The 57671-nt window shown below is 59.0% G+C and carries 55 protein-coding genes (2 of these 55 running past the window's edge); 35 read left to right on the plus strand and 20 right to left on the minus strand.

Annotated elements, in window-relative coordinates:
- The 5 genes from tusC to ABX75_RS10205 form a co-directional block, all read left to right on the plus strand.
- On the plus strand, positions 1–62 hold the 3' end of the coding sequence (gene tusC / locus ABX75_RS10185) for a sulfurtransferase complex subunit TusC (RefSeq protein ID WP_034114169.1). 289 nt of this gene lie to the left of the window's left edge; only the last 62 of its 351 coding nucleotides appear in the window; its start codon lies off the left edge, out of view; its stop codon occupies positions 60–62.
- Positions 62–340, plus strand: a complete 279-nt coding sequence (gene tusB, locus ABX75_RS10190) for a sulfurtransferase complex subunit TusB (RefSeq protein WP_034114172.1) — start codon at positions 62–64, stop codon at positions 338–340. The genes tusC and tusB overlap by 1 nt, the downstream gene beginning before the upstream one ends.
- Positions 337–672 carry a TusE/DsrC/DsvC family sulfur relay protein gene (locus ABX75_RS10195; protein ID WP_034114174.1) on the plus strand — a complete coding sequence of 112 codons (336 nt, stop codon included), beginning with the start codon at positions 337–339 and terminating at the stop codon, positions 670–672. The genes tusB and ABX75_RS10195 overlap by 4 nt, the downstream gene beginning before the upstream one ends.
- 14 nt (positions 673–686) lie before the next feature.
- Positions 687–1670 (plus strand): glycosyl transferase family protein, encoded by a 984-nt coding sequence (locus ABX75_RS10200; RefSeq protein ID WP_169903559.1) that lies wholly within the window; start codon positions 687–689, stop codon positions 1668–1670.
- A gap of 88 nt (positions 1671–1758) precedes the next feature.
- On the plus strand, positions 1759–2754 hold the full coding sequence (locus tag ABX75_RS10205; RefSeq protein WP_047881866.1) for a glutathione S-transferase family protein: 996 nt from the start codon (positions 1759–1761) through the stop codon (positions 2752–2754).
- Positions 2755–2826: 72 nt separating this feature from the next.
- Here the strand turns inward: ABX75_RS10205 and cysG are convergent, their stop codons facing one another.
- Genes cysG through ABX75_RS10235 form a run of 6 tightly spaced genes read right to left on the minus strand, consistent with a single transcriptional unit; the run spans position 2827 to position 10326 of the window.
- Positions 2827–4221 (minus strand): siroheme synthase CysG, encoded by a 1395-nt coding sequence (gene cysG, locus ABX75_RS10210; protein ID WP_034098656.1) that lies wholly within the window; start codon positions 4219–4221, stop codon positions 2827–2829.
- Positions 4222–5502 (minus strand): serine--tRNA ligase, encoded by a 1281-nt coding sequence (serS, locus tag ABX75_RS10215; RefSeq protein ID WP_047881867.1) that lies wholly within the window; start codon positions 5500–5502, stop codon positions 4222–4224.
- A 16-nt stretch (positions 5503–5518) separates the two neighbouring features.
- Entirely contained in the window at positions 5519–5893 is a 375-nt protein-coding gene (gene crcB / locus ABX75_RS10220) for a fluoride efflux transporter CrcB (RefSeq protein WP_034098661.1), read from the minus strand.
- Positions 5893–7215, minus strand: a complete 1323-nt coding sequence (locus ABX75_RS10225) for a replication-associated recombination protein A (protein WP_047881868.1) — start codon at positions 7213–7215, stop codon at positions 5893–5895. The genes crcB and ABX75_RS10225 overlap by 1 nt, the downstream gene beginning before the upstream one ends.
- A gap of 27 nt (positions 7216–7242) precedes the next feature.
- Entirely contained in the window at positions 7243–7866 is a 624-nt protein-coding gene (gene lolA / locus ABX75_RS10230; RefSeq protein WP_047881869.1) for an outer membrane lipoprotein chaperone LolA, read from the minus strand.
- A gap of 54 nt (positions 7867–7920) precedes the next feature.
- Positions 7921–10326, minus strand: a complete 2406-nt coding sequence (locus ABX75_RS10235) for a DNA translocase FtsK (protein WP_034114179.1) — start codon at positions 10324–10326, stop codon at positions 7921–7923.
- A gap of 498 nt (positions 10327–10824) precedes the next feature.
- On the opposite strand from ABX75_RS10235, the gene aat reads away from it, so the two are divergent.
- From aat to infA, 3 genes are all read left to right on the plus strand, one after another.
- Entirely contained in the window at positions 10825–11505 is a 681-nt protein-coding gene (aat, locus tag ABX75_RS10240; protein ID WP_034114180.1) for a leucyl/phenylalanyl-tRNA--protein transferase, read from the plus strand.
- A 56-nt stretch (positions 11506–11561) separates the two neighbouring features.
- The gene (locus ABX75_RS10245; protein ID WP_034098670.1) at positions 11562–12269 is read left to right on the plus strand and encodes an arginyltransferase; all 708 of its coding nucleotides are present in this window, start codon (positions 11562–11564) and stop codon (positions 12267–12269) included.
- Positions 12270–12369: 100 nt separating this feature from the next.
- Entirely contained in the window at positions 12370–12588 is a 219-nt protein-coding gene (gene infA, locus ABX75_RS10250; protein ID WP_002553999.1) for a translation initiation factor IF-1, read from the plus strand.
- Positions 12589–12742: 154 nt separating this feature from the next.
- Here the strand turns inward: infA and clpA are convergent, their stop codons facing one another.
- Together clpA and clpS are read right to left on the minus strand one after the other, a co-directional pair.
- The gene (gene clpA, locus ABX75_RS10255; RefSeq protein ID WP_034098673.1) at positions 12743–15013 is read right to left on the minus strand and encodes an ATP-dependent Clp protease ATP-binding subunit ClpA; all 2271 of its coding nucleotides are present in this window, start codon (positions 15011–15013) and stop codon (positions 12743–12745) included.
- Positions 15014–15042: 29 nt separating this feature from the next.
- Positions 15043–15411, minus strand: coding sequence for an ATP-dependent Clp protease adapter ClpS (gene clpS, locus ABX75_RS10260; protein WP_010567912.1), 369 nt, complete (start codon positions 15409–15411; stop codon positions 15043–15045).
- 224 nt (positions 15412–15635) lie between these two features.
- Here clpS and cspD point away from each other — a divergent pair, with 224 nt between their 5' ends.
- Positions 15636–15941: a cold shock domain-containing protein CspD gene (gene cspD / locus ABX75_RS10265; RefSeq protein WP_034098674.1), complete on the plus strand. Its 306-nt coding sequence runs from the start codon at positions 15636–15638 to the stop codon at positions 15939–15941.
- A 73-nt stretch (positions 15942–16014) separates the two neighbouring features.
- On the opposite strand, the gene icd is transcribed toward cspD, so the two are convergent.
- Positions 16015–17271 carry an NADP-dependent isocitrate dehydrogenase gene (gene icd, locus ABX75_RS10270; protein ID WP_034098676.1) on the minus strand — a complete coding sequence of 419 codons (1257 nt, stop codon included), beginning with the start codon at positions 17269–17271 and terminating at the stop codon, positions 16015–16017.
- Between the two features lie 493 nt (positions 17272–17764).
- Between icd and ABX75_RS10275 the strand changes: the two genes are divergently transcribed.
- A complete protein-coding gene (locus ABX75_RS10275; RefSeq protein WP_047881870.1) occupies positions 17765–19990 on the plus strand; it encodes an NADP-dependent isocitrate dehydrogenase in 2226 nt (741 codons plus the stop codon).
- A 56-nt stretch (positions 19991–20046) separates the two neighbouring features.
- On the opposite strand, the gene ABX75_RS10280 is transcribed toward ABX75_RS10275, so the two are convergent.
- The 5 genes from ABX75_RS10280 to ABX75_RS10295 all read right to left on the minus strand — a co-directional run bounded on the left by ABX75_RS10280 (position 20047) and on the right by ABX75_RS10295 (position 25566).
- On the minus strand, positions 20047–20925 hold the full coding sequence (locus ABX75_RS10280) for a LysR family transcriptional regulator (protein WP_047881871.1): 879 nt from the start codon (positions 20923–20925) through the stop codon (positions 20047–20049).
- 137 nt (positions 20926–21062) lie between these two features.
- Positions 21063–22616, minus strand: coding sequence for an FAD/NAD(P)-binding protein (locus tag ABX75_RS28370; RefSeq protein WP_082136141.1), 1554 nt, complete (start codon positions 22614–22616; stop codon positions 21063–21065).
- A 69-nt stretch (positions 22617–22685) separates the two neighbouring features.
- Positions 22686–24209: an acyl CoA:acetate/3-ketoacid CoA transferase gene (locus ABX75_RS10290; RefSeq protein ID WP_047881873.1), complete on the minus strand. Its 1524-nt coding sequence runs from the start codon at positions 24207–24209 to the stop codon at positions 22686–22688.
- Complete coding sequence (locus ABX75_RS29960; protein ID WP_082136143.1) at positions 24206–24631, minus strand: cupin domain-containing protein; 426 nt, start codon at positions 24629–24631, stop codon at positions 24206–24208. Before ABX75_RS29960 ends, ABX75_RS10290 begins: the two co-directional genes overlap by 4 nt.
- A gap of 38 nt (positions 24632–24669) precedes the next feature.
- Positions 24670–25566, minus strand: a complete 897-nt coding sequence (locus ABX75_RS10295; protein WP_047881874.1) for a DMT family transporter — start codon at positions 25564–25566, stop codon at positions 24670–24672.
- Between the two features lie 165 nt (positions 25567–25731).
- Here ABX75_RS10295 and ABX75_RS10300 point away from each other — a divergent pair, with 165 nt between their 5' ends.
- From ABX75_RS10300 to nuoN, 21 genes are all read left to right on the plus strand, one after another.
- Positions 25732–26178: an NUDIX hydrolase gene (locus tag ABX75_RS10300; protein ID WP_034114183.1), complete on the plus strand. Its 447-nt coding sequence runs from the start codon at positions 25732–25734 to the stop codon at positions 26176–26178.
- A 59-nt stretch (positions 26179–26237) separates the two neighbouring features.
- Positions 26238–27362, plus strand: coding sequence for a tRNA 2-thiouridine(34) synthase MnmA (gene mnmA, locus ABX75_RS10305; protein WP_047881875.1), 1125 nt, complete (start codon positions 26238–26240; stop codon positions 27360–27362).
- Positions 27359–27982 carry a high frequency lysogenization protein HflD gene (hflD, locus tag ABX75_RS10310; RefSeq protein ID WP_034098690.1) on the plus strand — a complete coding sequence of 208 codons (624 nt, stop codon included), beginning with the start codon at positions 27359–27361 and terminating at the stop codon, positions 27980–27982. The genes mnmA and hflD overlap by 4 nt, the downstream gene beginning before the upstream one ends.
- Before the next feature lie 125 nt (positions 27983–28107).
- On the plus strand, positions 28108–29478 hold the full coding sequence (gene purB / locus ABX75_RS10315) for an adenylosuccinate lyase (RefSeq protein ID WP_034098692.1): 1371 nt from the start codon (positions 28108–28110) through the stop codon (positions 29476–29478).
- A gap of 83 nt (positions 29479–29561) precedes the next feature.
- The gene (locus tag ABX75_RS10320; RefSeq protein WP_034098693.1) at positions 29562–30728 is read left to right on the plus strand and encodes a cupin domain-containing protein; all 1167 of its coding nucleotides are present in this window, start codon (positions 29562–29564) and stop codon (positions 30726–30728) included.
- Positions 30721–31143: a GNAT family N-acetyltransferase gene (locus tag ABX75_RS10325; protein ID WP_034098695.1), complete on the plus strand. Its 423-nt coding sequence runs from the start codon at positions 30721–30723 to the stop codon at positions 31141–31143. Before ABX75_RS10320 ends, ABX75_RS10325 begins: the two co-directional genes overlap by 8 nt.
- A gap of 167 nt (positions 31144–31310) precedes the next feature.
- On the plus strand, positions 31311–32048 hold the full coding sequence (locus ABX75_RS10330; RefSeq protein ID WP_047881876.1) for a secretin N-terminal domain-containing protein: 738 nt from the start codon (positions 31311–31313) through the stop codon (positions 32046–32048).
- A gap of 511 nt (positions 32049–32559) precedes the next feature.
- The gene (aceA, locus tag ABX75_RS10335; RefSeq protein WP_003174717.1) at positions 32560–33885 is read left to right on the plus strand and encodes an isocitrate lyase; all 1326 of its coding nucleotides are present in this window, start codon (positions 32560–32562) and stop codon (positions 33883–33885) included.
- Between the two features lie 632 nt (positions 33886–34517).
- Complete coding sequence (locus ABX75_RS10340) at positions 34518–34931, plus strand: NADH-quinone oxidoreductase subunit A (RefSeq protein WP_015372409.1); 414 nt, start codon at positions 34518–34520, stop codon at positions 34929–34931.
- 10 nt (positions 34932–34941) lie between these two features.
- Positions 34942–35616 carry an NADH-quinone oxidoreductase subunit B family protein gene (locus ABX75_RS10345; protein ID WP_003219572.1) on the plus strand — a complete coding sequence of 225 codons (675 nt, stop codon included), beginning with the start codon at positions 34942–34944 and terminating at the stop codon, positions 35614–35616.
- Between the two features lie 72 nt (positions 35617–35688).
- Complete coding sequence (gene nuoC, locus ABX75_RS10350) at positions 35689–37473, plus strand: NADH-quinone oxidoreductase subunit C/D (RefSeq protein WP_034114186.1); 1785 nt, start codon at positions 35689–35691, stop codon at positions 37471–37473.
- A gap of 2 nt (positions 37474–37475) precedes the next feature.
- The gene (gene nuoE, locus ABX75_RS10355; protein ID WP_003174721.1) at positions 37476–37973 is read left to right on the plus strand and encodes an NADH-quinone oxidoreductase subunit NuoE; all 498 of its coding nucleotides are present in this window, start codon (positions 37476–37478) and stop codon (positions 37971–37973) included.
- The gene (gene nuoF / locus ABX75_RS10360) at positions 37970–39328 is read left to right on the plus strand and encodes an NADH-quinone oxidoreductase subunit NuoF (RefSeq protein ID WP_034098702.1); all 1359 of its coding nucleotides are present in this window, start codon (positions 37970–37972) and stop codon (positions 39326–39328) included. Before nuoE ends, nuoF begins: the two co-directional genes overlap by 4 nt.
- A gap of 135 nt (positions 39329–39463) precedes the next feature.
- Positions 39464–42178: an NADH-quinone oxidoreductase subunit NuoG gene (nuoG, locus tag ABX75_RS10365; RefSeq protein WP_040268711.1), complete on the plus strand. Its 2715-nt coding sequence runs from the start codon at positions 39464–39466 to the stop codon at positions 42176–42178.
- Complete coding sequence (gene nuoH, locus ABX75_RS10370; protein ID WP_017137518.1) at positions 42175–43182, plus strand: NADH-quinone oxidoreductase subunit NuoH; 1008 nt, start codon at positions 42175–42177, stop codon at positions 43180–43182. Before nuoG ends, nuoH begins: the two co-directional genes overlap by 4 nt.
- Before the next feature lie 11 nt (positions 43183–43193).
- Complete coding sequence (nuoI, locus tag ABX75_RS10375) at positions 43194–43742, plus strand: NADH-quinone oxidoreductase subunit NuoI (RefSeq protein WP_003174725.1); 549 nt, start codon at positions 43194–43196, stop codon at positions 43740–43742.
- A gap of 9 nt (positions 43743–43751) precedes the next feature.
- Positions 43752–44255, plus strand: a complete 504-nt coding sequence (nuoJ, locus tag ABX75_RS10380) for an NADH-quinone oxidoreductase subunit J (protein WP_016974048.1) — start codon at positions 43752–43754, stop codon at positions 44253–44255.
- Positions 44256–44257: 2 nt separating this feature from the next.
- Positions 44258–44566, plus strand: a complete 309-nt coding sequence (gene nuoK / locus ABX75_RS10385; protein ID WP_003174727.1) for an NADH-quinone oxidoreductase subunit NuoK — start codon at positions 44258–44260, stop codon at positions 44564–44566.
- A complete protein-coding gene (nuoL, locus tag ABX75_RS10390) occupies positions 44563–46416 on the plus strand; it encodes an NADH-quinone oxidoreductase subunit L (protein ID WP_034098705.1) in 1854 nt (617 codons plus the stop codon). Before nuoK ends, nuoL begins: the two co-directional genes overlap by 4 nt.
- Before the next feature lie 39 nt (positions 46417–46455).
- Positions 46456–47988: an NADH-quinone oxidoreductase subunit M gene (gene nuoM, locus ABX75_RS10395; RefSeq protein ID WP_034098707.1), complete on the plus strand. Its 1533-nt coding sequence runs from the start codon at positions 46456–46458 to the stop codon at positions 47986–47988.
- 7 nt (positions 47989–47995) lie between these two features.
- On the plus strand, positions 47996–49459 hold the full coding sequence (gene nuoN, locus ABX75_RS10400) for an NADH-quinone oxidoreductase subunit NuoN (protein ID WP_034098709.1): 1464 nt from the start codon (positions 47996–47998) through the stop codon (positions 49457–49459).
- A 253-nt stretch (positions 49460–49712) separates the two neighbouring features.
- Here the strand turns inward: nuoN and ABX75_RS10405 are convergent, their stop codons facing one another.
- The gene (locus tag ABX75_RS10405; RefSeq protein ID WP_034098710.1) at positions 49713–50465 is read right to left on the minus strand and encodes an outer membrane beta-barrel protein; all 753 of its coding nucleotides are present in this window, start codon (positions 50463–50465) and stop codon (positions 49713–49715) included.
- 124 nt (positions 50466–50589) lie between these two features.
- Positions 50590–51429 (minus strand): arylamine N-acetyltransferase, encoded by an 840-nt coding sequence (locus tag ABX75_RS10410; RefSeq protein WP_047881877.1) that lies wholly within the window; start codon positions 51427–51429, stop codon positions 50590–50592.
- Positions 51430–51548: 119 nt separating this feature from the next.
- On the opposite strand from ABX75_RS10410, the gene ABX75_RS10415 reads away from it, so the two are divergent.
- Entirely contained in the window at positions 51549–51785 is a 237-nt protein-coding gene (locus ABX75_RS10415; RefSeq protein WP_034098712.1) for a DUF6555 family protein, read from the plus strand.
- Positions 51786–51833: 48 nt separating this feature from the next.
- On the opposite strand, the gene ABX75_RS10420 is transcribed toward ABX75_RS10415, so the two are convergent.
- On the minus strand, positions 51834–52034 hold the full coding sequence (locus ABX75_RS10420) for a DUF6021 family protein (protein ID WP_034098715.1): 201 nt from the start codon (positions 52032–52034) through the stop codon (positions 51834–51836).
- An 11-nt stretch (positions 52035–52045) separates the two neighbouring features.
- Positions 52046–52225: a hypothetical protein gene (locus ABX75_RS10425; RefSeq protein ID WP_034098717.1), complete on the minus strand. Its 180-nt coding sequence runs from the start codon at positions 52223–52225 to the stop codon at positions 52046–52048.
- 126 nt (positions 52226–52351) lie between these two features.
- Between ABX75_RS10425 and ABX75_RS10430 the strand changes: the two genes are divergently transcribed.
- Complete coding sequence (locus ABX75_RS10430) at positions 52352–52873, plus strand: DUF3087 domain-containing protein (RefSeq protein ID WP_047881878.1); 522 nt, start codon at positions 52352–52354, stop codon at positions 52871–52873.
- Between the two features lie 50 nt (positions 52874–52923).
- On the opposite strand, the gene ABX75_RS10435 is transcribed toward ABX75_RS10430, so the two are convergent.
- Positions 52924–53787 carry a Dyp-type peroxidase gene (locus ABX75_RS10435; RefSeq protein WP_047881879.1) on the minus strand — a complete coding sequence of 288 codons (864 nt, stop codon included), beginning with the start codon at positions 53785–53787 and terminating at the stop codon, positions 52924–52926.
- 149 nt (positions 53788–53936) lie between these two features.
- Between ABX75_RS10435 and ABX75_RS10440 the strand changes: the two genes are divergently transcribed.
- Positions 53937–55553 carry an NADP-dependent glyceraldehyde-3-phosphate dehydrogenase gene (locus ABX75_RS10440; RefSeq protein WP_034098723.1) on the plus strand — a complete coding sequence of 539 codons (1617 nt, stop codon included), beginning with the start codon at positions 53937–53939 and terminating at the stop codon, positions 55551–55553.
- Between the two features lie 153 nt (positions 55554–55706).
- Complete coding sequence (locus ABX75_RS10445; protein ID WP_047881880.1) at positions 55707–56768, plus strand: FUSC family protein; 1062 nt, start codon at positions 55707–55709, stop codon at positions 56766–56768.
- A 159-nt stretch (positions 56769–56927) separates the two neighbouring features.
- Here the strand turns inward: ABX75_RS10445 and ABX75_RS10450 are convergent, their stop codons facing one another.
- Positions 56928–57671: the 3' portion of a TetR/AcrR family transcriptional regulator gene (locus ABX75_RS10450; RefSeq protein WP_034098727.1), read on the minus strand. The gene runs 9 nt beyond the window's last position; 744 of the gene's 753 nt are visible here — the last part of the coding sequence; its start codon lies beyond the right edge, outside the window; it ends in the stop codon at positions 56928–56930.

Below are 57671 nucleotides of genomic sequence, written 5' to 3' on the forward strand. Positions count from 1 at the left end.
CTGTGGACAGCGCTGCGATTTCCCAATTGATTGACCGTTACGATCAGGTGATAACCCTCTGATGTCGACTCTCCATGTGGTTTCCCACTCGCCCTTTACCGATGGTCGCCTGGCCAGTTGCCTACGGGTATGCGGCGCCAAGGACGCAATCCTGCTGTGCGGTGACGGCGCCTACGCCCTGCACAACCCGGCGCTGCACAGTCAAGGCGTGAAAGTCTTTGTGCTGGCCGAAGACAGCCAGGCGCGCAACCTGCCAGTGCCGGACTGGGCCAGCAGCGTGGATTATTCAGGGTTCGTGCAGTTGTCGATCGATTACGACAAGGTCAATACCTGGCTATGAATACGCTCACCGTCGGTTCGCGCAGCCTGGAACTGGACAAGGACGGCTACCTGGTCGACCTGAATGACTGGTCCGTCGAAGTCGCCAACGCCCTGGCCGCCGCCGAGGCCTTGGAACTGACGCCGGACCACTGGCAGATCCTCAACCTGCTGCGCGAGTTCTACGCCCAATTCCAACTGTCCCCGGCCACGCGCCCGCTGATCAAATACACCGCCTTGAAGCTGGGCCCCGAAAAGGGCAACAGCCTGCACCTCAACAAACTGTTCAACGGCACTCCCGCCAAACTCGCCGCCAAGCTGGCGGGCCTGCCCAGGCCGACGAATTGCTTATGACCGACTTTGCCCCGCTGACCCTGCAAACCCCTGCCGAGCACCCCTTTGCGCAGTTCGTACGCATCCTGGGCAAAGGCAAGCGCGGTGCGCGCAACCTCACCCGTGAAGAAGCCCGCGAGGCGATGGGCATGTTGCTCGACGAAAAAGTCGAGGACACCCAACTCGGCGCATTTCTGATGCTGCTGCGGCATAAGGAGGAAAGCCCGGAAGAGCTCGCCGGCTTTACCGAGGCGGTACGCGAGCGTCTCAACGCCCCGGCGCTGAACGTCGATATCGACTGGCCCAGCTATGCCGGTAAAAAGCGCCACCTCCCGTGGTTCCTGCTGGCCGCCAAGTGCCTGGCACAAAACGGCGTGCGTATCCTGATGCACGGCGGCGGCGCCCACACCGCCGGGCGCCTGTACACCGAGCAATTACTGCACGGCTTGCAGATTCCGCTGTGCCGCGACTGGCAGCAGGTGGAGGCGGCGTTTGCCCAAGGTAACCTGGCGTTTATTCCGTTGGGCGATTGGGCGCCGCAGCTGCAACGCATGATCGACCTGCGCAACACCCTGGGCCTGCGCTCGCCGATCCACTCCCTGGCGCGCCTGCTCAACCCGCTGAACGCTCGGTGCGGCTTGCAAAGCATTTTCCACCCCGGTTACCAAGGCGTGCACCGCGATGCCAGCGGCCTGCTCGGCGACACGGTGATCGTGGTCAAGGGCGATGGCGGCGAGATCGAAATCAACCCCGATACCCTCAGCCATCTCTACGGCACCACCGGCGGCCAGAGCTGGGACGAAGAATGGCCCGCCCTCTCCGTCCAACGCCACGTCAAACCGGCAACCCTGGAGCCTGAACACCTCAAAGCCGTATGGCGCGGCGATGTCGAGGACAGCTATCCGCAACTGGCGCTGATCGCCACCATGGCACTGGCGCTGCGCGGCCTTGGGCACCCCCGCGAACAGGCGTTTGCGATGGCGGAGGCTTACTGGCAAACGCGGGATAGATCGATTTAATCGATAAGTGACCCGCAGTCTTTGCGCTTTTAAATCGAACCCTGATCTTTAGACTGGGCTCCAACGCTTATTAGTCGAGGAGCCAGTCATGGGTTTGCTGATCGAAGGACACTGGAAAGACCAATGGTACGAAAGTAGCGCGGATGGCGCTTTCCAGCGCGAACAGGCGCAACGCCGCAACTGGGTCACCGCCGACGGCCAGCCTGGCCCCAGTGGCGAGGGCGGCTTCAAGGCCGAAGCCGGGCGCTATCACCTCTACGTTTCCCTGGCCTGCCCGTGGGCACATCGCACGTTGATCCTGCGCAAGCTCAAGGGCCTGGAAAGCCTGATCGACGTGTCGGTGGTCAGCTGGCTGATGCTGGAAAACGGCTGGACCTTCGATAAGGCCACAGGCTCAACTGGTGATCGACTCGACGACTTTGCCTACATGCACCAACGCTACACCGCCGACACGTCCGACTACACTGGACGCGTTACCGTACCGGTGCTGTGGGACAAGCAACTCCAGCGTATCGTCAGCAACGAATCGGCGGAGATCATCCGCATGTTCAACAGCGCGTTCAACGGGCTGACTGGCAACGCCCTGGACTTCTACCCTGAGCCGTTGCGCCCGACCATCGACGCACTGAACGCGCGGATCTATCCGGCGGTCAACAACGGCGTGTATCGCGCGGGCTTCGCCACCTCGCAGCAAGCCTATGAAAGTGCTTTCGACGATGTATTTGCCGAGCTGGATCACTTGGAACGGCATCTGGGCGAGCATCGCTACCTGGCCGGGGAATACCTGACCGAAGCCGATGTGCGGCTGTTCACTACGCTGATTCGTTTTGATGCGGTGTATTACAGCCACTTCAAATGCAATCTGCGGCGCATTGCCGATTACGCGAACCTGTCCAATTGGCTGAGGGAAATGTATCAGTGGCCTAGCGTGGCCGAGACGGTGGATTTCGAACACATCAAAGGGCACTACTACGCCAGCCACCGCACCATCAACCCAACGGGGATTGTGCCGAAAGGACCATTGCAGACGTTCGATACCGTGCACGATCGGCGGCGGTTGAGCGGAAAAGGGGTGTGGAGCTGATCCAACAGCCTGGCTGACTGCCAGGCCGCATCGGGGGCAAGCCCCCTTCCAAAGGGTGGTGGCGCTTTAGTTTCAGACTTGAGACTGGGCGCCTTCGAACCACTTCAATTTCTCACGCAATAACACCACTTCACCGACAATCACCAGGGTTGGGGCATGCACTTCATGCTCGGCCACCATGCGCGGCAAATCCGCCAGGGTGCCGGTGAACACGCGCTGGTTGGACGTGGTGCCCTGCTGGATCAGCGCGGCCGGGGTATCCGGGGCGCGACCATGCTGAATCAGCTGTTCGCAGATGATCGGCAAACCAATCAAGCCCATATAGAACACCAGGGTCTGCGAAGGCCCGACCAGATCTTGCCAGGGTAGGTCCGAAGTACCGTCTTTCAAATGCCCCGTGATAAAACGCACGGACTGTGCATAGTCACGATGGGTCAACGGGATACCGGCATACGCCGCACAACCGCTGGCTGCGGTAATACCCGGCACGACTTGGAACGGAATGCCATGGGCGGCCAGCTCCTCGATTTCTTCGCCACCACGACCAAAGATGAACGGATCGCCACCTTTAAGGCGCAGCACGCGCTTACCCTGCTTGGCCAGGTTCACCAGTTGCTGGTTGATCTGGTCCTGGGGCACCGCATGTTCGGCGCGACGCTTGCCGACATACACACGCTCGGCATCGCGGCGGCACAACTCCAGAATCGCCGGAGCGACCAGACGGTCATACAGCACCACGTCGGCCTGCTGCATCAGGCGCAGCGCGCGGAATGTGAGCAAATCGGGGTCACCCGGACCCGCACCCACCAGGTAAACCTCACCCGGCGCGTGAGGCGGCGCTCCGTTGACCTTCGCCACCAACAGGCGCTCGGCCTCATCGCCCTGCCCGGCCAGTTGACGGTCAGCAATCGGGCCTTGAAATACCTCTTCCCAGAATGCGCGACGTTGCTGCACATCCGGATACAGGCTTTTGACCTGGGCCCTGAACCGCGCGGCCAACCCGGCCAACTGGCCATAGGTAGACGGAATCCAGGTTTCCAGCTTAGCCCGGATCAAGCGCGCCAGCACCGGCGCGTCGCCGCCGCTGGACACCGCGATCACCAGCGGCGAACGGTCGACGATGGCAGGGAAAATCACGCTGCATAAGGCCGGCGCATCCACCACGTTGACCGGCACGCACCGACGCTTGGCATCGCTGGACACTTGCGCATTCAGCGGCTCATCGTCCGTCGCGGCGATGATCAGGGTACAGCCGTCCAGGTCCGCCTCCTGATAACCGCGCAAAATCAGCTCCCCGCCGCTGCCCCGTACCAACTCACGCAACTGGTCTTCGATCTGAGGCGCAACCACTCGCAGCACGGCACCGGCGTCCGCCAGCAACCGGGATTTGCGCAAGGCAATCTCCCCGCCCCCGACCACCAGCACGCGGCTGCCGCGCAGGTTATGAAACAGCGGCAGAAATTCCATTTAGCGGATGACCTCAACGCCCGCCATGTACGGCTTGAGCACCTCTGGTACACGGATCGAACCGTCGGCTTGCTGGTAGTTTTCCAGTACGGCCACCAGCGTACGGCCTACGGCCAGGCCCGAACCGTTGAGGGTGTGCACCAGTTCCGGCTTGCCGGTCTCCGGGTTACGGAAACGCGCCTGCATGCGACGGGCCTGGAAATCACCGCAGTTGGAGCACGAGGAAATCTCGCGGTACTTGTCCTGGCTGGGCACCCACACTTCGAGGTCGTAGGTTTTTACCGCGCTGAAGCCCATGTCGCCGGTGCACAGCGCCAGTACGCGATACGGCAGCTCCAGCAGTTGCAGGACGCGCTCGGCGTTGGCGGTCAGGCCTTCCAGGGCTTCCATCGACGTGGACGGCTCGACCACCTGCACCATCTCGACTTTGTCGAACTGGTGCTGGCGGATCATGCCGCGGGTGTCGCGCCCCGATGCGCCGGCTTCGCTACGGAAGCACGGGGTGTGGGCGACGAATTTGATCGGCAGTTGCTTGGCGTCGAGAATCTCGCCGGCGACGATATTGGTCAGCGACACTTCAGCGGTCGGAATCAGATAGAAATCGGCCTCGCCGTCGCGGCTGATCTTGAACAGCTCTTCCTCGAACTTCGGCAGCTGGCCGGTGCCCTGCAGCGCTGGCGCCTGAACCAGGTAAGGCGTGTAGGCTTCTTCGTAGCCGTGCTCACCGGTGTGCAGGTTGATCATGAACTGCGCCAGGGCGCGATGCAGGCGCGCGATCGGGCCACGCAGCAAGGCAAAGCGCGCGCCGGACAGCTTGGCGGCGGTCTCGAAATCCAGGCCACCGCTCGATTCGCCCAGGGCGACGTGGTCTTTGATCGGGAAATCAAAGGCTTTCGGCGTGCCCCAGCGGCGCACTTCGACGTTGCCGTCTTCGTCTTCGCCGACCGGTACGGAGGCGTCCGGCAGGTTGGGGATGCCCAGCAGGATCTGATCCAGCTCGGACTGAATCTTGTCCAGTTCGGCCTTGCCGTCGGACAGCTCGGTGCCCATGCGCTCGACGTCCGCCATCAACGGCGCGATGTCTTCACCGCGCTGCTTGGCCTGACCGATGGATTTGGAACGCGCATTCCGCTCAGCCTGCAGTGCTTCGGTGCGGGTCTGGACGGTCTTGCGCTGTTCTTCCAGCGCTTCGATGCGCGCGACATCCAGGGCAAAGCCACGGGAAGCCAGGCGGTCCGCTACGTCCTGAAGGTTGCTACGTAACAGTTTGGAATCGAGCATGTCGGTCTCTCGTTTATCAAAGTTTGGTCAGGGACAGGCCAGCCCAGGTGGCGAGCAGCCCGCCGAACACGCTGATGCCCAGGTACCCGAAGGCGACAAGGGCCTGCCCGCTTTCCAGCAAGCGCAGCGTATCCAGTGAAAAGGATGAAAAGGTCGTCAGACCACCTACAAAGCCGACAATCAAGCCAGCACGAATCTCAATCGGCACTTCCGGGCGCAACAGGAACCAGCCGTACAACAGCCCGATAATCAAACAGCCCACCAGGTTGACCGCCAAGGTCGCCGCATAAAAATGCTTCGGCCAATTGGCGCTGACCCAGGTGCCGGTGGCGAAACGCAATAATGTACCAGCGATGCCGGCCACGGACACGGCAAGAATTGTCTTGAGCACTACTTTCTCCGCTGTTTGGGGCTGAGGCGATCGAGTTGCGCGAGGTGGTTGAGCTTTTCGCCGATCTTCAGCTCCAGGCCGCGCGGCACTGGCTGATAGAACGGCTGGGGCTCCAGGGCGTCGGGAAAGTAGTCTTCGCCGGCAGCGTAGGCGTCCGGCTCATCGTGGGCATAACGGTATTCGTCACCGTAGCCCAGTTGTTTCATCAGCTTGGTCGGCGCATTGCGCAGGTGCAGCGGCACTTCCAGGGAGCCGTACTCGGCGGCCGCGCGCAGGGCGGACTTGAAACCCATATACACCGCATTGCTTTTTGGCGCGCAGGCCAGGTAGGTGATGGCCTGGGCCACCGCCAATTCGCCTTCCGGGCTGCCGAGGCGCTCCTGCACATCCCAGGCCGCCAGGCACAGGCTCAAAGCCCGCGGGTCGGCGTTGCCGATGTCTTCGCTGGCCATGCGTACCACGCGGCGGGCCAGGTACAGGGGGTCGCAGCCACCGTCGATCATGCGCGCGAACCAATACAACGCACCGTCCGGGTTGGAGCCGCGTACGGATTTGTGCAACGCCGAAATCTGGTCGTAAAACGCTTCGCCGCCCTTGTCGAAACGCCGGCGTGTGTCACCGAGCAGGCTTTGCAACAGGTCGACACCGATTTCGCTGCCGTCTTCGGCCAGGTCCGAGGCGTTTTCCAGCAGATTGAGAAAGCGGCGGCCGTCGCCGTCTGCGGCCGTGAGCAAAATCTTGAAGGCTTCGTCGCCCACGCTCAGACGACGCCTGCCCAGCCCCTTGTCTTCGCTCAAGGCGCGATGCAGCAGCTTTTGCATCGCCGCTTCATCGAGGCTTTTGAGTACGTAGACTCGCGCCCGCGACAGCAACGCGTTGTTGAGCTCAAATGAGGGGTTTTCGGTGGTGGCACCGATAAAAATCAGCGTGCCGTCTTCGACATACGGCAAAAACGCATCTTGCTGCGACTTGTTGAAGCGGTGCACTTCATCGACGAACAAAATGGTGCGCTTGCCATACTGACCGGCCTGCTGCTTGGCCACTTCAACGGCCTGGCGGATTTCCTTGACCCCGGCGAGCACCGCCGAGACCGTTTCGAAATGCGCATCCGAGACCTTCGCCAACAGGCGCGCCAGGGTGGTCTTGCCCACGCCTGGCGGCCCCCAGAAGATCATCGAGTGCAGCGCCCCCTGCTCCAGGGCTTCGCGCAGGGGCTTGCCGCGAGCGAGCAGGTGTTCTTGACCGACGTACTCATCCAGGTTGGTCGAGCGCAGGCGCGCGGCCAAGGGCTGGGCAATCGGGTCACTTCGAAACAAATCCATGGGCAGCGTTTGAAACCTCGGGGCAGATTATTCCTGAATCACGTCGGCACCCTTGGGGATGTCGAACTTGAACTTGGACGCCGGCACCGGCTCGTTGGCCTTGACCCCGGAGAACAGGATATCGGTGCGCTGGCCGACGCTGTCGATCAGGCGCATGTTATTGATCACGCCATTGCCGAACGACAAGGACAGCGTGTCAAACAGCGTATCCTTAGACTTGGGCCTGAGGGTGAACTCGATCACGTTGCTGGTTTGCTTGGAGGTGATGTCGAAGCTGTCGCTGATTTTCGACACATCACCCGACAACAGCAGTGCGGGAGTCTGGTTCAGGCGCGGGTCGAGCTTCTTGATGGTCGCTTGCTCCAAGTCCGGGTCCCACAACGTGACTTTCTGGCCATCGGACACGATGGTCTGCTCGGCCTTGCCCTCGGTGTGCCAGTAGAACAGCCCTGGGCGCTGCACCGCCATTTCCCCTGCGGTTTCCTGCAGATGAGTACCGCCGGCATCCAGGGTCAGTTGCGAAAAGCGCGCGGTCAGGGTCTTGGATTTGTCCAGCAGGTTGGTCAGGCTTTTGACGGAGGCCGGGTCGGCGTGGGCCGAAACAGCGGTCAGGGCCAGGGCCGGCAACAACAGCATGCGGATAAGACGCATGGGAATCCTCATTGAGTAAGCAGGGCACGCCGCATGCTGCCATGCGGCGCGAGGTCAGTCGCGCATTTGCCCGGGGGCAATGACTTCGCGCGAGCCGTTGGTGTTCATTGCGGTCACCACGCCGGCCATTTCCATGGCTTCGATCATGCGGGCGGCACGGTTGTAGCCGATCTTCAGCTTACGCTGCACCGCGGAGATCGAAGCACGACGGCTCTCCAGCACAAAGGCCACGGCTTCGTCGTACAGCGCATCGGTTTCGGCATCGTCGTCACCACCCCCGCCGCCGTTCTCGAAGCCGCTGCCGGCCTCTTCCACGCCGTTGAGGATGTCGTCGTTGTACTCGGGGGCGCCACGCAGCTTCCAGGCTTCCACCACGCGGTGAACTTCATCATCGGAAACGAACGCACCGTGAACACGGATCGGCAGGCTGGTGCCCGGCGGCATGTAGAGCATGTCACCGTGGCCCAGCAACTGTTCGGCGCCGCCCTGGTCGATGATGGTCCGCGAGTCGATCTTGCTCGACACCTGGAACGCCATGCGGGTCGGGATGTTGGCCTTGATCAGACCGGTGATCACGTCCACCGATGGACGCTGGGTCGCGAGGATCAGGTGAATACCGGCCGCACGAGCTTTCTGGGCGATACGCGCGATCAGTTCTTCGACCTTCTTGCCGACGATCATCATCATGTCGGCGAATTCGTCCACCACTACGACAATGGTCGGCAGCTTGGTCAGTATCGGCGCTTCGTCGTGGATGTTCTCGCGTTTGTACAGCGGGTCCGGAATGGTCTCGCCGCGCTCCTGGGCTTCCTTGATCTTGGCATTGAAGCCCGAAAGATTACGCACGCCCATCTTCGCCATCAATTTGTAGCGGCGCTCCATCTCGGCCACGCTCCAGCGCAGGGCGTTGGCGGCGTCCTTCATGTCGGTGACCACGGGACACAACAGGTGCGGAATGCCTTCGTAGATCGACAGTTCGAGCATCTTCGGGTCGATCATGATCAGCTTGGCGTCTTCCGGGCCGGACTTGAACAGAATCGACAGGATCATGGCGTTCACGCCCACCGACTTACCGGAACCGGTGGTACCGGCCACCAGCAAGTGGGGCATTTTCGCCAGGTCGGTAATCACCGGCTTGCCGCCGATGTCATGGCCAAGAGCCAGGGTGACCGGCGATTTGAAGTTGTCGTACTCAGGAGTCGACAGCACTTCGGAGAAGCGCACGATCTGGCGGTCTTCGTTGGGAATTTCGATACCCACGGTGGTTTTACCGGGGATCACTTCCACCACGCGCACGCTGGTTACTGCCAGGGAGCGCGCCAAGTCTTTCGCCAGGTTAGAGATGCGGCTGACTTTTACGCCAGCAGCTGGCTGGATTTCGTAACGGGTGATCACGGGGCCGGGGTGAATGGAGTCCACCGACACTTCGACGCCGAATTCCTTGAGTTTGATTTCCAACAGATGGCCAACGGCCGCCAGGGACTCAGGGGAATAGTTGAGTTGTTTCTTTTCGGCGGGGTCGAGGATCGAGATAGGTGGCAAGGTGCCTTCGACCGCGCTGTCGATAAACAACGGGGCCTGCTTCTCTTTCTGTACGCGATGACTCGGCTCCGGAGCCTTGGGCGGTGCCGGGGCGATCACTGGTGGCACCTGCTTCTCGCGATCCGACATATGCTTGCTCAGGGCCTGCTCGCGCTCGATCAGGCGTTCCTTGACCTTGGCCTGCTCACGCCGATCCGGCGTGCTCGGCGCGACCACCTCGTTGACACGGGTATCCACCTCGCGCAGTTGGGCCACCATGCGCTTGCGCTCCACCCGGGCGGCCCACCAGCGGTTGGCGGCGCCCTGGAACAGCTCAAGCAGATCGAGGGTGATCTTGCCGGTCACGTCCATCACCTTGAACCATGACAGGTCGGTGAACACTGTAAGGCCGAACAGGAACAGCGCGATAAACATCAAGGTGCTGCCCTGGATATTCAGGGTCTTGCGCGCCAGGTCGCCGAGGCTTTCGCCCAGCGCACCGCCCGCGCCTGCTGGCAGGCCGGTAGGCGCATGGAAATGGATATGGGCCAGAGCCGCGCCGGACAACACCAGAAACACCAGGCCGATCAAACGCCACGAGAACAGCCAGCCGCTCCACTGCCAAGGCTCATGGCGCTGGCGGAAGATCTGCCAGGTCTTGATCGCCAGCAGCAGGGGGAAGATATAGGCAAAGTAACCCAGCACCATGAACAGAATATCGGCGCTGTAGGAGCCCACGGGCCCGCCGAAGTTCTGCACGTCATCGATCTTGCTGTTGTGGCTCCAGCCCGGATCGTCCTTGCCATAGGTGAGCAAGGCCATCATCAGGAACAGGCACAGAGCGCCGATCGCGATAAGCGCACCTTCCTTGAGACGATAATGCAGGTGCTGACGCCAGGCCGGCACGACTGTTTTAGGTGTCGCGGTGGATTTCTTCAAAACGGGTCTTTTCCTGCGCCTTTTAGCGCGTCCATCTGTTGAATGACTGCAAAATACTGCCGGATCCGGGCAGCTGAAAAATGAACGAACGGGTAGAAACTACTTTTAACACTGCCGATTGCCAGGCGAAACGGCGATACCGCCACAATGGCCGCATTGTACGGATTTGTGCCCGCGATGCCACGCCATTGCCTCCTACCCGACAGCCCGCCCAATTAATGTATGACAGCATGTTCAATTTGAGCATGCATTGTCTTTGCTGACAAAGGCTTATGCGCGGTTTTTACCAATCCAAGCAAGCTTGGCAAATGGCCTGCATGCGCCTGACCCGATTACGACCACACCCATGACACAGAGTTGCAGAGGCACCTGCGCCGGCCATTCCACCCTGACAACCGATTCGAGCTGGCCCCACAGCGTTGGGTCGACAATAATCAGCTTGTCCGAGGCAGGCGCCAAGCCCGTCACTCCCCTCCCCTTCCGCAAACCTGGATGCCCATGCTGACCTGGCTACAACGCGACTCACTGACCTTCCCGCCGCTGACCAAGGCCATGCGCGAGCCCAATGGCCTGCTCGCCGCCGGTGGCGACCTATCGGCCGAGCGCCTGGTTGAAGCCTATCGTCATGGCTGTTTCCCGTGGTTCTCCGAGGGCCAGCCCATTTTGTGGTGGTCACCGGACCCGCGTACCGTGATATTCCCCGATGAGCTGCACGTATCCCGCAGTCTGGCCAAACTGTTGCGCCAGCAGCGCTATACCGTGACCTTCGACCAGGACTTTGCCGCCGTTATCCAAGCGTGCGCCGCACCACGAGCTTACGCCGACAGCACCTGGATCACCGAAGGCATCCAGCGTGCCTATGTGGAACTGCACAAACGTGGCTATGCCCACTCGGTGGAGGTGTGGGACGGCGACACCCTGGTCGGCGGCCTATACGGGCTAGCAATGGGCCAGCTGTTCTTTGGGGAATCCATGTTCAGCCGCGCCGATAACGCCTCGAAATTCGGTTTCGCCACCCTCACCCGCCAGTTGCAGGCTTGGGGGTACGTGCTGATCGACTGCCAGATGCCCAACGACCATTTGCACAGCTTGGGCGCCCGCGCCATCCCGCGCCATGAGTTCGCGGGCTTTCTGCGTGAGCACTTGGACCGACCCAACACCGGACCCTGGGTTTATTAAGCGGCTTGCGCCGACCTGGCTTACACTTATTTCAAAGCTTATTTCGAGGGTTGATCATGACCGAGCTGGCGCGCTTGAAGTTTTATGCCACTCAAGCTCACTCTTGCAGCTATCTGCCCGACGAGCAGGCTACTACGCTGTTCCTCGATCCCAGCCAGCCCATGGACGTGCATGTGTACGCCGACTTATCGGAAATGGGCTTTCGACGCAGCGGCGACCATCTGTACCGGCCTCACTGCCAGAACTGCAATGCCTGCGTCCCGGCCCGCATCCCGGTTGCGCAATTCACGCCGGACCGCAATCAAAAGCGCATCCTCAAGCGCAACGCCGATCTGACGGTAACCTCATCCAAGCCACGCTTCACCGAAGAGTATTTCGATCTTTACCAGCGTTATATCGAACAGCGCCACGCCGACGGCGATATGTTCCCGCCCAGTCGCGACCAGTTTTCGACCTTTCTGGTGCGCGATCTGCCGTTCTCGCGATTCTATGAGTTTCGTGCACACGGGCAACTGATGGCAGTGGCGGTGACCGATCTGCTGCCTAACGGCTTGTCGGCGGTGTACACCTTCTACGAGCCGGGCGAGGAACGGCGCAGCCTGGGACGGTTTGCGATCCTCTGGCAGATTGGCGAAGCACTGCGCTTGGAACTGGAGGCGGTGTACCTCGGCTACTGGATCAAAAACTGCAAAAAGATGAACTACAAGACCCAATATCGGCCCATTGAGCTACTGATTAATCAAAGATGGGTCACGCTTAACTAGAACCCCTTGGCTTAAACACCCTTTTTCGGGCACAATGCACGCCGCTTTTGCCTGGCGCAGTTGCACCGGGCCATTCACTGGATACCGAGGGCTTTACTGCATGTCGAAAGAAGACAGCTTCGAAATGGAAGGCACTGTCGTCGACACCCTGCCCAACACCATGTTTCGTGTGGAGTTGGAAAATGGGCACGTCGTAACCGCGCATATCTCCGGCAAGATGCGCAAGAACTACATTCGTATTCTTACCGGTGACAAAGTGCGCGTCGAGCTGACGCCCTATGACTTGAGCAAAGGGCGCATCACTTACCGCGCTCGCTAAGCAAGTCAATACAAAACGCCCGGTTATGCCGGGCGTTTTTGTGTACCTGGGTTGTTGCTGACACCTCCCCACACTGGACTTAATTGTTCTTGCAATTATTTTTCCAGACAGCAAAAAGGCGCCTTTCGGCGCCTCTTGCATGGGTACAGAACGATTAGGCCATTTCCGCCGTGGTTTCGAAGTCGAAGGTCAACTCGCCGTCCTTCAGATCGATGTGCACCACGCCGCCGTGGTCCGCCAACTCGCCGAACAGGATCTCTTCGGCCAGCGGCCGCTTGATCTTGTCCTGAATCAGGCGCGCCATCGGACGAGCGCCCATTGCCGCGTCGTAACCACCCTCTGCCAGCCAGCTGCGTGCGGCGTCCGTTACCTCCAACTGCACGCGCTTGTCTTCCAACTGCGCCTGAAGCTCGGTAAGGAACTTGTCCACCACGCTCTTGATAACCTCATGGCTGAGGCGACCAAACTGGATAATGGTGTCCAAACGGTTGCGGAACTCCGGCGTAAAGCTCTTCTTGATCACTTCCATCGCATCGGAAGAGTGATCCTGATGACTGAAGCCAATCGAGGCCCGCGCAGCCGTTTCGGCACCGGCGTTGGTGGTCATGATCACGATCACATTGCGGAAATCCGCCTTGCGCCCGTTGTTATCGGTGAGGGTCCCGTGGTCCATAACCTGCAGCAGCAGGTTGAAGACTTCCGGGTGAGCCTTCTCGATTTCATCGAGCAACAATACGCAGTGGGGCTGCTTGGTGATCGCCTCGGTCAACAGACCGCCCTGATCGAAGCCGACATAGCCTGGAGGCGCACCGATCAAACGCGACACGGTATGCCGCTCCATGTACTCGGACATGTCGAAGCGAACCAACTCGATCCCCATGGCCTTGGCCAACTGCCGCGCCGCCTCGGTCTTGCCAACGCCGGTGGGACCAGCGAACAGGAACGAACCGACAGGCTTGTCCGGCGACTTGAGGCCCGCGCGCGACAACTTGATCGCAGTGGACAACGAGTCGATGGCCGCATCCTGGCCGAACACGGTCAGCTTGAGATCACGCTCCAGGTTACGCAGCAGCTCTTTGTCGGAGCTGGTGACGTGCTTCGGCGGAATCCGCGCAATCTTGGCCACGATATCTTCAACCTGCGGCACGTCGATGCGCTTGACACGCTTCTCGACCGGCTGGAGACGCTGGTAAGCGCCCGCCTCATCAATCACATCGATCGCCTTATCCGGCATGTGTCGATCATTGATGTAGCGCGATGCCAGCTCCGCAGCCGAACGCAGCGCCTCGTCGGTGTACTCGATGCCATGGTGCGATTCGAAACGCCCTTTCAGCCCGCGCAGGATGCCGATGGTGTCTTCCACCGACGGCTCGGACACATCGACCTTCTGGAAGCGGCGCGCCAAGGCGCGGTCTTTTTCGAAGATTCCGCGAAATTCCTGGAACGTGGTCGAACCGATGCAGCGGATATCACCTGACGACAGCAACGGCTTGAGTAAATTGGAAGCATCCATGACCCCGCCGGAAGCCGCACCGGCTCCGATGATGGTGTGGATTTCGTCAATAAACAGAATCGCCTGGGGACGTTTTTTCAACTCGCCCAGCAATGCCTTGAAGCGCTTCTCAAAGTCGCCGCGGTATTTGGTACCGGCAAGCAACGCACCCAAGTCGAGTGAGTACACAACACTATTGGCCAGCAGATCCGGCACTTGGTTGTCGACAATACGCTTGGCCAGACCTTCGGCTATCGCAGTCTTGCCCACACCTGCCTCGCCGACCAGCAAGGGGTTGTTCTTGCGACGGCGCGCGAGGATCTGCGCTACCCGCTCGACCTCAAGCTCACGCCCCACCAACGGATCGATCCGCCCCTGGCGCGCCAGTTCGTTGAGGTTGCTGGCATAGGCATCCAGTGGATTGCCCGAAGAAGAAGACTCACCGCCCTCGTCGTCCTGCATATCCTGCTCACCCTCGGAATGATCGCCGTGCCCTGGCACTTTGGAGATACCGTGGGCGATGTAGTTGACGACATCAATACGGGCAACGCTCTGCTGCTTGAGCAGAAACACAGCCTGACTTTCCTGTTCGCTGAAGATCGCCACGAGCACATTGGCCCCTGTGACTTCGCGCTTACCGGAGCTCTGTACGTGGAACACAGCACGCTGCAATACCCGCTGAAAGCCCAGGGTAGGCTGGGTTTCACGGTCCTCGTCATGCACGGGGATCAGTGGCGTGGTGGAGTCGATAAACTCCTGCAGATCATGCTTGAGCTTATCGAGATTGGCGCCGCACGCACGCAGAACGGTGGCGGCAGCTTCGTTATCCAAAAGTGCCAGCAGCAGGTGCTCGACGGTCATGAATTCATGACGCTTCGAGCGAGCCTCCTTGAAGGCAAGATTGAGGGTGACTTCGAGCTCGCGGTTTAACATAGCTTCACCTCATACCCAAGTGGTCGGCGTTAACCGTCCTTCTCGATTTCACAGAGTAGCGGATGCTGGCTTTCCCTGGCGTACTGGTTGACCTGCATGGCCTTTGTCTCGGCGATGTCGCGGGTAAACACTCCACATACTGCCCGTCCTTCTGTATGAACGGCCAGCATTACCTTGGTCGCCAACTCGCGGTTCAGGTTAAAAAACACCTCGAGCACTTCGACCACGAAATCCATCGGTGTGTAGTCATCGTTGAACAAAACCACCTTGTACATCGGCGGCGCCTGTAAGGCAGGCTTGGCCTCCTGAACAGCAATGCCTGCAGAACCGTCGTCATCGTGTTCGTGATCCGGTCGATCCTGATTGAATGTTAGTCGAATCTGGCTGATTGCATGCATGGAAAGAAAGGTTCGTCAGTTGTTCAATACAGTGGTGGGGGCAACCTGTCAGAATTTCAACGCTGAGCGATTGGTCGCCTTGACTATCGGCAAATCGGTGTTACAACCAATAGAACCCACAGTGGGTAAAAAAGGTCCGCGCAGTCAACCTTATTTATTCGGGTTAGGACGGATAAACTGGATGATACTCCAGTGATGGAGTCTGGTGCAGAAGGAAATGGGTTATGTCTGGCGTCAAGATCAAAGGCAAGGTCAAGTGGTTCAATAATGCCAAGGGATATGGCTTTATTAATGAAGAAGGTAAAAGCGAGGACCTTTTTGCGCACTATTCAGCGATCACCATGGACGGCTACAAGACGCTGAAAGCAGGCCAAAGCGTGGAGTTCGAGATCATTCAGGGGCCAAAGGGACTGCATGCCGTCGCAATTTGTGCGGCCTGCGCGGCAGCGCCTGGGACGGCCCACGACGTTACGCACGAAAAACAGCCCAAAAAAGACCAGCCCTCTAAACAAAATAAGCAACTGGCCTGATCACATTTGGGTAAATAGCCTGCAAAAAAAACGGCCATTCTGGTTCTGCAGAATGGCCGTTTTTTAGCCTGCCTTACATATGCGAAATCAACGCATCACCAAAGCCTGACGACGACACCAGCTTCGCGCCCTCCATCAGGCGCTCGAAATCATAGGTCACGGTCTTGGCCGAAATCGCCCCGTTGGTGCCCTTGATGATCAAGTCCGCAGCTTCGGTCCAGCCCATATGGCGCAACATCATTTCCGCCGACAGAATCAGCGAACCTGGGTTGACCTGATCTTTGCCCGCATATTTGGGCGCTGTGCCGTGGGTGGCTTCGAACATCGCCACGGTGTCGGACAGGTTGGCGCCTGGCGCGATACCAATCCCACCCACCTCCGCCGCGAGGGCATCGGACAGGTAGTCACCGTTGAGGTTAAGGGTCGCGATCACGTCATATTCGGCTGGGCGCAGCAGTATCTGCTGGAGCATGGCGTCAGCAATCGCATCTTTGACCACCACGTTTTTGCCGGTTTTCGGGTTCTTGAACTGCATCCAAGGACCGCCATCCAACAGAGTCGCGCCAAACTCCTGCGCAGCCACTTCGTAGGCCCATTCTTTGAAGGCACCTTCGGTGAACTTCATAATGTTGCCTTTGTGCACGATGGTCAGCGAGTCACGGTCGTTATCCACGACATATTGCAGGGCTTTACGCGCCAGACGCTGAGTACCTTCCTTGGACACCGGCTTGACGCCAATCCCGCAGTCCTGGTCGAAGCGAATCTTAGTGACGCCCATTTCCTCCTTAAGGAACTTGATCACTTTGATCGCTTCCGGCGAACCGGCTTTCCATTCAATACCGGCGTAAATATCTTCGGAGTTCTCACGGAAGATGGTCATGTCCACGTCGCCAGGCTTTTTCACCGGGCTGGGCACGCCTTCGAACCAACGCACAGGGCGCAGGCACACATACAGATCGAGTTGCTGACGCAGGGCAACGTTCAACGAACGGATACCGCCACCCACCGGGGTAGTCAACGGGCCCTTGATCGACACCACGTAGTCCTTAACTGCGTCCAGGGTTTCCTGAGGCAGCCAGGTATCTTGGTCGTAAACCTGTGTCGCTTTCTCGCCGGCATAAACCTCCATCCAGGAAATCTTGCGCTTGCCGCCGTAAGCCTTGGCAACCGCTGCGTCGACGACCTTGATCATCACCGGGCTGATGTCGACGCCAATGCCGTCACCCTCGATGAACGGGATGATCGGGTGGTCAGGAACATTGAGAGAATGGTCTGCGTTGACGGTGATTTTGTCGCCGACTGCCGGAACCTGAATCTTCTTGTATCCCATGCTGAACTCCATCGTTGGATTGAACATCTGGCTGCGTTCGAGCCTACTCCAGATAAATGGCGACCGAAACCTTGCGCCATGCTCATTTGCATCGAAAACAGCATAAATTGTCGCCTACAAGCCTGAAAGCAAAGGGAAAAACGCCAATCTTGAGCACATCGTGCGACTTTAGGCGTAAACCAGTACCTGCGACCTTTAGACCAATGGACGACCCACCTTTTGTATGAAGGCTCAGCGTAAGCATAGCGACCTATGTATAATGCCGCCGCTGACCCAAGAGTCACGCCGGCAGACCGCTCTAGAATCGGGCCCTCCGCCAGAAAGCAGGACTATTACAATAGTCCACCCGCTTGACGCTCGACTGATGCAACCCAACATCACCGCGAAGAAACCTCGATATTTCGCTCATGGATGACTTTGAACGAACGCGCTCCACCCGGCGCATCTCGAGTTTCTGCGCACGCTTTCAGCAAAGAAGAGAGTTAATCCGAATATGCCCACCCGCTCGAAGATCATCTACACCTTCACCGACGAAGCTCCAGCCCTCGCCACCTATTCACTGCTGCCTATCGTAGAGGCCTTCACCGCTTCCGCTGATATTGCCGTGGAAACCCGCGACATTTCCCTCGCCGGGCGCATCCTCGCAAGCTTCCCCGAGCAACTGGGTAACAAGGCCGTACCGGACCACCTCGCCGAACTGGGCGACCTGGCCGTAACTCCTGAAGCCAACATCATCAAACTGCCTAACATCAGCGCCTCGACCCCTCAATTGCAGGCGGCGATCAAAGAATTGCAGGCCCAGGGCTACGCCCTTCCGGACTACCCGGAAACCGTAACCACCGACGCGGAAAAAGAAACCCGTGCCCGTTACGACAAGGTCAAAGGCAGCGCCGTAAACCCGGTACTGCGCGAAGGCAACTCCGACCGCCGCGCGCCGCTGTCGGTCAAGAACTACGCACGCAAGCACCCGCACAAAATGGGCGCCTGGGCGGCAGACTCCAAGTCCCACGTCGCTCACATGAGCAACGGCGACTTCTACGGCAGCGAAAAAGCCGTACAAATCGAAGCCGCTGACGCCGTGAAGATCGAGCTGGTCGCCAAAGACGGCACCGCCACCGTGCTGAAGGAAAAGACTTCCGTTCAGGCTGGCGAAATCCTCGACAGCGCCGTGCTGAGCAAGAACGCCCTGCGTTCGTTCATCGCCGCCGAGATCGAAGACGCCAAGCAAAAAGGCGTATTGCTGTCGGTCCACCTCAAAGCCACCATGATGAAGGTCTCCGACCCGATCATGTTCGGCCAGATCGTTGCCGAGTTCTATAAAGACGCCCTGACCAAGCACGCCGCCGTGCTGGAACAGATCGGCTTCAACCTGAACAACGGCATCGGCGACCTGTACGCTCGCATCAAGACCCTGCCGGCCGACCAACAAGCGCAGATCGAAGCCGACATCCAGGCCGTCTACGCCGCTCGCCCTTCCCTGGCGATGGTCAACTCAGACAAGGGCATCACCAACCTGCACGTGCCGAGCGACGTAATTGTCGACGCTTCGATGCCGGCCATGATCCGTGACTCCGGCAAAATGTGGGGCACCGACGGCCAACTGCACGACACCAAGGCTGTGATCCCGGATCGTTGCTACGCCACCATCTACCAAGCCGTCATCGAAGACTGCAAGGCCAATGGCGCGTTCGACCCAACCACCATGGGCAGCGTTCCGAACGTTGGCCTGATGGCCAAGAAAGCCGAAGAGTACGGCTCCCACGACAAGACGTTCCAGATCAAGGCTGACGGCGTGGTCCGCGTCACCGACAGCAAGGGCAACCTGCTGATGGAACAGAGCGTCGAAGCTGGCGACATCTTCCGCATGTGCCAGACCAAAGACGCGCCGATCCAAGACTGGGTCAAGCTCGCCGTCAACCGCGCCCGCGCCAGCAACACCCCGGCCATTTTCTGGCTGGACCCTAAGCGCGCCCACGACGGCGTGGTGGTCGAGAAAGTTCAGGCCTACCTGAAAGACCACAACACCGAAGGTTTGGACATCCGCATCATGTCGCCGGTCGACGCGATGAAGTTCACCCTGGAACGCACACGCAAGGGCCTGGACACCATCTCGGTGACCGGCAACGTCCTGCGTGACTACCTGACCGACCTGTTCCCAATCATGGAACTGGGCACCAGCGCCAAAATGCTGTCCATCGTGCCGCTGATGAACGGCGGCGGCCTGTTCGAAACCGGCGCTGGCGGCTCTGCACCGAAGCACGTACAGCAATTGCTGGAAGAAAACTTCCTGCGCTGGGACTCCCTGGGTGAATTCCTGGCCCTGGCCGCGTCCCTCGAACACCTGGGCGTCACCTACAACAACCCGAAGGCCCTGGTACTATCCAAGACCCTGGACCAGGCCACCGGTCAGTTCCTGGACAACAACAAGTCGCCATCGCGCAAAGTCGGCAACATCGACAACCGCGGCAGCCACTTCTACCTGGCGCTGTACTGGGCCGATGCCCTGGCCGCTCAGACCGAAGACACGGCATTGCAAGCACAGTTCGGCGAACTGGCCAAAACCCTGGCTGCGAACGAGGCGACCATCGTCGCCGAGCTCAATGCCGTACAGGGCAAGCCAGTGGACATCGGCGGCTACTACGCACCGAACCCTGAGCTGACCAGCAAGGCCATGCGCCCGAGCAACACGTTCAACGCGGCGATTGCCAAGTTGAAGTAAGGTTGTAAAGCAGCATCACAAACCCCGGCCAAGTGTCGGGGTTTGTGTTTTCTAAGTCATTGCTTAATATTGGCATACTCTGAAATCCATACTGAGCGAATCAACTCAAGCACCTCGCGTCTATACACAGGATTCCAACCCGCTCGCTCTTTAGGTATCACTCCAAATTGAGGTAACTTCGGCAAACTTGAGAAATTTTCTAGACTTTTTAAACCCGATACATGCGCAATAAAAGGTAGCAATGTAATACCAATTCCCGCCTGAACTGCAGACCTCAGCGACATCAAATCCTCCGACTCATAAACACAATGCCATTTGATAGCGCAGCCCTCTAGACTCCGAATCGCCAGACTACGAAACCCGCAGGGCGGCTTGAACAAAGCGAGAGGAACGTTATGCACGTTATCGATCAAGTCAGCGCTTTCACCAGCAAACCACCTTACCGATAACGTATGCCAAGGATGCTCATGTGTTTCTTTTAATTCATCTATCACGAGGCATAGGTCGATCTTGCCCTCATTTACCGCCTCTCTTAGCAAACCAGACCTAGCGACCTTTACCACCAGCTGTATAGCAGGAAAGTGAGCAGCCATGCTGGAAATAATTTTGGGGAGCACCCCCTCACAAAAATGCTCTGGCATACCCATTACAATTATTTCTCTTTTCTCAACCACTTCAAAAAGTCTACCAATTTTATCGTTACAAACAACGATATCCTTGGCATAACCGAAAAGTTTCTCTCCTTCCACCGTCAAAAACACCTGTCGATTTTCCCTTGCAAATAACTCCACACCTAACAAATCTTCTAATCGCTTGATCTGCTGGCTAATGGCAGGCTGAGTGAGGCTTAAAGCTTCGGCTGCGCGCGTAAAACTTTTGGTTTCGCTTACTTTTATAAAGCTTCGCAAAGACTGAACATCAAGATTGACTCTCATGACGCACACCTACCAAAATAAATATTCCAATTTTGGCAAATCAACGTCTCACTCGCCACTAGCTGTTCGGCTAGGGAAAAACTGAATTTACGAGTAAAAAATACAAAAAATGTTTAATTTGAGATTTTTCCGTCATCTTATGCCAGCAATTGAGCTTTAAGCGAATAAAAATGCGCATTGGAGGTTTGCGACAATCTAGCCAAAACATACTCTGCACGTTGCGTCGAATGGCGAGAATTAATCTCTAAAGCACTAGTAAAAAAGAACGCACCGCTCGTTAGCTCTCCCAGAACAGTGATTCTGTCATCCACACATCCTGACTGATTTATCAATCCGCCCGACTCAGCAGATACCTTTAACCCTCCGAATGGGTCTACACACCCAATTCCCTGCTGAATAATATTCTGCACCAAAAGATTATCAAACTTAGTAACATCGCGAGGGGTACCTGTAGCAACCACAACAGCGTCATAACCGCGGAAATATCTTTTCGACTGCTTAGCTACTTTCAAGGTAAATCTCCCATTATATTCAATAGACTGAAGCTCTCCCTTGATGATTGATAGCTGCCCAGACTCGACTAAAGACTTGATTTTTAGAGCATTTTCAATCGGAATTGAAACACGGTATGCCATCCACCAACTTGAATAACCCAGGAATCTTTTCTTATCCTCATCTGGCATTGCAGGCCAAATTAGATCAAGCACAGCATTCGTGGAATAGAGAACGGACTGCCAAAACCGTGGGTGACGGGCAGCAGCTATTTCCGCCTCAAGAAACTCCAAAGCCGGCCTTTGTGAACACATTGTCGACCAATCAGCATCAATCGGCTTGCCCTCCAGGGCTAATTCCTGCATCGCCCAACGAAGTACGTCTTCAAGCCGCACTACCCCAGCTCGAGAAATACAAGATCTAACAGTTTCCGGCGTTAGTATTGACGGCTTATAACGCCCCTGAGTCCCCCTGACACTAGGCAAGGCTCCCGTGCGCGAATGCATAGTAATGGGCCCTTTATGGCCATTAGCAGTAAGTCCGATCACCGCATCGATAGCACTCAGTCTTGAACCGACAATTGCGACACTCGCCTGCTTTTGAATCAGCCTGCATAGACGTTTGATAGGGTAAGGGCTGGAGAAAAAACCTTCAGCGCCAGCAAGGTGTCGGTGTTCCAGACTGCGCGCATTACCACAACTCAATACTACATGATCACTAGGGAAAGATAGATTTCCCTTTGTGGATACTACGACCCTTCCATCATGCGAAAAACTAAGATTAACGACTTCGTCATGCACTGCAATTAACTGGCAACCGAGTTCTACAGCTTTTTTAATGAGACATTGAAGCATGTGCGCAAGATATAGCCCAAATAAGGGTCGGGGTAGAAATGCATGCGGACATAGCTCAATATCAGGAAAATCATCTTCCCAAATTTCTCGATTAGCCAATAACCATCTGTAGAAATGCCCAGACTGGTCTGGGAAAGGCGAAATGAATTCGGCTCGTGTGTTTAAGATATTTGTACCGCAGTCCTCGGAATACGCAAGTCCTCGACCACATTGAGATTGCTTATCCACCAAAAAAATCGACATATTCGAATGACATCCATATCTCGCCAGCCCTTTTAAAAACGCGTAAATAAAAGAGACGCTTGAGGCACCTCCACCGATTATCGTAACAACCTCACCTGACATAACAACCTCCTACATAATTTTCTTCCGAACGCTGAACACCTAACCACTCAAAACCTAAATACTATGAAGTTACAAAAAAAACAAATCCTCAGACATAAGCTTACAGCTGCTTGAAACTACAAACCCACCCTCTATGAACGGCATAATATCGCGCTCAACACTTATACCGGGAGCGACCTCTTCCAGGTAAACAACCCCATCTCTCAACGCAAAAACAGCTCGCTCCGTTACATATATAACTCTCTGACCTAACGATTTAGAATAGTCACCACTGAAAGTTAAATGTGAAACCTGACGAACGAATTTACTTACACGACCTTCCCGAACTATCCGGATTTGGCCCTTACTTACATTCACGACCAACCCTACCGCCGTGAAAGTGCCACAAAAAATAATACATCGTGCGGACTGAGAGATATTTATGAACCCACCTGCACCTTGTAACTTCTGACCAAACTTCGAGACATTAACATTGCCAAAGCTATCCATTTCAGCAAAGCCTAAGCACGCTACATCAATTCCACCACCTTCATAGAAATCAAACAAAGCCGCCTGTTCAATGATACTCAGTGGGCGATAGCTAGCACCAAATGACAGCCCGGCTGCTGGCCTGCCACCTATAACGCCGGACTCAACAGTAAAGCTCATCGACTCCGCACAGCCCAACTCCTCAGCCACCTGAGCAATAGCTACCGGTATACCAATACCGAGATTGATAACTCGAGCATTTTCATGCTGAATTTCCTGCAAAGCTCTCCTGGCAATAACTCTCTCTGCACACGAAATCGACCTTGTATCAGGGGTGAGCACTCCCGGACGTGTAAACGCTGAGTCATGTGCCGCACCGTAAGTTTGAGGATGCTCACCAGGGCGCGAAACTGTGACGTAATCTACCAATAGTCCGGGGACTTTGACATCATGCGGCTCGATATCATGCAAACCTACTAAACTTTCAACCTGCACAATCACTATTCCACCACAGTTTTTAACTGCCATTGCCTGCGCTAGAGCGTCACTATGAGACACTTCCCGCTCCATCGAAATATTGCCCAAGGGATCACAAGATGTCCCTCTTAACAACGCACAGTCGACCTTAATAGCAGGGTAAAAAAGCATTGACTTATCATTGATAGAGATTTTCTGAACGAGCGTACGTGCCGCCCGCATATTTAAGCGTCCTCCCTCATAATCAGGATCAACGAAAGTATTTAAGCCGATATTCGAAATCACCCCAGGCTTTTTCGCCGCAATCGCGCGAAAAAGCTGACTAATGACCCCCTGCGGCCAATTATGGGCCTCTATCTCTCCTAGGCGCGCCATATTTCCCAGCCGTGGAATAAGCCCCCAGAACCCTCCAATTACCTTATCCACCAGCCCACTCTGGGCCAAAACGTCTAAGCCCCTTTCTTCAAGATCTCCAGCGGCAGAGGCAAAGAGCAGACTAAGTTTACGAGGCCGCCCCTCTTGCTTGTAACGATCGCCGATTGCTCGAGTAAGTCCATCAGGATGCCCACAACTACCAAATCCCCCAGGGATAACTGTCCATCCATCTTCAATTAGCTCTGCCGCTCGTCGCTCGCTAATAACTTTCATGCTACAGCCTCTGCATCCAGACACGTCACGGGCTGAACCGGCTGCTCCCAGACGACTAGAAACGTGCATCCTGAAGGAGACGAAAGTTGGTGGGTAGAGCCAGGAGGGTACACTTGGAGCGCACCTATCGTATGTCGCCCTCTGTCATCGACAAGTTCGCCCTCGACCACTAGCACCAACTCCCAGCCCAGATGTATATGCCTGGGCGTTAGAGCTCCACCGTCATAACGGACCAGAGCAGCCACTGATCCTTCCCCATTGCGCCTCGCATCATAAAGGTAAAATATTGAGACGCCCTTTCGCCCATCAACTTCATAAGGCTCAAAATTTAAACAATCAACTCCATCGATATACAACCCTCCTCCTGACCGGCAAATTTTATCGCTCAATATATTTTTATTATTTATCTCGTTCTTATTCATTGTTATTCTCCTGCTAAGCAGTACTCAGTAATTGAGGCTTATTTTGCTCGCGAATGATTCATCAAATAAACTCCTCCCCCCGAAACAATAAACCCCACAATCACTACTACGCTCGGCACCTCCCCCAACACTAACGCCGCCATGATCTGCGTAACCGCCGGAATCACATGAAATAAGTTCGTCGCTTTACTCGCCTCTCCCCGCCGAATCATCAAATACAATATCGTCAGTGCGCCTACAGAATTCATCAAACTAATCCAGGCCACTGAGGCAATAAAAGGCACCCACTGCGTCACCTGCATGGTTTCAGCGGCGCAAGCCAGCATCAACATGAGCAGCGACGCAGTAACCATTTGAATGAAGCACCCCACCCACAGATTGACCCCACCGAGAAAGCGCTTCTGATAAAGAGTACCGAGGGTGATGCCCAACAGCGCCAATCCCACCGCGCCGTAGCCGCCGACTGGCGCGTCGGCGCCTGAAAAACTGTTGCCGACAACAATGACCACTCCTCCGACACCCAGAATCGAACCTGGCAGGTCGCGCCAGCTCAATTGCTCACCCAAACAAAAATGGGCGCCGATCACGACGAATATGGGCATCAACCCGACAATCAGCGCAGCTTGCCCGGCGGGGACGCCCTGACTTATTCCGGTGTAGAGACCGCCGAATTGCAGAGCCTGCAAGAGCGCGCCCGCGACTACCGCATGAAGGTAAGGTGCAAGCCGCCTCGGCCATTCAGCCTTTATCGCAAGCGCCACCCCCAGAAACACCAGGGCAGCCAAGGCAAACCGATAGAACGTCATGGTGAAGGGCTCGCCATAACGCACACCGAACGCACCGCCGATGTAGCCGGAACTCCAAAGCAGAATGAAGGCAATGGGCAGGGGCGATGTAAGGCGCACTTCGTAGCGTTTGTGGGCAATCGGGTTCATGACACTCTCCAGACTGATAACTCTGGAGAGATAAACTGCGCCAGCAGCTGAAGTCGGTAAAATCATAAAATGTCAGGTGCATCATGCAGATTGCTTATGCACCACCCCACAATCGCTGCGATCCGGCTCCAAGGCTGCGTTACATTCAGAACCAAGAGGTATCTCATGACCTGGCAACCCCACATCACCGTCGCCACCATCGTCGAAGACAATGGCAAGTTCCTGATGGTCGAAGAACTTAAGGGCGGTCGCGCCGTACTCAATCAGCCTGCCGGCCACCTCGATCCACATGAAACCCTGACCGAAGCCGCCGTACGCGAAACCCTCGAAGAGACCGGCTGGGACGTCGAAGCCACCGGCATAGTCGGCATCTACCTGTACACCGCCCCGAGCAACGGCGTGACCTACCAGCGTGTGTGCTTCATCGCCAAGGCCCTGAAACACCATCCCGACTATCAGCTCGACGAAGGCATCATGCGCGCCCGCTGGCTCACTCGCGACGAACTGATGGACCTGCGCGAGGACTGGCGCAGCGAGCTGATCATTCGCTGTATCGATGATTATCTGGCCGGCCACTGCCACAGTCTCGAATTGATCCGCCCTTCTCTTTAGCCTTAGAGGCCGCAGCCTGTTAGAATCGCGTCCTTTTTCAAGACACCCGTTGAAACCCTATGCGTGATCCAGCCCCTTCTGACACACAAAAGAAGCGCGTCATCGTCGGCATGTCCGGCGGCGTGGATTCTTCCGTTTCCGCCGTTCTGCTCATGGAGCAGGGCTATGAGGTGGAAGGCCTGTTCATGAAGAACTGGGAAGAAGACGATGGAACGGAATATTGCACCGCCATGGACGACCTGGCGGATGCCCAGGCCGTTTGCGACAAGATCGGTGTCAAGCTGCACACCGCCAACTTCGCCGCCGAGTACTGGGACAACGTGTTCGAGCATTTCCTGGCCGAATACAAGGCCGGTCGCACGCCGAACCCGGACATCCTGTGCAACCGCGAAATCAAGTTCAAGGCATTCCTCGACTACGCCATGATGCTCGGCGCCGACCTGATTGCCACAGGCCACTATGTGCGCCGTCGCGATATCGACGGGCGCACCGAACTGCTCAAGGGCCTGGACCCGAACAAAGACCAGAGCTACTTCCTGCATGCCGTCGGTGGCGAACAGATCGCCAAGACCTTGTTCCCCGTGGGCGAACTGGAAAAGCCCGAAGTGCGCAAGATTGCCGAGCAGCACGGCCTAGCCACCGCCAAGAAGAAGGATTCCACCGGGATCTGCTTTATCGGCGAACGCCGCTTCAGCGACTTCCTCAAGCAATACCTGCCAGCACAACCGGGCGAGATCAAGACCACCGAAGGTGAAGTCATTGGCCGTCATCATGGCCTGATGTATCACACCATCGGTCAACGCCAGGGCCTAGGGATCGGCGGCTTAAAAGACGCCGGTGAAGAGCCGTGGTACGTGCTGGTTAAAGACCTGGAGCACAACGTGCTGATCGTCGGCCAGGGCAATGAACATCCACTGCTGTTCTCCGGCGCGCTGTTGGCGTCGGAGATCTACTGGGTCAACCCGATCGACCTCAGCACCCCGCGCCGCCTGACCGCCAAAGTGCGCTATCGCCAGAGCGATCAGCCCTGCACCCTGGAAAAAACCGCCAACGGCTACCGCGCCACCTTCGATGACCCGCAACGCGCTGTCACCCCTGGCCAGTCCGTGGTGTTCTATGACGGCGAGATCTGCCTGGGCGGTGGCGTGATCGAAGTCGCCGAACCCTGGAGCAACCCGGCATGAGCCCGATCCAGGAGCAATTGACCGCACTGGGCGGCGTATTTCTGGCCGCCGTGCTGGTGGACAAGATCGCCAAGACCGGCCAGGTCGGCGAGGCTGGCCTGACCTGCATGCTCGGCAGCCTGTTGATCCGCGACCCCAAGGACACCCTGGAAGTCTACGGCGGCGACGACCTGGCGCTGCGCGAAGGTTATCGCGCCCTGATCGGCGCCCTGGAACGCGACCCCAGCACCTTACAACGCGAGCCACTGCGGTACGCCCTGTCGATGCTCGGTCTGGAGCGCCAATTGGCCAAGCGTGAGGACATGCTGGAGACCATCGGCAAGCGTCTGCCACAAATCCAGTCCCAGGTGGAGCACTTCGGCCCGGCCCACGAAAACGTGATCGCCGCCTGTGGTGCGCTGTACCAAGACACCTTGAGCACCCTGCGCCAGCGCATCCAGGTGCATGGCGACATGCGCAACCTGCAACAACCGAACAACGCGTCGAAGATCCGCGCCCTGTTGCTGGCCGGTATTCGTTCGGCGCGGTTATGGCGCCAGTTGGGCGGTCATCGTTGGCAGTTGGTCATCAGCCGTCGCAAATTGCTTAAAGAGCTTTACCCGTTGATGCGCAACGAATAAGTCGCAGCAGCAGGCTGTTTTCAAGCCGTTACGCGTAATACGCCGGTCAGTTGGCGACGGACCGGCGGATTTTTTCATGTATGATACGCGCCCCATTTCGTTGCCCGACTGTCCGAGAACACCCCATGCAGCTCTCTTCGCTCACTGCGGTTTCCCCTGTTGACGGCCGCTACGCCGGCAAAACCCAGGCCCTGCGCCCAATTTTCAGCGAGTACGGCCTGATCCGTGCCCGCGTCCTGGTTGAAGTGCGCTGGCTCCAGCGCCTGGCCGCTCACCCCGCCATCAGCGAAGTGCCGGCGTTTTCCGCCGAAGCCAACGCCGTGCTCAACACCCTGGCGGAAAATTTCTCCCTGGAGCACGCCGAGCGTGTGAAAGAGATCGAACGCACCACCAACCACGACGTAAAAGCCATCGAGTACCTGCTCAAAGAGCAAGCGGCCAAGCTGCCGGAACTGGCCCAGGTCAGCGAGTTCATCCACTTTGCCTGCACCAGCGAGGACATCAACAACCTGTCCCACGCCCTGATGCTGCGCGAAGGCCGTGATGACGTGATGCTGCCGCTGATGCGCCAGACCGCCAACGCTATCCGCGAACTGGCGATCCGTTTCGCCGACGTGCCGATGCTGTCGCGCACCCACGGCCAGCCGGCCTCGCCTACCACCCTGGGCAAAGAGCTGGCCAACGTGGTCTACCGCCTTGAGCGCCAGATCGCCCAAGTGGCCGCCGTGCCGTTGCTGGGCAAGATCAACGGCGCCGTGGGCAACTACAACGCCCACCTGTCGGCCTACCCCGAGATCGACTGGGAAGCCAACGCCCGTGCATTTATCGAAGACGAGCTGGGCCTGGGCTTCAACCCGTACACCACACAGATCGAACCGCACGACTACATCGCCGAGCTGTTCGACGCCATTGCGCGCTTCAACACCATCCTGATCGACTTCGATCGCGATATCTGGGGCTACATCTCCCTGGGCTACTTCAAGCAGCGCACCATTGCCGGCGAAATCGGTTCGTCGACCATGCCGCACAAGGTCAACCCGATCGACTTCGAAAACTCCGAAGGCAACCTCGGCATCGCCAACGCCCTGTTCCAGCACCTGGCCAGCAAGTTGCCGATCTCCCGCTGGCAGCGCGACCTGACCGACTCCACCGTACTGCGTAACCTCGGCGTGGGCTTCGCCCACAGCGTGATCGCGTACGAAGCCAGCCTCAAAGGCATCAGCAAACTGGAACTCAACGAGCAGAAAATCGCCGCTGACCTGGACGCTTGCTGGGAAGTACTGGCCGAGCCGATCCAGACCGTGATGCGTCGCTACAACATCGAAAACCCCTACGAGAAGCTCAAAGAGTTGACGCGTGGCAAGGGCATCAGCCCTGAAGCGCTGCAAACTTTCATCGATGGCCTGGATATGCCAGCTGCTGCCAAGGCCGAGCTGAAACTGCTCACCCCGGCCAATTACATCGGTAATGCCGTGGCCCAGGCCAAGCGCATCTGATCCAAGCAAGACCCTTGAGACGCCCGGCCGCGCCGGGCGTTTTTATTCCAGTCTGAAAAGTGCTTTTTTTCAATAGGTTACACATGAATCCTGATATCCCTCTTCAACTTCTGGGCGGCATCACGGCACGGGAATTCCTGCGCGACTACTGGCAGAAAAAACCGTTGCTGATCCGTCAGGCCATCCCTGACTTCGAAAGCCCCATCGACGCCGACGAACTGGCCGGCCTGGCCTTGGAAGAAGAAGTCGAATCGCGCCTGGTGATCGAGCACGGCGAACGTCCATGGGAACTGCGCCGCGGCCCGTTTGCCGAAGACGCCTTCAGCACACTGCCCGAGCGCGAATGGACCCTGCTGGTGCAAGCGGTCGATCAGTTCGTACCGGAAGTGGCCGAACTGCTAGAGCAGTTCCGCTTCCTGCCAAGCTGGCGCATCGACGATGTGATGATCAGCTTTGCCGCGCCCGGCGGCAGCGTCGGCCCGCACTTCGATAACTACGATGTGTTCCTGCTGCAGGCCCAAGGCAAGCGCAACTGGAAGATCGGCCAGATGTGCAACTCCGAGAGCCCGCTGCTGCAACACGCCGACCTGCGCATCCTGGCTGAATTCGAAGAAAGCGCCGAATGGGTACTGGAACCGGGTGACATGCTCTACCTGCCACCGCGCCTGGCCCACTACGGCATTGCCGAAGACGATTGCATGACCTACTCCGTCGGCTTCCGCGCCCCAAGCGCAGCCGAAGTGCTGACCCACTTCACCGACTTCCTCGCTCAATACCTGACCGACGAAGAGCGCTACACCGACGCCGACGTCCAGCCGGTCAGCGACCCGCACCAGATCCAGAGCGACGCCCTCGATCGCCTCAAGAGCCTGCTGGCCGAGCATATGAGCGACGAGCGCATGCTGCTGACCTGGTTCGGCCAATTCATGACCGAGCCGCGCTATCCGGAATTGGTAGCCGGCGAAGAGCTGGGCGAAGAAGATTTCGTCGCCAGCCTGCAGGACGGCGCGATTCTGGTGCGCAACCCGAGCGCGCGCATGGCCTGGTCGGAAGTGGACGATGACGTGCTGCTGTTCGCCAGCGGCCAGAGTCGCTACTTGCCGGGTAAATTGCGCGAACTGCTGAAAATGATTTGCTCCGCCGATGCCCTGCACGCCGAGAACCTCGGCCCGTGGCTGGCGGACGAAGACGGTCGCGCCCTGCTGTGCGAACTGGTGAAGCAAGGAAGCCTGGGATTTGCCGATGAATAAGATTCACGTAAGTGTCGCGGACTGGCATAAGGATATCGCTGAGATTCGGCGCATTCGTGAAGCGGTGTTTATCGCTGAACAATCGGTCCCACCTGAACTGGAGTGGGACTCCGACGACGCAGATGCCATGCATTTCCTCGCGTACGAGGGTGACTTTCCGATTGGTACTGCGCGCCTACTGCCCAGCGGCGAGATCGGCCGCGTGTCGGTACTCAAGGACTGGCGCGGTCTGAAGGTGGGCGACAAGCTGATGGAGGCGGTGATCGAAGCGGCTGAAAAACGTGGCCAGACCAAGCAATTCCTCAGCGCCCAGGTGTATGCCGCACCGTTCTATGAGCGCTTGGGTTTCGAGATCGTCAGCGATGAATTCCTGGAAGTCGGGATTCCCCATGTCGATATGGTGCGCGGAGCCTGATTCGAGATCGCGTCGCTGCTATTGGGGGCAAGCCCCCGATAGCTATTTCAGCACCACCAGCAATGCCCTGCCATGCGGGGCATTTTGCCGTCTACGATTCAATAAGCGACCGCCCAGGCCGACAAACTGGCACTATCACGCCTAATTGACTCGCAGAGATAACGGACATGCACCTACGCACCCTGCTCACCGCCCTCCTCCTGGCTGTAAGCGTCTCGGCCAGCGCCGACACCGAAGTCCTCAACCTGAGCAACCGCACCAGCGCCGACCTATTGCCGGTGGCGCAGAATTTTATCGGCAAGGACGGTACGGTCAGCGCCTATGGCAACCAGCTGATCGTCAACGCTGCCCCCGACAAAGTGCAGGGATTACGCGCCCTGCTGGCACAACTGGATACGCCAGCCAAGCGCCTGCTGATCACCGTCGACACCAATGAAAACAATCAGCAGGACACCGGCGACAGCCAGACCCGCATCATCAGCTACGGCACCGTCAGCCGCGACGGCGGCATTCAGCAGATCCAGGCCAGTGAAGGCGTGCCCGCACTGATCCAGGTCGGCCAGAGCGTGCCGCTGACCACCACCTCGCAAGACAGCTACGGGCGCCTGCAAAACCAGACCCAGTATCGCAACGTCACCCAAGGGTTCTATGTCACCGCCAGCGTCACCGGCGACACCGTACACCTGGCGATCAGTACCAACCGTGACCGCATGAGCCAGGAACGTCCCGATGTAGTGAACGTGCAAAGCACCGACACAACCATCAGCGGCCGCCTGGGCGAGTGGATTCCTCTGGCCGGCATCAATCGCCAGACTCAGGCCGATAAAACCTCCGCAACCCGCACCTACTCTACGCAGGGCCGCGATGACCTGACATTGCGGGTCAAGGTCGACACCCTGAACTGAAGCACCAAAAACTGACTGACGAGTCGTATTAGACTAAAGATGTAGTGCCTGAAAAAAAGCACTACAAAACATTTGACGATCGAAAAAAGCCTGGGCATGATGGCCTCGCTCCCGCTAATCAGGGGCCCTGGCAAGGGCCTTCGGATCGTCGCTCCAAGCTACCCACCCGAGCCGATTCGTGTCTGTACCGCCCACAAGGCGTGTTTGACGAGGTTGCGACTGGAACGAAGTTGTCCCGAGGGACGGAAGCTAACCAGGTAACCCGGCAACACACTGATGGATCGTACAAAGGCCCACGACGCCCGAAGACCGTTCGCAGTCTGCCCTTACCTGCTCAACTCCCCCTTGAGCCATCGTTCATCCTGTCGCCTACCCCGTCGAACCTGACCTGACCTGACCGCCTACGCTTCTGATCAGCGAGCAGCCATGACCACGCACTGACTACAGTGGCTGGCCAACGGAATGTTCAACCCAGTAGATTTTCCACAAAGACGCGACGAGGTTTTTCCCCATGGCACTGACACGCGAACAGCAAATTGCAGCCCTTGAAAAAGACTGGGCTGAGAACCCACGCTGGAAAGGCGTGACCCGCGCTTACTCCGCTGCTGACGTCGTCCGCCTGCGCGGCTCGGTTCAACCTGAGCACACCTTTGCAAAACTCGGCGCCGAGAAGCTGTGGAACCTGGTCACTCAAGGTGCCAAGCCATCCTTCCGTCCCGACAAAGATTTCGTCAACTGCATGGGCGCCCTCACTGGCGGCCAGGCAGTCCAGCAGGTAAAAGCCGGTATCCAGGCGATCTACCTGTCCGGCTGGCAAGTGGCGGCGGACAACAACTCCGCTGAATCCATGTACCCCGACCAATCGCTGTACCCGGTGGACTCCGTACCGACCGTGGTCAAGCGCATCAATAACTCGTTCCGTCGCGCCGACCAGATCCAGTGGAAAGCCGGCAAGAACCCAGGCGACGAAGGCTACATCGACTACTTCGCGCCGATCGTGGCTGACGCCGAAGCCGGTTTCGGCGGCGTACTGAACGCCTACGAGCTGATGAAGAGCATGATCGAGGCCGGCGCTGCCGGCGTGCACTTCGAAGACCAACTGGCGTCGGTGAAGAAATGCGGCCACATGGGCGGCAAGGTACTGGTACCGACCCAAGAAGCGGTACAGAAACTGACCGCGGCGCGCCTGGCTGCTGACGTTGCCGGCACGCCGACCATCATCCTGGCCCGCACCGACGCCAACGCTGCCGACCTGCTGACCTCGGACTGCGATCCGTACGATCAGCCGTTCGTCACGGGCGAGCGTACCCAGGAAGGTTTCTACAAAGTGCGCGCAGGTCTGGATCAAGCCATTGCCCGCGGCTTGGCCTATGCCCCGTACGCCGACCTGATCTGGTGCGAAACTGCAAAGCCGGACCTGGACGAAGCCCGTCGCTTCGCCGAAGCGATCAAGAAGGAATACCCGGACCAACTGCTGTCCTACAACTGCTCGCCTTCTTTCAACTGGAAGAAGAACCTGGACGACGCGACCATCGCCAAGTTCCAGCGCGAACTGTCCGCCATGGGCTACAAACACCAGTTCATCACCCTGGCTGGCATCCACAACATGTGGCACAGCATGTTCAACCTGGCGCACGACTACGCCCGCAACGACATGACCGCTTACGTGAAGCTGCAAGAGCAGGAATTCGCTGACGCCGCCAAGGGTTACACCTTCGTGGCTCACCAGCAGGAAGTGGGCACCGGCTACTTCGACGACATGACCACCGTGATCCAGGGCGGCACCTCGTCCGTGACCGCGCTGACCGGTTCGACCGAAGAAGAGCAGTTTCACTGATCGATGTGAGTACACGGCCACGGCGGACTTCTTAAAAAGCTAACCGCAGTGCCGCACGATCTGACGCCCCGACTGGTTCGGGGCGTTTTTTTGCCCGCACACACCTCATCAGAGAGCGGGCTTGCCCTCGATAGAGGGGGATCAGCAAGAAAGCTATAGCCTGACACTCAGCCATCGGCCCCCCCCCTCCCGCATGAGGAACCTTGCAACCTGAAGATTTTGTACAAAATCTTGATCCAGAGCGGTATTCGTTGCAGATAAATCGGTTAAAAGTTCCGCTCCAACAACTAGCGGTAACCGAGCAAGTAACGGCAACTTCCCTCGCCACACCATGACCACCCGCTTAAAACTCGCCCAAACAATATTCATTATCATTTAGAACATAGAAACTTCGTTACAACCTAAACAAAACACAATTGATCAAATGCCCGCTAATGCCCACGCCACAAGGGCTGCAGCCCCACAAAGGTGCACTATGTCCTTATTCCATCGAATAATTTCGCCATCGGAATTTTACTTGCCCGGTGTTTAGCCATAAAATCACCGCGATTGACTACGCTGCGACATATCGTCACTGCATCGTTACTTTTTTCGAGCTCAGAGACCTTTGCTCTCTGTTAAGGATTTCCAGCATGACCGAAGCGACAGGACTCATAGCCCACAATTGGGGCTTTGCCATTTTCCTCCTCGGTGTTGTCGGCCTCTGTGCCTTCATGCTCGGCGTCTCCAGCCTCCTCGGGTCAAAAGCCTGGGGCCGCAGCAAAAACGAACCGTTCGAGTCCGGCATGCTACCTACAGGTGGCGCCCGCTTGCGGCTCTCAGCCAAATTCTATCTGGTCGCGATGCTGTTCGTGATCTTCGATATCGAAGCCCTCTTTCTCTTTGCCTGGTCTGTGTCCGTCCGCGAAAGCGGCTGGACCGGATTCGTCGAAGCTCTCGTTTTCATAGCAATTCTGTTGGCAGGTCTTGTCTACCTGTTCCGAGTGGGCGCCCTTGACTGGGCTCCGGAAGCTCGTCGCAAGCGGCAAGCGAAGCTGAAACAATGAGGCTTTGGCGATGCAATACAATCTCACCAGGATCGACCCGGATGCTCCTAACGAGCAGTACCCCATCGGCGAACGGGAAACCGTCTCCGATCCGTTAGAAGATCAAGTCCACAAAAACATCTACATGGGCAAACTCGAAGACGTGCTGAGTGGCGCGGTCAACTGGGGACGTAAGAACTCCCTGTGGCCGTACAACTTCGGCCTTTCGTGCTGCTACGTGGAAATGACCACCGCATTCACGGCGCCCCACGACATTGCGCGCTTCGGCGCCGAAGTGATCCGGGCCTCGCCGCGCCAGGCGGATTTCATGGTTATCGCCGGTACCTGCTTTATCAAGATGGCGCCGATCATTCAGCGTCTCTACGAGCAAATGCTCGAGCCGAAGTGGGTTATCTCCATGGGTTCGTGCGCCAACTCCGGTGGCATGTACGATATCTACTCCGTGGTCCAGGGGGTGGACAAGTTCCTGCCCGTGGACGTCTACGTGCCTGGCTGCCCGCCCCGTCCTGAAGCATTTCTGCAAGGCTTGATGCTGTTGCAGGAATCGATTGGCAAGGAGCGTCGCCCACTTTCCTGGGTTGTCGGAGATCAAGGCGTATACCGCGCCGAGATGCCGTCACAAAAGGAACAGCGCCGCGAACAGCGTATTCAGGTCACCAACCTGCGCAGCCCCGACGAAGTCTGATCCAGCGCCGCTTCTTTCATAGAACGAAAACCTGGCTTCATTCTTTACGTTGACCGAAAGCGATAAAAAACCATGACTACAGGCAGTGCTCTGTACATCCCGCCTTACAAGGCAGACGACCAGGATGTGGTCGTCGAACTCAATAACCGTTTTGGCCCTGACGCCTTCACCGCCCAGGCCACGCGCACCGGTATGCCGGTGTTGTGGGTGGCGCGCGCCAAGCTCGTCGAAGTCCTGACCTTCCTGCGCAACCTGCCCAAGCCGTACGTCATGCTCTATGACCTGCATGGCGTGGATGAACGTCTGCGCACCAAGCGTCAAGGGCTGCCGAGCGGCGCCGATTTCACCGTGTTCTATCACCTGATGTCGCTGGAACGTAACAGCGATGTGATGATCAAGGTCGCGCTGTCCGAGAGCGACCTGAGCATCCCAACCGTGACCGGCATCTGGCCGAATGCCAGCTGGTACGAGCGCGAAGTCTGGGACATGTTCGGCATCGACTTCCCGGGTCACCCGCACCTGTCGCGCATCATGATGCCGCCGACCTGGGAAGGTCACCCGTTGCGCAAGGACTTCCCGGCCCGTGCCACGGAATTCGACCCGTTCAGCCTCAACCTCGCCAAGCAGCAGCTTGAAGAAGAGGCCGCGCGCTTCCGCCCGGAAGACTGGGGCATGAAGCGTTCCGGCGCCAACGAGGACTACATGTTCCTCAACCTGGGTCCTAACCACCCTTCGGCCCACGGTGCCTTCCGCATCATCCTGCAGCTGGACGGCGAAGAAATCGTCGACTGCGTACCGGACATCGGCTACCACCACCGTGGCGCCGAGAAGATGGCCGAGCGTCAGTCCTGGCATAGCTTCATCCCCTACACCGACCGTATCGACTACCTCGGCGGCGTGATGAACAACCTGCCGTACGTGCTCTCGGTCGAGAAGCTGGCCGGCATCAAGGTGCCAGACCGCGTCGACACCATCCGCATCATGATGGCCGAGTTCTTCCGCATCACCAGCCACCTGCTGTTCCTGGGTACCTATATCCAGGACGTCGGCGCCATGACCCCGGTGTTTTTCACCTTCACCGACCGTCAGCGCGCCTACAAGGTCATCGAGGCCATCACCGGTTTCCGCCTGCACCCGGCCTGGTATCGCATTGGTGGTGTGGCCCACGATCTGCCGAACGGCTGGGAGCGCCTGGTCAAGGAGTTCGTCGAGTGGATGCCCAAGCGTCTGGACGAGTACCAGAAGGCCGCCCTGGACAACAGCATCCTCAAGGGTCGTACCATCGGCGTCGCCCAGTACAACACCAAGGAAGCCCTGGAATGGGGCGTCACCGGTGCTGGCCTGCGTTCCACCGGTTGCGATTTCGACCTGCGTAAAGCACGCCCGTATTCCGGCTATGAGAACTTCGAGTTCGAAGTACCGCTGGCGGCCAACGGCGATGCCTACGACCGTTGCATCGTGCGCGTCGAAGAAATGCGCCAGAGCCTGAAGATCATCGAGCAGTGCATGCGCAATATGCCGGCAGGCCCGTACAAGGCGGATCACCCGCTGACCACGCCGCCGCCCAAAGAGCGCACGCTGCAGCACATCGAAACCCTGATCACGCACTTCCTGCAAGTTTCGTGGGGCCCGGTCATGCCGGCCAACGAATCCTTCCAGATGATTGAAGCGACCAAGGGTATCAACAGTTATTACCTGACGAGCGATGGCGGCACCATGAGCTACCGCACCCGGATTCGCACCCCAAGCTTCGCCCACTTGCAGCAGATCCCTTCGGTGATCAAAGGCGAGATGGTCGCGGACTTGATTGCGTACCTGGGTAGTATCGATTTCGTTATGGCCGACGTGGACCGCTAAGCATGAACAGCACGCTTATCCAGACAGACCGTTTCACTTTGAGTGAAACCGAGCGCTCGGCCATCGAGCACGAGCTGCATCACTACGAAGACCCGCGCGCGGCGTCGATCGAAGCCTTGAAGATCGTCCAGAAGGAACGTGGCTGGGTACCGGACGGTGCCCTCTACGCCATCGGAGAGATCCTCGGCATCCCCGCCAGCGACGTTGAAGGCGTGGCCACGTTCTACAGCCAGATCTTCCGTCAGCCGGTCGGCCGCCACATCATTCGCGTGTGCGACAGCATGGTCTGCTACATCGGCGGTCACGAATCCGTGGTCAGCGAAATCCAGAACAAGCTGGGCATCGGCCTCGGCCAGACCACCCCGGACGGCCGCTTCACGCTGCTGCCGGTGTGCTGCCTGGGCAACTGCGACAAGGCGCCGGCGTTGATGATCGACGACGACACATTCGGTGACGTGCAGCCTGCTGGCGTGACCCAATTGCTCGAGGGCTACCCATGACCCTGACTTCTTTCGGCCCGGCCAACCGCATCCAGCGGTCGCCCGAAACTCACCCATTGACCTGGCGCCTGCGCGACGATGCCGAACCGGTATGGTTTGACGAGTACCAGGCCAAGAACGGTTACGCCGCAGCTCGCAAGGCCTTCGCCGACATGGCCCAGGACGATATCGTCCAGACCGTGAAAGACGCTGGCCTCAAAGGCCGCGGCGGTGCAGGCTTCCCCACGGGCGTCAAATGGGGCCTGATGCCCAAGGACGAATCCATCAACATCCGCTACCTCTTGTGCAACGCGGATGAAATGGAGCCGAACACCTGGAAAGACCGCATGCTGATGGAGCAACTGCCCCATCTGCTGATCGAAGGCATGCTGATCAGTGCCCGCGCATTGAAGACCTACCGTGGCTACATCTTCCTGCGCGGCGAGTACACCACCGCCGCCAAGCACCTCAACCGTGCCGTGGAAGAAGCCAAGGCCGCCGGCCTGCTGGGCAAGAATATCCTCGGTTCGGGTTTTGACTTCGAACTGTTCGTGCACACCGGCGCCGGGCGTTATATCTGCGGTGAAGAAACCGCGTTGATCAACTCCCTCGAAGGCCGTCGCGCCAACCCGCGCTCCAAGCCGCCCTTCCCTGCCGCCGTGGGCGTGTGGGGCAAGCCGACCTGTGTGAACAACGTCGAGACCCTGTGCAACGTGCCGGCGATCATCGCCGACGGCGTGGACTGGTACAAATCCCTGGCCCGCGAAGGCAGCGAAGACATGGGCACCAAGCTCATGGGCTTCTCCGGCAAGGTCAAGAATCCTGGCCTGTGGGAGCTGCCCTTCGGCGTGACTGCCCGCGAGCTGTTCGAGGACTACGCCGGCGGCATGCGCGACGGCTACACCTTGAAAGCCTGGCAGCCAGGCGGTGCCGGTACCGGTTTCCTGCTGCCCGAACACCTCGACGCCCAAATGTATGCCGGCGGCATCGGCAAGGTGGGCACCCGCATGGGTACGGGCCTGGCGATGGCGGTGGACAACACCGTCAACATGGTCTCGTTGCTGCGCAACATGGAGCAGTTCTTCGCCCGTGAATCCTGCGGCTTCTGCACCCCATGCCGCGATGGCCTGCCGTGGAGCGTCAAGCTGCTGATGGCCCTGGAAAAAGGCGAAGGCCGCGAGGGTGATATCGAGACCCTGCTGGGTCTGGTCGGCTTCCTCGGCCCAGGCAAGACCTTCTGTGCTCACGCACCGGGCGCCGTGGAGCCATTGGGCAGCGCAATCAAATACTTCCGCTCTGAATTCGAGGCCGGCATCGCGCCAACCCGCGCAGGCGACCTCAATCAGGTGGTATCACCGACCATGGTCGGTGCGTAACGCTTAAACAGGCGAAGGGTCCGTGCCCTTCGCCTTGTCATGTGCTGACGCCTTTAAGGCTGTGTAGATGCACATGAATAACAAGATTCCATTAGCCACGCCCGCTGACAACGGGCCAACGAAGAACTTTGAACCATGGCCACTATCCACGTAGACGGCAAAGCGCTCGAAGTCGATGGGGCGGACAACCTGTTACAGGCGTGTCTGTCACTAGGCCTCGACATCCCTTATTTCTGCTGGCACCCCGCGCTCGGTAGCGTCGGTGCCTGTCGCCAGTGTGCGGTCAAGCAATACACCGACGAGAACGACACCCGTGGTCGTATCGTCATGTCCTGCATGACCCCAGCCACCGACAACACCTGGATCTCCATCGACGATGAAGAATCCAAGGCGTTCCGCGCCAGTGTCGTCGAGTGGCTGATGACCAACCACCCTCACGACTGCCCGGTCTGTGAGGAAGGCGGTCACTGCCACCTGCAGGACATGACGGTGATGACCGGCCACAACGAGCGCCGCTATCGCTTCACCAAGCGTACCCACCAGAACCAGGACCTCGGCCCGTTCATCTCCCACGAGATGAACCGCTGCATCGCCTGCTACCGCTGCGTGCGCTTCTATAAAGACTACGCCGGCGGCACCGACCTTGGCGTATTCGGCGCCCACGACAACGTGTACTTCGGTCGCGTCGAAGACGGCGTGCTCGAAAGCGAGTTCTCCGGCAACCTCACCGAGGTCTGCCCGACCGGTGTGTTCACCGACAAGACTCACTCCGAGCGTTACAACCGTAAGTGGGACATGCAATTCGCCCCGAGCATCTGCCATGGCTGCTCCAGCGGTTGCAACATCTCCCCGGGCGAACGCTACGGCGAACTGCGTCGCATCGAAAACCGCTTCAACGGTTCGGTCAACCAGTACTTCCTGTGCGACCGTGGCCGTTTCGGCTATGGCTATGTCAACCGCGAAGACCGCCCACGCCAGCCACTGTTGGCCGGCGGCGCGAAGCTGAGCACCGACGAAGCCTTGGATAAAGCCGCCGACCTGCTGCGCGGCCGCACGATTGTCGGCATCGGCTCGCCACGCGCCAGCCTCGAAAGCAACTATGCGTTGCGCGAACTGGTCGGCGCCGAGCACTTCTACAGCGGTATCGAAGCCGGTGAGTTGGAGCGTATCCGCCTGGTTCTGCAGGTGCTGAACGACAGCCCGCTGCCGGTGCCGAACATGCGCGACATCGAAGACCACGACGCCATCTTCGTGCTCGGCGAAGACCTGACCCAGACCGCCGCGCGTATCGCGCTGTCGCTGCGTCAGTCGGTCAAAGGCAAGGCTGAAGAGATGGCCGACGCCATGCGCGTACAGCCTTGGCTCGACGCCGCCGTGAAAAACATCGGCCAGCACGCGCTGAACCCACTGTTTATCGCTAGCCTGGCGGAAACCAAGCTCGACGATATCGCTGAAGAATGCGTGCACGCCGCCCCCGACGACCTGGCCCGCCTCGGTTTCGCCGTGGCTCATGCCCTGGACGCGAGCGCACCTGCCGTCGACGGCCTGGACGCCGAAGCCGTCGAATTGGCCCAGCGCATCGCCGACGCGCTGCTGGCCGCCAAACGTCCGCTGATCATCGCCGGCACCTCGCTGGGTTCCAAGGCACTGATCGAGGCCGCCGCCAACATCGCCAAGGCCTTGAAGCTGCGCGACAAGAACGGCTCCATCAGCCTCGTGGTACCGGAAGCCAACAGCCTCGGCCTGGCCATGCTTGGTGGCGAATCCGTGGATGCCGCGCTACAAACGGTGATCGACGGCAACGCCGACGCCATCGTGGTGCTGGAAAACGATCTGTATACCCGCACCGACGCGGCCAAGGTGGACGCCGCCTTGAACGCCGCCAAGGTGCTGATCGTCGCCGACCACCAGAAGACTGCCACCAGCGACCGTGCCGACCTGGTACTGCCAGCCGCCACTTTCGCCGAAGGCGACGGTACCCTGGTCAGTCAGGAAGGCCGTGCGCAGCGCTTCTTCCAGGTGTTCGATCCGAAGTACATGGACGCCAGCATCCTGGTTCATGAAGGCTGGCGCTGGCTGCATGCCCTGCGCTCCACCCTGCTGAATCGGCCAATCGACTGGACCCAGCTCGACCACGTCACCGCCGCCACTGCCGCGAGCGCGCCGCAACTGGCACGTATCGTCGACGCCGCGCCGTCCGCTGCATTCCGCATCAAGGGTCTGAAACTGGCTCGTGAGCCGCTGCGTTATTCCGGTCGTACCGCCATGCGCGCCGATATCAGCGTGCATGAACCACGTACGCCGCAAGATAACGACACCGCGTTCGCCTTCTCCATGGAAGGTTATTCGGGTTCGGCCGAACCGCGTCAGCAAGTGCCGTTCGCCTGGTCGCCAGGTTGGAACTCACCACAGGCGTGGAACAAGTTCCAGGACGAAGTCGGTGGCCACATCCGCGCCGGCGACCCAGGCACTCGCCTGATCGAAACCCAGGGCGATTCGCTGAACTGGTTCGCGGCGGTCCCGCGTCCTTTCAACCCGGCCCCGGGCACCTGGCAGGTCGTGCCGTTCTTCCACCTGTTCGGCAGCGAGGAGAACTCTTCCAAGGCCGCACCGGTTCAGGAGCGCATCCCCGCCGCCTACGTGTCCATGGCCAAGTCCGAAGCCGACCGCCTGGGTGTCAACGACGGTGCCCTGCTGAGTTTGAACGTTGCCGGCCAGACCCTGCGTCTGCCGCTGCGTATCAACGAAGAGCTGAGTGCCGGCCTGGTTGCACTGCCTAAAGGCCTCGCCGGCATCCCGCCGGCGATCTTCGGCAAAACCGTTGACGGTCTGCAGGAGGCAGCGCAATGACCTGGTTCACCCCTGAAGTGATCGACGTGATCATCTCGGTCGTCAAGGCCATCGTGATTCTGTTGGCCGTGGTCGTGGCGGGCGCCCTGCTCAGCTTCGTCGAACGTCGCCTGCTGGGCTGGTGGCAGGACCGTTACGGCCCGAACCGCGTTGGCCCATTCGGCATGTTCCAGATCGCCGCCGACATGTTGAAGATGTTCTTCAAGGAAGACTGGACCCCACCGTTTGCCGACAAGGTGATCTTCACCCTGGCACCGGTCGTGGCCATGAGCGCCTTGCTGATCGCCTTCGCGATCATCCCGATCACCCCGACCTGGGGCGTGGCGGACCTGAACATCGGCTTGCTGTTCTTCTTTGCCATGGCGGGTCTGTCGGTCTATGCGGTGCTGTTCGCCGGTTGGTCAAGTAACAACAAGTTCGCCCTGCTGGGTAGCTTGCGGGCCTCGGCCCAGACCGTGTCCTACGAAGTGTTTATGGGCCTGGCGCTGATGGGCATCGTGGTGCAGGTCGGCTCGTTCAACATGCGCGACATCGTCGAGTACCAGGCGCAGAACCTGTGGTTCATCATTCCGCAGTTCTTCGGCTTCTGTACCTTCTTCATCGCTGGCGTGGCCGTGACGCACCGTCACCCGTTCGACCAGCCGGAAGCGGAACAGGAACTGGCCGACGGTTACCACATTGAATACGCCGGCATGAAGTGGGGCATGTTCTTCGTCGGTGAATACATCGGCATCATCTTGATCTCGGCCCTGTTGGTCACGCTGTTCTTCGGCGGCTGGCACGGTCCGTTCGGCATCCTGCCGCAGCTGGCGTTCTTCTGGTTCTTCCTGAAGACCGCGTTCTTTATCATGCTGTTTATCCTGCTGCGCGCTTCCATTCCGCGTCCACGGTATGACCAGGTGATGGATTTCAGCTGGCGCTTCTGCCTGCCGCTGACCCTGATCAATTTGCTGGTGACTGCTGCCGTTGTGTTGTTGAACACGCCAGCGGGCGCGGTTCAGTGAGGATTTGACCCATGTTCAAATATATTGGCGACATCGTTAAGGGTACCGGTACCCAGTTGCGAAGCCTGGTGATGGTTTTCGGCCATGGCTTCCGCAAACGCGACACCCTGCAATACCCGGAAGAAGCGGTGTACCTGCCGCCGCGCTATCGCGGCCGCATCGTACTGACCCGCGACCCCGATGGCGAAGAGCGTTGCGTTGCCTGCAACCTGTGCGCCGTGGCGTGCCCGGTAGGTTGCATCTCCCTGCAGAAAGCTGAAACCGAAGACGGTCGCTGGTACCCGGACTTCTTCCGCATCAACTTCTCGCGCTGCATCTTCTGCGGCCTGTGCGAGGAAGCTTGCCCGACCACCGCGATCCAGCTCACACCGGATTTCGAGATGGCCGAGTTCAAACGTCAGGACCTGGTGTACGAGAAAGAAGATCTGCTGATCTCTGGTCCCGGTAAAAACCCTGATTACAACTTCTATCGTGTTGCAGGTATGGCCGTTGCCGGTAAGCCAAAAGGCGCCGCACAAAACGAAGCCGAGCCGATCAACGTGAAGAGCTTGCTGCCTTAAGGAAGAAAGATGGAATTCGCTTTCTATTTCGCATCGGGTATCGCGGTTGTGTCCACGCTTCGCGTGATCACCAACACCAACCCCGTGCACGCCCTGCTCTACCTGATCATTTCGCTGATCGCCGTGGCCATGACCTTTTTCAGCCTCGGCGCACCGTTCGCCGGTGTACTGGAAGTGATCGCCTACGCCGGCGCCATCATGGTGCTGTTCGTGTTTGTGGTGATGATGCTCAACCTGGGGCCGGCTTCGGTCGCCCAGGAACGCGTCTGGCTCAAGCCCGGCATCTGGCTCGGCCCGGTTGTCCTCGCGGCCCTGCTGCTGGGTGAACTGCTGTATGTACTGTTCGCTCACCAGAGCGGCCAGGCCATCGGCCACACCACTGTGGATGCAAAAGCCGTGGGCATCAGCCTGTTCGGCCCGTACCTGCTGGTGGTCGAACTGGCGTCGATGCTGCTGCTCGCCGCAGCCGTCACCGCCTTCCACTTGGGCCGCAACGAAGCCAAGGAGCAATGACGATGCCTGCTATCCCTTTGGAGCATGGTCTGGCGGTCGCCGGCATCCTGTTCTGCCTTGGCCTGGTCGGCCTGATGGTTCGCCGTAACATTCTGTTCGTGTTGATGAGCCTGGAAATCATGATGAACGCCGCAGCACTGGCCTTCATCGTTGCGGGTGCACGTTGGGGCCAGCCGGATGGACAGGTCATGTTCATCCTGGTGATCAGCCTCGCAGCGGCCGAGGCCAGTATTGGCCTGGCGATCCTGCTGCAGCTGTATCGTCGCTTCCACACGCTTGATATCGACGCTGCCAGTGAGATGCGCGGATGAACATGATCTTTCTGACTTTCCTGTTTCCCCTGATCGGGTTCCTGCTGCTGTCGTTCTCTCGCGGGCGCTGGTCGGAAAACCTTTCGGCCTTGATCGGCGTGGGGTCCATTGGCCTGTCGGCGATCGTCGCCGCCTACGTCATCTGGCAATTCAACGTGGCGCCGCCGGAAGGCGGTCACTACACCCTGGTGCTGTGGCAGTGGATGTCGGTGGAGGGCTTCAAGCCCAACTTCGCCCTCTACATCGATGGCCTGTCGATCACCATGCTTGGCGTGGTGGTGGGCGTGGGTTTCCTGATCCACCTGTTCGCGTCCTGGTACATGCGCGGTGAAGCGGGCTACTCGCGCTTCTTCTCGTACACCAACCTGTTTATCGCCAGCATGCTGTTCCTGGTGCTCGGCGATAACCTGTTGTTCCTGTACTTCGGCTGGGAAGGCGTGGGCCTGTGCTCGTACCTGTTGATCGGTTTCTACTACAGCAACCGCAACAACGGTAACGCCGCACTCAAAGCGTTTATCGTCACCCGTATCGGCGACGTGTTCATGGCCATCGGCCTGTTCATCCTGTTCCAACAGGTGGGCACGCTGAACATCCAGGAACTGCTGGTGCTGGCGCCGCAGAAATTCCAGGTCGGTGACTTCTGGATCACCCTGGCGACCCTGATGCTGCTGGGCGGCGCCGTGGGTAAATCCGCGCAACTGCCACTGCAGACCTGGCTGGCGGACGCGATGGCCGGTCCTACCCCGGTGTCGGCCCTGATCCACGCCGCAACCATGGTGACCGCGGGTGTCTACCTGATCGCCCGTACCCATGGCCTGTTCACCCTGGCGCCGGAGATCCTGCACCTGGTGGGCCTGGTCGGCGGCGTGACCCTGGTACTGGCCGGCTTCGCCGCGCTGGTGCAGACCGACATCAAGCGTATCCTCGCCTACTCGACCATGAGCCAGATCGGCTACATGTTCCTGGCCCTGGGCGTCGGCGCCTGGGACGCGGCGATCTTCCACCTGATGACCCACGCCTTCTTCAAGGCCCTGCTGTTCCTCGCTTCCGGTGCGGTAATAGTTGCCTGCCACCACGAGCAGAACATCTTCAAAATGGGCGGCCTGTGGAAGAAACTGCCATTGGCCTACGCCAGCTTCATCGTCGGTGGTGCCGCCCTGGCCGCCCTGCCGCTGGTGACCGCAGGTTTCTACTCCAAGGACGAAATCCTCTGGGAAGCCTTTGCCAGCGGTAACCAGAACCTGCTGTACGCAGGCCTGGTCGGTGCCTTCATGACCTCGCTCTACACCTTCCGCCTGATCTTCATCACCTTCCATGGTGAAGCCAAGACCGAAGCGCACGCAGGCCATGGCATCTCCCACTGGCTGCCACTGTCGGTGCTGATCATCCTGTCGACGTTTATCGGCGCCATGATCACCCCGCCACTGGCCGGCGTACTGCCGGAAAGCGTCGGCCATGCCGGCGGCGACGCCAAGCACAGCCTGGAAATCGCCTCGGGCGCCATTGCCATTGCCGGTATCCTGCTGGCAGCCCTGCTGTTCCTCGGCAAGCGCCGCTTCGTGACCGCCGTGGCCAACAGTGGCATCGGCCGTTTCCTGTCGGCCTGGTGGTTCGCTGCCTGGGGCTTCGACTGGATCTACGACAAACTGTTCGTCAAGCCGTACCTGGCCATCAGCCATGTACTGCGTAAAGACCCGCTCGACCAGACCATTGGTTTGATCCCGCGCGCGGCCAAAGGCGGTCACACCGCCCTGAGCCGCAGCGAGACCGGCCAATTGCGTTGGTATGCGGCTTCCATGGCGGCTGGCGCCGTGCTGGTGATCGGCGCCATCGTAGTGGTAGCGGTCTGATATGAACTTTGCGAACTTGCGAAAGGAAACGAGCCCGTCATGATTCTGCCCTGGCTAATCCTGATCCCCTTTATCGGCGGCCTGCTCTGCTGGATGGGTGAACGCTTCGGCGCCACCCTCCCCCGCTGGATTGCGTTGCTGACCATGTCCCTGGAACTCGCGCTCGGCCTCTGGCTGTGGGCCCATGGCGACTATTCATTTGCTCCGGCACCGGGTGTCGATCCCACCTTCGCGCTTGAATTCAAGCACGTGTGGATCCAGCGCTTCGGCATCAATGTGCACCTGGCCCTCGACGGCCTGTCGCTGTTGATGATCCTGCTGACCGGCCTGCTGGGTATCCTCTCGGTACTCTGCTCCTGGAAAGAAATCCAGCGTCACGTGGGCTTCTTCCACCTGAACCTGATGTGGATCCTGGGCGGTGTGGTCGGCGTGTTCCTCGCCCTCGACCTGTTCATGTTCTTCTTCTTCTGGGAAATGATGCTGGTGCCGATGTACTTCCTCATCGCGCTCTGGGGTCACAGTTCTTCGGACGGCAAGAAAACCCGGATCTACGCGGCGACCAAGTTCTTCATCTTCACTCAGGCTTCCGGCTTGATCATGTTGGTGGCGATCCTGGGTCTGGTGCTGGTCAACTTCAACAACACCGGCGTGATTACCTTCAACTACGCCGACCTGTTGAAGACCAAGATGTCCCTGACCACCGAGTACGTGCTGATGCTGGGCTTCTTCATCGCCTTCGCGGTGAAGCTGCCGGTGGTGCCGTTCCACTCCTGGTTGCCGGACGCTCACGCCCAGGCACCGACTGCCGGTTCCGTGGACCTGGCCGGTATCCTGTTGAAGACCGCTGCGTATGGTCTGCTGCGTTTTGCCCTGCCGCTGTTCCCGAATGCTTCGGCCGAATTTGCGCCGATCGCCATGACCCTCGGTCTGATCGGGATTTTCTACGGTGCGTTCCTGGCCTTCGCGCAAACCGACATCAAGCGTCTGATTGCTTTCTCGTCCGTTTCCCATATGGGCTTCGTACTGATCGGCATCTATTCCGGCAGCCAACTGGCGCTGCAAGGTGCAGTGATCCAGATGCTGGCTCACGGCGTTTCGGCCGCGGCCCTGTTTATCCTCAGTGGTCAGCTGTACGAGCGTCTGCACACCCGTGACATGCGCGAGATGGGTGGCGTGTGGTCGCGCATTGCCTACCTGCCGGCGATCAGCCTGTTCTTCGCCGCCGCGTCCCTGGGCCTGCCGGGCACCGGCAACTTCATCGGCGAATTCCTGATCCTGATGGGCGCGTTCGTACAAACGCCGTGGATCAGCGCCATCGCCACCTCCGGTCTGGTGTTCGGTTCGGTCTACTCGCTGATCATGATCCACCGCGCTTACTTCGGCCCCGCCAAGTCCGACACTGTCCTCAAAGGGATGGATGCGCGCGAACTGATCATGGTGCTCGGTCTTGCGGTATTGCTGATCTACATCGGCGTGTACCCGCAACCGTTCCTGGACACTTCTGCCGCAACGATGCATGGCGTGCAGCAGTGGTTCGGCACCGCCTTCTCTCAACTCGCTTCGGCCCGGTAAGAGCGCTATGGAATTCACGATCCAACACTTTATCGCGCTTGCGCCGCTGCTGATCACCAGCCTCACCATCGTGGTGGTGATGCTGGCGATCGCCTGGCGCCGCAATCACTCGCAAACGTTCCTGCTGTCCTGTGCCGGGTTGAACCTGGCCCTGCTGTCGATCATTCCGGCCCTCAAGGTCGCGCCGTTGGCGGTCACCCCGCTGATGATGATCGATGACTTCGCACTGCTGTACATCGCGTTGATCCTGGTGGCCACCCTGGCATGCGTCACCCTCGCCCACGCCTACCTCGGCGAAGGCGGCACCGGCTACCCGGGCAACCGCGAAGAGCTGTACCTGCTGATCCTGCTGGCTGCGGCCGGCGGTATCGTGCTGGTCAGCGCCCAGCACCTGGCAGGCCTGTTCATCGGCTTGGAACTGCTGTCGATCCCGACGTATGGCCTGGTGGCCTATGCCTTCTTCAACAAGCGTTCTTTGGAAGCCGGCATCAAGTACATGGTGCTGTCGGCCGCCGGTTCCGCGTTCCTGTTGTTCGGTATGGCCTTGCTCTACGCCGAAGCCGGCAGCCTGAGCTTCACCGGTATCGGTCATGCCTTGGCCGCCACCAACATGCCTGCACCGATCGCCCAACTGGGCCTGGCGATGATGCTGATCGGCCTGGCCTTCAAACTGTCGCTGGTGCCGTTCCACCTGTGGACCCCGGACGTGTACGAAGGCGCCCCGGCGCCGGTGGCTGCGTTCCTGGCGACCGCGTCGAAAGTGGCAGTGTTTGCGGTGATGGTGCGTCTGTTCCAGATCTCCCCCGCTGCCAACACCGGCGTGCTGAGCAACGTACTGACCGTGATCGCCATTGCGTCGATCCTGTTCGGTAACCTGCTGGCGCTGACTCAAAACAACCTCAAGCGTCTGCTGGGTTACTCGTCTATCGCCCACTTCGGCTACCTGCTGATCGCCCTGGTGGCGAGCAAAGGCCTGGCCGTGGAAGCCATCGGTGTGTATCTGGTCACCTACGTGATCACCAGCCTTGGCGCATTCGGCGTGATTACCCTGATGTCGTCCCCTTACAAGGGCCGTGACGCCGACGCTCTGTACGAATACCGTGGCCTGTTCTGGCGCCGTCCGTACCTGACCGCTGTGCTGACCGTGATGATGCTGTCCCTGGCCGGTATCCCGCTGACCGCAGGCTTTATCGGCAAGTTCTACATCATCGCTACCGGTGTCGAAGCCCATGAGTGGTGGCTGGTTGCCTCGCTGATTCTGGGCAGCGCCATCGGCGTGTTCTACTACCTGCGCGTGATGGTCACCCTGTACCTGATCGAGCCGAACCTGCGTCGTGTGGATGCCGAGCTGCATTGGGAACAGAAAGCTGGCGGCGTGATGCTGCTGGCCATCGCCCTGCTCGCCTTCTTCCTCGGCGTCTACCCACAGCCGTTGCTCACCTTGGTGCAGCACGCGGTGCTGGGTGTTTGATCGCTTAGCGGGAAGTGAGTAAACAAAAACGGCGCCTTCGGGCGCCGTTTTTGCATTGTGGGGATTGGGTTGGAGGTTTGCAGCGCAGTGCCAAGCCGGGTTTAGCAATGCCTTTGGTGGGGCTGCTGCGCAGCCCGGCGCGGGGCAAGCCCGCTCACCACAAAAGCCTGTTCAGCATAAGAGCCTGTACATCACAAAGCTCAGTCACCACAAAAGCCCCTCTTATCCAATCAGTCAGCTCACTACAAACGGGTTAGAACGCGATACCGACCTTGAACCCATACTCGTCACGCTTGAGTTTGGTGTTGTCGGCCACGGGGGAGTCTTCATCCAGTTTGTATTCGGTGCGGGTGTAGTACAGGCCAGCCATCACAGGCAGGTTGCCTTTCTGGTTCATCAGCAGGCTGACTTCCGCGTACGGGTTGGTGCGGTCCTTGAGATCGACGGAATCGCTGCCCAGGCCGTCAACCTTGACTTTGACGCGGCCGTCGAGGGTGTGACGAGCGCCGGCTTCAACTCGCAGGGTCATGTCATCGAACTGGTGGTTGTAGCCCAGTGCCGCCTTGGCAAATGGCGATTTGGTGGTCAGCTCAAGGTCATTGCCGTTGGACTCCGGCTCGTAGCGGGTCCAGCTGTAACCACCGCCCACGATCACATCGACAAAGTTGCGCGCATCCAGCGCGGCACGCCAGCCCAGGTCCAGATCGGCCTGGCCTTCCTTGAGTTTGTTGTCGCTCTTCTCGCCGTATTTAGCTTCGATGCCGGCTTGGTAGATAAAACCGGACTCAGCGGTAAGCTTGTTGCCGAAGTTGTAGAACAGGCCCGCTTCGGGCATGTGGTCCTTGTCGCTCTGGCTGCCGCCTTCGAGTTTGAAATCGTTGTAGCTGCCCTGCAGCCCGAAGATGGAAATCGGGTCGGTGGACGGCGCTGCGAACACCATCGCCGGCGCGGTGGCCAGCGCAAGCAGCGAGGCGTTTTTGAGGAATGATCCGAATAGTTTGGACATCGTTTTACATCTCCTTGTCAGGTGGACAAATTATTCAGGAACCGCTTCGAACCTCCGCGCGCGCAAAAGGTTCGAAAAAATTCACCTGATTTTGGAGGTAAAACGGTTCAGCGAACGCTCTAGATCAAGGCTCTTGGCGGTCTGCGCGAATCAAGTCATCCAATGCGCCGCTCAAACGTGGGTGCTTAGGCACCTGAATGCCGAACGTGTCGCGTAGCAATGCCAGCAGTTCATCGCTGTGTTGCAACGTACGCTTGGCGCTGGGCCTGTCCAGATAGTGAATTGCGTAATGCGCGTTATTCAACGTGTGCCGCTCCCCAACGGCCAGCCGCGCGACTTTGAGCTGCCCCAGAAAGGGCGAGCCAGGGTGGGTCGAGACGTACCAGTTGCCGATTTCGTAATCGATGTCGGCCTGCACTTGCAGGTCGAACACGTATAAGCCGCGCCATTCCCCGGCCACTTCGGCCCACAGCGTATAGCTGCTCTCCTGCGCATCGAATGTCAGGCGGTAAGGCTCATGGGCCGTGGCCTGCGCCGCCTGGGTATCGAGTTGCAACGGGCCGCTCGGCACCATGCCACCAAAGCCCACGTCGGTGATGTAGCGCACTCCGTCCAGGTTCACCAGGCTCAGACGATGGGTACGCGCCGTACGCGCATCCGGCGGGCCGCCCATGACAACCCGGCCGGTGATGCCGCGCGCGTCGAAGCCTAATTCCTGCAATAGCATCAGAAACATCTGGTTCAACTCGTAGCAGTAGCCGCCGCGCCCCTCGAACAATACTTTGTGCTCGACGCTCGGCAGATCGATCGGTACCGGCTGGTGCAGCAGGGTCGACAGGCTCTCAAAGGCAAAGGTGCAAACATGGCGCAATTGCAGGTCTTGCAGAGTTTGCAGGGTGGGCGGTGGCGGAGTTTCGTAGCCCAGGCGTTGCAGGTAGCGCTGGCAATGGGTGAGACGGGGCATGGCACGGTCCTTGAGCACGGGCGAAGGCGTCACTATGCCGCGCCCGCGTGCAGATTGTCATTTTGAATGAACCTTTTTAAACGCCTTCCTATCCATTTATAACAAGTCAGGGAGGCACCATGAGTACCGCAAAAATCTACACCATTAATTATCAGCTGCACGGTCAACCGAAGTCCTTTGTAGTACGCGCCGAAGTGATGAATAACGCCGAGGCCTGGCATTGGGCGGCGGTCGACGCCGACGTTGCCCATGTGAGTCGCATTGGCCGCGTGGGCCATGAGCAAGTCAAAAAAACCACCCGCCCCTGGGCGGAGAAATACGGCATCACCAATGTGACCTGGATGCCGCCTAAATAACCCCATCCCCTAAACCAAAAAGCCCCGCTCAATCGAGCGGGGCCTGCATCACTTCTTTAAGTCGCCCAACGGATCGTAAGGCGGCTTTTTTTCCGGGTGTTCTTTCTTATCCTTGTCCAGCGGCGCGATGGCCGGGCCGATGGGGTCGACCTGCGGATCGGCGACATCCGGCGAGTCCGGGTCGAAACCCAGCTCATCCTTGCCACTGGCGTGCTCGCTGGAGCGCGGGCCTTTGTCTGGAGCGGTCATGGCTATCTCCTCTAGAGCGGACGGGCTTTATCGTGAAGGGTTTCCAGGTCTTGCTCGGCTTGCTCCGTATCGTCGGTGTCCTGACGATGCGCGGGATCATTGGGGCGTAGAGCGTCGTTGTCGCGCTCCTCCTCACCGGGGGTACGGTTGGGGTCTGGCGTGCCGGGCGGTGGCTGTTTGTACTCGGGCATGATGGTTCACCTCGTCATAATGGGTGGCCTGCACCGATTTAGAGAAAGCCCCGCGCACCAACGTTCAACTTGTTTGCCCTGACGTGCGATGATGCCACCCCGCCATCCTCTAGAGACCTGACCCGGATGTTCGAGCTCAAACCCTGTGACCCCGCGCTCTACCGCCAACAGACTCGCCGCAGCACGCTGATCGTGGCGGTGCTGTTCTTGGCCCTGGCCATGGTGCTGTCGAGCCTGGCGGTGACGCTGTTCGGCGAACCCGGCGGGGATAATTTCCGCTTCAACGTTGGCGGCGTATTCGCCGGTGTGCTGATCACCCTGGCTCTGGTGCGTGGCCCATTCTGGGGCCAGGCGTGGCTGGCCCCAGCGGTGTATGGCTGGCAGCTCAAGCGCAGTCTGATGAGCGTGACCAATGTGATGCACAAGGTCACCGAGGGAGTGCAGGCCAATGACCCGACAGCCATGAAGCTACTGCGCTTTTATCACCTGGGGCTGACCCAGATGCATGAGCTGGACGCCAACTCCAGCGTCCAGGCGCAGTTGGTCGGTGAGATGCAGGCCCACGTCAGCAAGATGCAGGCGCTGGGGCTGGACACCGACCAGACCCGCCTGGACCCTGCCTGGCTCGACCGCGTGAAAAGTACCTAAGGCAAACCGGCGCGCATGACCGCTGTAGCGGTTGCCAGGGCAGACAGGGATCAGACCGCCAGCGCGCTGAAGTCCAGGTGCCCGTTCAGGACCGGCGGGCACCAGTAGTAACCGCCGGTCAACGGCGTACTGATGCGGTACAGGCCATCGACAATCCCGTCCTCCAGGCCGCTCATGCGGCGCAGCTGCGCCTCGAAAGCATCGAAGGAATGGCCGAAGGCGAGGAACATCAGGCCGGCCTGACCATTTTCGGCCCACGGCATGGAGCGGCGCACCACAAAGGCCTCAGGGGTGAAGCTCTCCTGGGCGGTGCGTTTGGTATGGGCCGACTCGGGGGCGTCTTCCAGTTCTTCGTTATCGCCGTGGCGGCGGCCGATGATGTGGTCGCGTTCCTGGGCTGGCAACGCGGCGAAACCATCGAGGTCGTGCTGCCATTGCTGAAGGGCGGCGAAGCTGGCGCCACCGTCGGTCAAGGCGGCGTCCACGGCAGCATCGTCGTGAGGGTTTTCGGTGCCGTCTTCATAGTCGGTGAGGTCGAAGCCGGTCTTGTAGCGGAAGCCTTCAATCGACTGCACTAGGCGAAACCCAGGAGCCAGCGCCTTCTCGAACGCGCGACTGCGCAGCAGCAGTTCGCCGCGATCCACACCGTGCAGCCATACCCACAGCGCCTGTTGGGTCGACGGGTTGTGCGCACCCGGCGCGCTTATCGCCGGAAACGGCCGCAAGCCGTCAATGGTTGCGCCCAGTGCAGTGACCAGCGGCTCACCCAACCCGACCACCGCCGTCGCATCCGCCATCCGCACCAATGCGTCCAGCGCAACGGAAACGGCGGCCAGGGAATCCACGGCGAAAAACAGATGGCGGGCCTGCAACGGCACCGGTGCGGCAAGAATGCCCGGCTGGGACTGACTCATATGAACTCCTTCAAGAAAGGCGCGCAGTTTACCCGGCGCCAGTCGCCCTGCGTACTGCAAAGCGCGCAAGCCTTGCCATAGAGCCCTTGGTTGGGTGACTCTCTAGTCAAGCACCAGTCAAGTTTTGTAACTATTACAGGGATAGCGCCATGACCACTCAGCCCTTGCTCGCTCAGCTGTTTCCTACTTCCACCGCCGACATCCCCGAGCAATACCGCCTGGCAGCGCCCATCGAACAGCGTGACTACCTGGTGAACGGCCAGTTGCGGGTGTGGAATGGCCCGCTGGCCCAAGTGCACAGCCCGGTGCAACTGGGTGACCAACGGGTGGTGATCGGCAGCACGCCGCTGCTGGACGCCGACACCGCCCTCACCGCCCTCGACGCCGCCGTGCGTGCCTACGATCGCGGCCAGGGCGAATGGCCGACGATGCGCGTGGTTGACCGCATCCGCCACGTCGAAGCGTTTTTGCGGCGCATGCGCGAGCAGCGCGAGGGGGTGGTCAAGCTGCTGATGTGGGAAATCGGCAAGAACCTCAAGGATTCCCAGAAAGAATTCGACCGCACCTGCGACTACATCACCGACACCATCAACGCCCTCAAAGAGCTGGATCGCCGCTCCAGCCGCTTCGAGCTGGAACAGGACACCCTCGGGCAGATCCGCCGCGTGCCACTGGGCGTGGCGCTGTGCATGGGCCCCTACAACTACCCGCTCAACGAAACCTTCACCACCCTGATCCCGGCGCTGATCATGGGTAACACCGTAGTGTTCAAGCCGGCCAAGCTCGGCGTGCTGCTGATCCGCCCACTGTTGGAAGCGTTCCGCGACAGCTTCCCGGCCGGGGTGATCAACGTGATCTATGGCAGCGGCCGCGAGACCGTTAGCGCGCTGATGGCCAGCGGCAAGATCGATATCTTTGCGTTCATCGGCACCAACAAAGCCGCCAGCGACCTGAAGAAACTGCACCCCAAGCCGCACCGCTTGCGGGCCGCTCTGGGCCTGGACGCGAAAAACCCCGGCATCGTGCTGCCCGAGGTGGACCTGGACAATGCCGTCAGCGAAGCGGTGACCGGCTCGCTATCGTTCAACGGCCAACGCTGCACCGCGTTGAAAATCCTCTTCGTGCATGAAGAGGTGGTCGAGGCTTTTATCGAAAAATTCAACGCACGCCTGGCGACGCTCAAGCCCGGTATGCCGTGGGAAGACGGCGTTTCGCTGACGCCGTTGCCGGAAGTGGGTAAGGTCGATTACCTCAACGGCCTGGTGGCCGACGCGACGCAGCACGGGGCCCAGGTGGTGAATGCCAATGGCGGGGTCAGTCGCGGTTCGTTCTTCTACCCGGCGGTGCTGTACCCAGTGAATCCGCAAATGCGCGTCTACCACGAAGAACAATTCGGCCCGGTGGTGCCGATCGTGCCCTACCGCGACCTGGATACCGTGATCGATTACGTTCTGGATTCGGACTTCGGCCAACAGCTCAGCCTGTTCGGCACCAACGCCGAAGCCATCGGGCGCCTGGTGGATACCTTTGCCAACCAAGTCGGGCGCATCAATATCAACGCCCAATGCCAGCGCGGGCCGGACACCTTCCCCTTCAACGGGCGCAAGAACTCGGCTGAAGGCACGCTGTCGGTACATGACGCGTTGCGCGTGTTTTCGATCCGCACCCTGGTGGCGACCAAGTTCCAAGAGAGCAACAAGGCACTGGTCAGCGAGATCCTGCGCAACCGTGATTCAAGCTTCCTGACCACTGACTACATCTTCTAAGTTCACCTCGGTCAAACAATGTGGGAGAGGGCTTGGATTCGATAGCGGTTGTGTCAGCTAACCGATTTTTTACTGATCCACAGTCATCGGGGGCAAGCCCCCTCCCACATTTGGATTGTTTATATCTGGAGAATTGAGGGTCCTTTGTTATCAATGAATCTGCCGATATTCGCCCGGCGCCTGTTGCGCCCCTTGCTCGACCCCTACCGCCGCTACCGGCATGCCAAGCTGATCCACGCCGTGCGCGTGTCCATCGGCTTGCTAGCCACGATCCTGCTGACCACCGGCATCAACCTGCCCCACGGCGAATGGGCGTCGGTGACCATGTTGATCGTGATCGGCGGGTTGCAGCACCACGGCAATATCGGCAAAAAAGCCGTGGAACGCGCCTACGGCACCTTGATCGGTGCCAGTGTCGGTCTGCTGCTGGTGGTGCAACAGGCTTACTTCGGCCTGCCGCTGCTGACCTATCTGTTGATGTCGGTGGTGTGCGGGTTCTTTTCCTATCACGCCATCGGCAAAGGCGGTTATATCGCGCTGCTGTCAGCGATCACGGTGTTTATCGTCGCCGGCCACGGTGACAACCCGTTGTCGGATGGGTTGTGGCGCACCGTGGATATTCTCATCGGTATCGTCCTGGCCCTGGCGTTCTCCTTCGCCCTGCCGCTGTATGCCGTGTATTCGTGGCGCTATAACCTGGCCAGCGCCCTGCGTGACTGCGCGCAGATCTACAGCCGGATCATCAGCGGAAAGTCGGTCACCGATGATGAACACGTCAAACTGCTCAACCGTTTGAACGCGGCAATGGTGCAACTGCGCTCGCTGATGCCGTCGGTATCCAAGGAAGTGCGCATTTCCATGACTGAACTGGATGCCATCCAGCGTCACTTGCGCCTGTGCATCAGCACTTTGGAAATTCTCGGCAACACCCGTCCCGACCCACGCGATGAGCAAGCCATGGCCCGCATGCAGGCCGCCTTGAAGGCCGAGCATCGGCAGATCCGTGTGCAATTGGTGGGGATGGCGCGGGCATTGAAATCCGGCATGACCGAACGACTGGAGCGCCCAAGTACCGGCACGGGCCGCGAGCGCACGCTGGATGCGCCGGTGTACAGCGCACTGGATGGGTATCGGTTGTTAACGCTGCAACTGGCGGCGAATGTGGATGCCATGCGCCAGCGCCTAGGCAAAACTGCGGGGCACTGGAAAATCTGAACGTCTGTTTCGCTCAAAACGATATTCACACTTTCCCTTACAAATTTTTCACGCTTTATTCACATCCCGAGACGTAGGGTGAAGCCTCATCCGTTACAAATGTTGCACATCAAGCCCGCCGCCCCAGCGGGCTTTTTTTTGCCTCGAAAAAACCGCCGTTCAGCGCGACGCTTTAGCGCTTGGCGCCGCAGCCTCTTCACGAATCGCGCGCTGGGTGTCCAGCACCTTGGCCAGGGCGGTTTCCGCTTCCGGGCTCTGCTGTGGCACGCGGATCGCTGCCGAGACCAGGGTAATCAGCTTGGCCATGACTTCCGCGTCGGTGGCCGGGCGGCCGAGGCTCATGGAATTCATCAGCAGGCGCAGCTCGGTACCGGCCATCACCCCAGAGATCGCTTTGAGTGCAAATTGCAGGCGCACCCCCAGCTCGTTGCGAGGTAAATCCGGCAAGGCCAGGGCGAAGGCTTCGAAGAAGCGTTGGAACACCGGTTGGTAATGCACTTTGAGGTATTCCTGGATAAACGGCGACGTATCGCTGTAGACGCGCCCCAGGAACCGAATGAACGAGCGCCCTTCTCCACTGGCAGGGTCGCTGCGCTCCAGGCCCATGGCCGGAGCGAAAAGCACGCCGAGCAAGGTGTCGCAGTCCAGCGGGCCATCGGATTCGGCTTCACAACGTGCCAACAATTCCAGGCGCTGTTCGTTGAGCGGCTCCAGGCGCTGCATCAGCAGGGTTTTCATCAGGGAATCCTTGTCCCCGAAGTGGTAATTCACCGCAGCCAGGTTGACCTGGGCACGCTCGGTAATCTGCCGTAACAAAACCGCGTCGTATCCGTACTTGATGAAGAGAGCCTCTGTCGCATCCAGCAAGCGAGTCTTGGTAACGTTTGGAGCGCTGAGTTTCTT

This window comes from Pseudomonas sp. ARP3, from assembly GCF_001029595.1.
Taxonomy (GTDB): Bacteria; Pseudomonadota; Gammaproteobacteria; order Pseudomonadales; family Pseudomonadaceae; genus Aquipseudomonas; species Aquipseudomonas rhodesiae.

Coding starts and splice junctions, on each gene's coding strand:
- nuoC (WP_034114186.1), top strand. CDS start 35,689: ATGACTACAGGCAGTGCTCTGTACATCCCGCCTTACAAGGCAGACGAC.
- ABX75_RS10420 (WP_034098715.1), bottom strand. CDS start 52,034: ATGACCGCTCCAGACAAAGGCCCGCGCTCCAGCGAGCACGCCAGTGGC.
- nuoN (WP_034098709.1), top strand. CDS start 47,996: ATGGAATTCACGATCCAACACTTTATCGCGCTTGCGCCGCTGCTGATC.
- ABX75_RS10405 (WP_034098710.1), bottom strand. CDS start 50,465: ATGTCCAAACTATTCGGATCATTCCTCAAAAACGCCTCGCTGCTTGCG.
- nuoK (WP_003174727.1), top strand. CDS start 44,258: ATGCCTGCTATCCCTTTGGAGCATGGTCTGGCGGTCGCCGGCATCCTG.
- ABX75_RS28370 (WP_082136141.1), bottom strand. CDS start 22,616: ATGTCAGGTGAGGTTGTTACGATAATCGGTGGAGGTGCCTCAAGCGTC.
- nuoH (WP_017137518.1), top strand. CDS start 42,175: ATGACCTGGTTCACCCCTGAAGTGATCGACGTGATCATCTCGGTCGTC.
- nuoF (WP_034098702.1), top strand. CDS start 37,970: ATGACCCTGACTTCTTTCGGCCCGGCCAACCGCATCCAGCGGTCGCCC.
- nuoM (WP_034098707.1), top strand. CDS start 46,456: ATGATTCTGCCCTGGCTAATCCTGATCCCCTTTATCGGCGGCCTGCTC.
- infA (WP_002553999.1), top strand. CDS start 12,370: ATGTCGAAAGAAGACAGCTTCGAAATGGAAGGCACTGTCGTCGACACC.
- hflD (WP_034098690.1), top strand. CDS start 27,359: ATGAGCCCGATCCAGGAGCAATTGACCGCACTGGGCGGCGTATTTCTG.
- ABX75_RS10300 (WP_034114183.1), top strand. CDS start 25,732: ATGACCTGGCAACCCCACATCACCGTCGCCACCATCGTCGAAGACAAT.
- ABX75_RS10195 (WP_034114174.1), top strand. CDS start 337: ATGAATACGCTCACCGTCGGTTCGCGCAGCCTGGAACTGGACAAGGAC.
- ABX75_RS10430 (WP_047881878.1), top strand. CDS start 52,352: ATGTTCGAGCTCAAACCCTGTGACCCCGCGCTCTACCGCCAACAGACT.
- ABX75_RS10325 (WP_034098695.1), top strand. CDS start 30,721: ATGAATAAGATTCACGTAAGTGTCGCGGACTGGCATAAGGATATCGCT.
- ABX75_RS10275 (WP_047881870.1), top strand. CDS start 17,765: ATGCCCACCCGCTCGAAGATCATCTACACCTTCACCGACGAAGCTCCA.
- clpS (WP_010567912.1), bottom strand. CDS start 15,411: ATGCATGCAATCAGCCAGATTCGACTAACATTCAATCAGGATCGACCG.
- ABX75_RS10205 (WP_047881866.1), top strand. CDS start 1,759: ATGGGTTTGCTGATCGAAGGACACTGGAAAGACCAATGGTACGAAAGT.
- lolA (WP_047881869.1), bottom strand. CDS start 7,866: ATGCGTCTTATCCGCATGCTGTTGTTGCCGGCCCTGGCCCTGACCGCT.
- ABX75_RS10345 (WP_003219572.1), top strand. CDS start 34,942: ATGCAATACAATCTCACCAGGATCGACCCGGATGCTCCTAACGAGCAG.
- cspD (WP_034098674.1), top strand. CDS start 15,636: ATGTCTGGCGTCAAGATCAAAGGCAAGGTCAAGTGGTTCAATAATGCC.
- ABX75_RS10440 (WP_034098723.1), top strand. CDS start 53,937: ATGACCACTCAGCCCTTGCTCGCTCAGCTGTTTCCTACTTCCACCGCC.
- ABX75_RS10435 (WP_047881879.1), bottom strand. CDS start 53,787: ATGAGTCAGTCCCAGCCGGGCATTCTTGCCGCACCGGTGCCGTTGCAG.
- ABX75_RS10280 (WP_047881871.1), bottom strand. CDS start 20,925: ATGAGAGTCAATCTTGATGTTCAGTCTTTGCGAAGCTTTATAAAAGTA.
- clpA (WP_034098673.1), bottom strand. CDS start 15,013: ATGTTAAACCGCGAGCTCGAAGTCACCCTCAATCTTGCCTTCAAGGAG.
- nuoL (WP_034098705.1), top strand. CDS start 44,563: ATGAACATGATCTTTCTGACTTTCCTGTTTCCCCTGATCGGGTTCCTG.
- purB (WP_034098692.1), top strand. CDS start 28,108: ATGCAGCTCTCTTCGCTCACTGCGGTTTCCCCTGTTGACGGCCGCTAC.
- mnmA (WP_047881875.1), top strand. CDS start 26,238: ATGCGTGATCCAGCCCCTTCTGACACACAAAAGAAGCGCGTCATCGTC.
- ABX75_RS10295 (WP_047881874.1), bottom strand. CDS start 25,566: ATGAACCCGATTGCCCACAAACGCTACGAAGTGCGCCTTACATCGCCC.
- ABX75_RS10245 (WP_034098670.1), top strand. CDS start 11,562: ATGACCGAGCTGGCGCGCTTGAAGTTTTATGCCACTCAAGCTCACTCT.
- ABX75_RS29960 (WP_082136143.1), bottom strand. CDS start 24,631: ATGAATAAGAACGAGATAAATAATAAAAATATATTGAGCGATAAAATT.
- ABX75_RS10340 (WP_015372409.1), top strand. CDS start 34,518: ATGACCGAAGCGACAGGACTCATAGCCCACAATTGGGGCTTTGCCATT.
- nuoJ (WP_016974048.1), top strand. CDS start 43,752: ATGGAATTCGCTTTCTATTTCGCATCGGGTATCGCGGTTGTGTCCACG.
- ABX75_RS10330 (WP_047881876.1), top strand. CDS start 31,311: ATGCACCTACGCACCCTGCTCACCGCCCTCCTCCTGGCTGTAAGCGTC.
- aat (WP_034114180.1), top strand. CDS start 10,825: ATGCTGACCTGGCTACAACGCGACTCACTGACCTTCCCGCCGCTGACC.
- icd (WP_034098676.1), bottom strand. CDS start 17,271: ATGGGATACAAGAAGATTCAGGTTCCGGCAGTCGGCGACAAAATCACC.
- cysG (WP_034098656.1), bottom strand. CDS start 4,221: ATGGAATTTCTGCCGCTGTTTCATAACCTGCGCGGCAGCCGCGTGCTG.
- ABX75_RS10415 (WP_034098712.1), top strand. CDS start 51,549: ATGAGTACCGCAAAAATCTACACCATTAATTATCAGCTGCACGGTCAA.
- tusB (WP_034114172.1), top strand. CDS start 62: ATGTCGACTCTCCATGTGGTTTCCCACTCGCCCTTTACCGATGGTCGC.
- nuoE (WP_003174721.1), top strand. CDS start 37,476: ATGAACAGCACGCTTATCCAGACAGACCGTTTCACTTTGAGTGAAACC.
- ABX75_RS10410 (WP_047881877.1), bottom strand. CDS start 51,429: ATGCCCCGTCTCACCCATTGCCAGCGCTACCTGCAACGCCTGGGCTAC.
- aceA (WP_003174717.1), top strand. CDS start 32,560: ATGGCACTGACACGCGAACAGCAAATTGCAGCCCTTGAAAAAGACTGG.
- ABX75_RS10425 (WP_034098717.1), bottom strand. CDS start 52,225: ATGCCCGAGTACAAACAGCCACCGCCCGGCACGCCAGACCCCAACCGT.
- ABX75_RS10225 (WP_047881868.1), bottom strand. CDS start 7,215: ATGGATTTGTTTCGAAGTGACCCGATTGCCCAGCCCTTGGCCGCGCGC.
- ABX75_RS10290 (WP_047881873.1), bottom strand. CDS start 24,209: ATGAAAGTTATTAGCGAGCGACGAGCGGCAGAGCTAATTGAAGATGGA.
- ABX75_RS10445 (WP_047881880.1), top strand. CDS start 55,707: ATGAATCTGCCGATATTCGCCCGGCGCCTGTTGCGCCCCTTGCTCGAC.
- nuoI (WP_003174725.1), top strand. CDS start 43,194: ATGTTCAAATATATTGGCGACATCGTTAAGGGTACCGGTACCCAGTTG.
- nuoG (WP_040268711.1), top strand. CDS start 39,464: ATGGCCACTATCCACGTAGACGGCAAAGCGCTCGAAGTCGATGGGGCG.
- serS (WP_047881867.1), bottom strand. CDS start 5,502: ATGCTCGATTCCAAACTGTTACGTAGCAACCTTCAGGACGTAGCGGAC.
- ABX75_RS10320 (WP_034098693.1), top strand. CDS start 29,562: ATGAATCCTGATATCCCTCTTCAACTTCTGGGCGGCATCACGGCACGG.